Below are 54,672 nucleotides of genomic sequence, written 5' to 3'. Positions count from 1 at the left end.
TCGTGCCCGCGGTCCTGGGAGCCCTGCACGTGCCGGTCGAAAACGGCGCCAGCGATGACCGGATCGACTACACCTCAGGGCCGGTCACCTACATCGTGGTGGGCGGCAGCATCCTGGCACGGGGACTGACCCTCGAAGGCCTCTGCGTCAGTTACTTCCTTCGGACGTCCAATCAGTACGACACCCTCCTTCAGATGGGGCGGTGGTTTGGCTACCGGAATGGCTATGAGGACCTGCCGCGGCTCTGGATGCCGGAAGCGCTGCGCGTGCGCTTCCAGTCTCTCGCCGCCGTTGAAGCAGAGATCCGCGAGGACATCGGCAGCTACAGTCGCAGGCCTCTGGTGACCCCCATGGACTTCGCCGTTCGGATCCGGAGGATACCGGGAATGGCCATCGTAGCGAGGAACAAGATGCGGCACGCCCGTCGTGTCAGCATCGGCTACTGGGGCAGACATCTCCAGACCATCCGCTTCGCCCGCAACAACGCGGAGCTGCTCGAAGCCAACTGGAAGGCCGCCGGCCGGCTGGTCGAGGCTGCAGGCGCGGAAGGCAGCCGCGACGCCAGCTTCACCCGCCTGCTCTTCCGCGACGTTCCGCGCAGCGCCGTGATCCGGTTCATCCGGGACTATCGCATCGATCCGACCCATCAAGATCTTGATACCGGACTTCTTCTGCAGTTCCTGGAGCAGGATCACCCGGCCCTACAGCACTGGAATGTCGGGGTCGTCACCGCGCTCGACGGAACGCCGTCGGCCGAGCCCCTCGGGGATCTGGGCCCGGTGAGCATGGTCAGGCGCTCCCGGCTCAAGGGTGTCGACGCGCTGGCCGACATCAAGGGCCTCATGTCGCGTCCCGACATTGCCTTTGATGTCCCCGGAGACGCCGGTGACGGCGACTGGGAGGCGCTCAAAACGGAACGTCGGGAAGCGCTGGGCGAGCGTCCGCTTCTCCTTCTTTACCCGATCGACCGGGCCTCCCCGGCGAAAAACGGAAGCACGGCGCGGGTCGCCATGGACGCCGTCCACGACATTATTGGCCTGGGGCTTGTGATGCCCCTTTCCAAGGATCACGGCGGCGACCTCGTCAGCGTCGAGCTGGCGCCCCCATCCGCCGAGGAACTCGAGGCGATGGAGCAGGAAGACATGGAAGCGGTAGAAGCCGCCGGTCTCGAAGAGACTGCCGATGTCTAGTCTGGTCAACGAGATCCACGCCCGCTGGACCTCCCTGCGTAGCGGCGCCGTCGCCACTTCTGACGGGCTGCCGGTGAGCACGCTGACAATCGGCACGGGTCATGGCCTGACCGCGCTTGCGCTGAACGAGCGGGGGCAAGCCCAGTTGCTCCTTCCCGTGGCGGCGGGCACGCGACGGCCGGCCCTAGACACGCCACCCGCCCTGGAAGTCGGCGCCGCATCACTGACCGGTGCAGGACAGCGTCGCGCCTATCTGGTCGTGACCTGCGTTGACCCGCTGCTCGACCGGGCGTTCGCGGATCTGGTGGAGGCGGTGCTGACCCGCGTCGTCAGTGGGGAGCCAGCAAAAGATGCGCTGGTCACTGCGATCAATGATCTGGGTGCCCTGTTCGCCAGCCGCGAAGCCGATGCGGTGGATGACCGCATCATTCGCGGCCTTGTCGCCGAGCTTATTGTCCTTCGACGGCTCACAGCGCGTCATTCCGGCGCGCCCGCGCTCTGGTTCGGACCCGTTCCCGAGCGCCATGACTTCCGCGGCGGATCACACGCCATCGAGGTGAAGTCCTCGAGCCGCACGGCGGGGCGGGTCACCATCTCGTCCGCCGACCAGCTGGAGGCGCCAGTCGGTGGAACCCTGCAGCTCTGGCGCGTCGCGCTGGAGCGCACCCAGGGTGGCGCGACCGTATCCTCGCTTGTGGCCGACATCGAACATCATTCCGGACGTTCAGCTGGATTGCGAAGCGGGCTCGTCGCCCTTGGATGCCATGATCCGGATGACGAAGACTGGAACCGCATTTCGTTCAACTGCGAGGCCATCGACGCCTGGACAGTCGAGCCGGGCTTCCCGAGGATTGTCGCCTCCGCCTTTACAGCAGGCGTCATACCTGCCGGCATTCAGGGCCTGTCCTATGAGCTGGACCCGGCCGTAGCGGATGCCTTCAGGGTTGATGAGGCGGAGATGCAGGCGCAGGAAGCGCGACTGGCGGCCTCCCTCCCATGACGCGTCTTGGTCTGTTTTCAGAGCCCTACGCGCCGACCGGCAACATGGGCGACGGAGGGTTTGAACGGCTCCTCGGAGCTCCGCGTCTGGACGGGCTGCAGCTTGTGCTGCGCGAAGCGATCCAGAACAGCTGTGACGCCGCCAAGCTCGGAAAAGGGCCAAAAATCCTGATCCGGCTTCGCACGCTGACGCCCGATCAGCTTGCGGTGCTGCGCAATCAGGTGCTGGCCGAGCTGCCTTTCATCAGCAGTTCCGCAGACGCGCTTACGGCCTTCCTCGACGCAGAGACCCCTCGCGTGCTCGAGATCTGCGACTTCGGGACGACCGGTCTCGGCGGTCCCACGCGGGCTGACCGGATCCCGGCCGGTGTCGACCGGACCGACTTCATCGACTTCATGCGCAACGTCGGCACGCGCCGGAACACTGATCTTGGCGGCGGCACCTATGGATTTGGCAAGGCGTCCCTTTACCGGACGAGCCGGTGTTCCACGGTCCTTGTCGACACCTTGGCCGAGGATCCCGGCGCAGGGGCGGATGCCCGGCGACTGATGGCCTGCCATCTGGGCGAATCCGGCGAGCGTGATGAGGGCAACGGTTTCCTGAGCCGCTACACCGGGCGGCACTGGTGGGGCGTGCAGGGAGCGGCGGACGACGCCGGAAAAGTTGGCGAGCCGCAGACAGGCGACGCGGCAGCGGCGCTCTCCGAAGCCCTCGGAGCTCCTCTGCGGACCATGGCTGGCGCGACGGGAACTTCGATCCTGATCCTTGACCCCGACCTGCGGCTGGACGTCGTGGATCAGGACGGGACTGAAGGCAGTGCAGGATCAGCGGATGTGTCAGACATCGGCGTCCACATCCTGGAGCGGGTGCTCTGGAACTTCTGGCCGCGCATGCTCGGCACGACGCCAGAGCACCGGCGCATTCACCTGACCGTGGAGGTCGAGGGCGTAACCCTCGAAACTCCAAGGCCTGAAGACTGCCCGCCGCTCGACCTCTTCGCGCGGGCCATGAACGAGATCCGGGACGGGAAGGGGCGTGAAATCAGAAGCTACCGACCCCAGACCTTCCTCGGACGCCTGGCGATCAGCCGGGGCGTGCGCGCCGATCGCCTGCCGGCGTTCCGTGCCGAAGGTCTCCTGCCAAAACGATCGTCGTGCATCGCTCTCATGCGTCCGGCGGAAATGGTTGTCTGCTACATGGATGGGCCTGTGCTTGCGGACGAGCGGACCGAATGGGCCGGTGTCTTCGTGACCAGCGACGACAAGGAGGTCGAGGAGGCTTTCGCAAGCTCTGAGCCCGCCGCCCACGACGTCTGGGATCCATCCGCCCTGCCGAAGGGGCCGGCGCGGACCTGGGTGAGAATGGCTCTTGCCCGACTGAAGGAGGCGGCCAGCGAAGTCGCCGCTCCGGGGGCGGCCTCGGGCGGGAGCGAAGGATCGACAGGGTCGGTCGCGGCGGTCGCCGGCATGCTCGGCGCCTTCCTCGCAGGCGTCGGCGCCGGCGGGCCAACACGGGGCGGTGGCGGCGGCGGCGGCGGGCCGTCAGGACGCCGCCGCGTCAGCCAGCCGACGTTTCAGCGGCTGGAGATGTTCGAGGGCGAACGCACCGCCCTGTTCACCCTCACCGTCCTGGGCCGCGGAGCCCTGACCCGGCTGGACCTCACCCCCACGATCTCGATGGATGGCGGCGGCGTGGCGGCTGCCGGACTGGACGTCGTCAGCCCGCCTGTCGTCATCGAGGTTGACGGCGACGGCGACGACATCTTCCAGGTCCAGCCGCTGGTGGACATCGGGGATTTCGAAGGCGAACTCACCGTTCGCGTCTCCGTGCCGGATGACTGCGCCGTGGGCCTCAGGGCCTCCCTGCTTCCGGCGGAATCCGCATGAGCCGCCGGACCGCTGCGCCCTTCAACCGACTGGACGCGGCCATCGTCGCCCGACCCTGGATGATCACCGTGGGTAACCAGTCGCCAGCTCCCCTCGGGGAGATCACGCCTGACTGGGATTACGCCAGTGCCGTCAGTCTCGAACGGGTCATCACGCTTGACCACCTGAAGGCCGCAGCCGAACTTGGGCTCGCTGACGAACCTTACACGCTGGAGGTCCTGATCGAAGTCGGCACGGGGCCGGGCGACCTGCCCCGGGAAGTCGTGCGGCAGACGCGCCTTTCCCTGGAACCCGGAGAGCCTTGCGCGATCGCCATCCACGTTGATCCCTCCCGACTGTCGGCGCAGCTCAGCCTGAGGACCTCTGTCCTGCTGGCATCCGCCCTGGAGCCGGGCGATCCTCTCGCGCCCCGGCGTGCGGCGTCCCGTCTGTGGGATGAGCGGTGCGTCACCCGGATCGAGGGTGATGATCCACGATTCCCCATGGAGGTCATAAGCTTCTCCACCGTGTTCGCCGGTCGCCCACATGAAGCCGCGCCCTGGATGCTCTCCTGGAGCCCCGCCAGTCCGGGGCGCGACTTCCACGGCGCCGCACGCCTCTACCTCAACGCCGACGAGGAGGATTTCGTGGAGCGCGTTCAGGAAGGAGACGAACTGACGCTTCAGGCGCTCATGGGTGATGTCGTGTCGCAGATGTGCGAAGCCGCGCTGAGGGCGGGTTGGCATGAGGATTTCGACAGCGCTGAACCGGCTTCCGTCGCCGGTCGGGTGGCGCACTGGCTTGAGCAGGCTTTCCCGGACGTCGCCGCAGCGAAGACCGCGCTTGAGAACCGGCCCGGCGAGTTCCGGTCCGCCATTCTCGCCAGTGTGAGGCTCTGACGATGGCGGTCACCCTTCTTCCCCGGCTAAGCGCCGCGGCCGTGGACCAGCTCCTGTCCGGCACTCCGGGATCCGCCAGCGCTGCGGGGGTCATCGACCTGCCTGACGCCATCACCTATGGCGCGGTAGGCGGAAGCCGGCTGCACGGCGCAGACCTCGTCGTCCTCAAGGAGGGCGTGGAAAAGGTCGCGCGGGAGGCGGGCTACCCAATTGCCACGACAGTCGCGGCACGTGCTGCGTTCGATGCCGCCTGCGCCCGGCATCTGGCGCAGGTGCCGATCCTGCCGTCGGGTGAAGCGCATCGCGATGACGTATGGGCCTTCATGGCCGCCTATCTGTTTCGGCCGATTACCCTGTGGCGATACGCAGAGGCGCCCGATCGTCATCACGGCGGGGTTCGCAACACCTTCCAGCGCCTGTGGATGCGCGGAACGGTCCTTGACCGTGGAACAGGCCACGGCGAGCGCTGGGGACTCGTAGAAGGTCTGACCGAGGACGCCTTTGTCGCGATCCTGGAGCGGCCCGCCATCGCAGCGAACCGGACGCTGGCCCTCGCTCTTGCCGAGGGGTGGCTGGCCGCCGCCGAGCGCTACGGCCGCGCAGCAATGCAGCCCATCATGCGCTCGGCCGTCATCCGCATCCGAATGCGGAATGAGATCATGGCGCTGGGGGCGCTGCCGGCCCAGGAACTGCGGGAGATCGTCGATGCGGTCTTTGTGGATGCTGAAGCGGCGGTCCGGCGCATGGCCTGACGGCCGCTGAGGCCGCATTCGGAAGGGAGCGCATGTACAGACAGGGCAGTCTCGACAGCCTGTGCGGTGTCTACGCTGTGATTAACAGCGTCAAGGCTGTGGCCCACACCCGCGGCTTCAGCCTTCGACGTTGGGAATGCAGTGAGCTTTTCAGACAGCTCTGCGGCGTTCTGGCCGACGGAGGGCTTTTGGCTGACGCGCTCACGGACGGTACGACGATCCGGACCTTCCAGGCCATGACACGTGACGCTCACGTTTGGCTTTTGCACATGCGGGGGCTGCAGCTGGAGTGCCGCAGGGCGTTCGGAAAGTCGCCCGAAAGCCTTGATCTTTTCTGGCGCAAGCTGTCCGACCATGTGGAGGCCGAAGGTCCGGGCTCGGTCCTGATCCGGCTTTCGGGGCGGATGGAGCACTGGAGCTGCGTCCGATCCATCAATGATCGCGCGATCATCCTCGTCGATTCGGACGGTGTCAGGATACTGCGCCGAAAGCTGTGCACGATCGCCGGTCCGGACCGGCGCCGTATTCACCAGCTGATACCCACCCAGGCGCTGCTGGTGACCTGCCGGTCCGGGGCTCGCGCGTAAACAAAACCGGAACATCTGCCTTGCAGGCTGGGTGTGACCGTGCCATCCCGTCCTCAGGACTCCCAGTTATGAGATTCGGCCGACATGAGCACCGAGAAACCCTTTGCCCTCTGGCTGAAGCAGTCCGGCATCACTCCCGAAACCGTCCAGGACGAGCTGGGCTATTCGTGGAAACAGGTCGGCCGCTACGTGACCGGCGAGGCGCCTGTTCCCAAACTGGTGGCTGATCGGGTTCGCGCCCTGGCGGAGGCACGGCTCGCCACGCGACCTGAAGGGAAGTTCCGGTTTATTGACCTGTTCGCCGGCATCGGCGGGATGCGTCTGGGGTTCGAAGGCATCGGCGGGCGCTGCGTCTTCACCAGTGAGTGGGACCGGTGGTCCAGCAAGACTTACGCAGCCAACTTTCTCGACGGCGACGACCATGTTCTGGCCGGCGACATTCGGCCCTATGGCGACAACCCTGCGCTGATCCCGGCCCATGACGTACTTCTGGCGGGCTTCCCCTGCCAGCCGTTTTCTCTCGCCGGCGTCTCCAAGAAGAACTCGCTCGGGCGTGCCCACGGGTTTGACGACGAGAAGCAGGGCAACCTCTTCTTCTACATCCGGGACATCCTCAAGCATCACAGGCCACCGGCCTTCTTGCTGGAGAACGTCAAACATCTCGAGCGCCATGATGGACGGCGGACATTTGCGGTGATCCGCGACATCCTCGAAAATGAACTCAACTATAAAATCGATGTTCGGGTGATCAGCTCCGAGCCATGGGTGCCGCAGAAGCGGGAGCGCATCTTCATCGTGGGCTTCCGCGAAGATGTGGGTTTCAGCTTCAGCGGCTTCGACCGGATGATCCCGGACCAGAAGACATGGCCGAAGCTCGGTTCGATCCTGCAGTCCCACAATGAGGTGGACTCAAAATACACTCTCACGCCAAAGCTCTGGCAGTATCTGAAGGACTACCGCGCCAAGCACGAACAGGCCGGAAACGGTTTCGGATACAGCCTGTTCGGCCCTGAAGGCGTCACCCGCACCCTGTCCGCCCGCTACCACAAGGATGGATCGGAAATCCTGATCGACCAGCAGCCCCGGCCCCGTCGCCTGACGCCAATCGAGTGCGCGCGCCTGATGGGCTTCGAGTACGTTACGGGGGAGGGAAGGGACCGTCATCAGCGGGAGTGGACCATCCCTGCCGACGTGTCCGACACCCAGGCCTATCGCCAATTCGGCAATGCAGTCGCCGTTCCGGTCATTGAGGCGATCGCCCGCTACATGGAACCTTCTCTCACTGAGATGCTGGCCCGCGACCGCGCGCGGGAGGCTTTGAAGGCCGTTGCCTGATGTCGTAAGTCCCGAGGTCCGCAGCCGGATGATGGCCGGCATCGGGTCCCGGGATACTCGCCCGGAGATGATGATCCGGCGAGGTGTCCACGCCCTTGGGTATCGCTACCGCCTTCACGATCGCCGGTTGCCGGGCCGGCCCGATCTCGTCTTTCCCTCGCGGCGTGCAGTAATCTTCATCCACGGCTGTTTCTGGCACGGGCATGACTGCAACCTGTTTCGCTGGCCGGGCACGCGTCCGCAGTTCTGGCGCGACAAGATCGGCGGCAACATCGCGCGCGACGCACGCGTCCGGGCCGAACTTGTCGCCGCCGGCTGGCGGGTGATGGACGTCTGGGAATGCGCCCTGCGCGGCCGGGAACGGCAGCCCCTCGAGATGGTGCTCGCCGCATGCGCGGCTTTTCTGGAGGGGGACGCCGCATTCGCCGCTGTGGGCGCGGACCGGACTGTTCCGGTGGACACGGCCGGGGAGAGCCGGCCGCCGTTGGAGGGATCAGTGGCCTGTTCTAAGACGGGTGTCAGAACGCTGGGGAATCGATGACTGACCAGACCGATCTGTTCGCTGCCGGGGACCCGGATGGGACCCTCCTGACCGCGCTTCTCGCGCGGGCTGGGCGCGTGTTCGTCAAGAAGCTCTCGAACAACGATCGCGACTGGTCGACAAACCCGAACAAGCACCAGGGCGGCGTCTACATTCCGGCAGCCGAGCGTGACGGCGGATTCTTCCCGCCGCTGATCGCCAAGACACGTGCCGATCCGGGAGCCGATCCGATCCGGGAAGCGTGGGTCCGCACTGAATGGCCCCAGACCGGAGAGGCCAAGGATGACACCCGGCTGGTGAACTACACCAGCAAGGGCGAGGAAACCCACATGACCCGGCTGCCGAAGGCCGCGTTCAGCGCCCTGTCTCCGGCGTCATGGCTTGTGATGGCTCCCCTCGCGCCTGACCTCTCCACGTACGAATGCCTTACGATTGATTCCGCCTCGGAGACCGCCGGGCAACTGCTTGATATGCTCGGCCTCGACGCAGACTTCGTCGTGGGGGTGCTGGAGCCTGCGACGATCGCCGCGAACGAGCGGGATCTTTTGATGGACTTCGCGGAAGAGGTGGCCTTCGCCTGGATAAGCGGGAGCATCGCTTCGTTCGCCGATGCGCGGGCCATCATGCCGGCCACGGCCGACCTGGCTGGGCTCGCTCGAACAGCCTTTCTGAAGGATGCAGGCCTGGAGGCGCTCGACCCGTTTGTGATTGCGAAACCAGGCGACGCCATCCGCCAGATCAGCCGGGTGATCGAGTGGGATCTGTTCCGCGAGTTCCAGCGTCGCGAACGGGCCGTCCAGCTTGTCCGCTCCATTTTCGGCGATACGCCCAGTGAACCAGGTATGAAGGCTGTCATTCGCCGGATCGTCGACGCGGTCCCGGAGATCGACGCCATCATGCTGTCGGCCAGCCAGCAGCGAAAATCCCGCGCCGGCTACTCCTTCGAGCACCAGATCGAGGCGCTGCTAACTGCAGCCGCTGTGCCGTTCGGGAAACAGGTCGTGATGGACGCTACGAAGCGCAGACCTGATTTCGTCCTGCCCTCTCTGCCGCATTTCAGACGCCCGCTGAGTGGGGCCGAGCGCGGCCTGATCCTGAGCGCCAAGACCACACTTCGGGAGCGCTGGAAGCAGGTCGAGAACGAGATGGGAGGGGGCGCCGATCTCTTCCTTGCGACTGTTGACGAGAACATTGCGGCGACCGCGATCGAAGCCATGGCCGCCATGAATATCCGTCTGGTCGTGCCTGAGACTTTGAAGAAGTCCAAGGATACCGAATACGACCGGCACTCCAACGTGCTGGATTTTGCGACCTTCTTCGGAAGGGAGCTCCGGGATCAGCGCATGCCGGCCTGGGCCAGGCTCACCTGAGCTTTAGGGGCAGGGGCCGCACGCAAAGACCCTGCAATTGCCAGCAGACAGTCGCACCCGCCAACGGCTGCTGGCTTGCGTCGGGCAGACAGGCAACTTTGGCTGCTGGTGAAAACCTGATCAGAATTGGGGGACTTGATTTAGGGGCCCAGGGGTTCCTGCTCGTCTTCTCCGCGTCGCCATGAGGCGACGATCCAGCGGAGAAACCATGTCTGTCCTGAGTGTTGCCCCTGAGACGAAGCGGCCGAGAGGCCGCCCGCCTATTCCAATCATCCCCCATCCGGAGCCGCTGTGGCCAGTCGATGTCCACCCGCTGGATTTCCATGCGGCGCTCGACCTGCAGATGCGGCGGCACGGCGAGCCAGCCCACCGGCTTCACAGGGCCCTCAAGGCAGCCGGCGGACTGACGGACCGCAAGACAATCTTTGACTGGCGACGCGGGATAAAGACGCCCCAGACGCCGGCCAGCCTGAAGGTCATCGATATGATCGAGGAGCGCTATCGACTGCCGAACCGCTACCTCCGGTCTCGTCTCGCGCAGCCTCGCGCCACAGCCGGTCTGGTACCTTCAAATGTTGAGCCATCGGAAGCGAGGCGACTGGCCTGGCATCTTCCGGACGACTTCACGCGGCGTACAGCCCGTGAGCGCGCGGAAATCCTGGCATGGGTGAGGACGAATGTCCTCTCCGGGGGGACCGCGTACAGCCAGTACCATTCGGCGGTTTCCAAACACCGCTTCGCGCTCCGCTTCGACGCCGAGGTTCTTCCGCAACGGCGCGGACGGGGGATGAAGGGATGCGTGGAGCTGGTGGCCCCTCCGGAGCTCCAGCGCGAAATGATCGCCCTTATCCGGTTCAAGTCCTCGACACTGACGGAGATTGGATATCAGCGGTCCGGCGTCTGGGGAGATGAAACGGCAGCCCAGCGCGGAGAACACCTGGCGCTGCTGTTCGGTGCCCTGGCGGCGTCCCCGTCAGGGGAGGTGAAGGGCTTCGGGGCGAATGTCGAACACCTCTCGTTCGCTCACCTCGTCTTCCCGTCGGTTTGGGACTGGTACGTTCAGTGGCGTGAGCGTCGTCGGGGCTTCTTTACCGGTTGGGAAGCAGAGATGCTGCTCCTGGCAGCCGCGCTCACCCGCGAGAAAACCGGGTGGATTCGCCAGAGTCCGGCCCTGGCGGATCGCCTGGTTCCACTGGATTGCCTGGTCAGCGCGGACGACGTCGATACCGCTCGCGACGATTGGGAGGGCGCTTGCGAACGGCTGAAGGTGCACGCGCTGCAGAGGGCAAGGGAAATCGGGCGTGTTGCCCGCATCCACCGTGACCCGTTCGAGCCTCTGTTGCCGATCCTTGAGGCCGCCAGTCCCGTCGGGGAGTATCGCAAGATCACCGAGGAGATACTCAGGCGCATGCCGGATGAGAGACGCTATCCGCGCGCCACTGCCGAAAGCGTTCGGTCGCTGTTGATGATCAGGCTGGGTCTGCACCTCGGCCTTCGCCAGAAGAATCTGCGTCAAATGCTCTTGTGCCCGAGGGAGCGCACGCCGACGACCGAACGCGAACTTGAACGGCTGAAGTGCGGCGAATTGCGATGGAGCGATCGGGACGAGGGCTGGGAAGTCTTCGTGCCTTGCGCCGCGTTCAAGAACGCAGGATCGGCCTACTTCTCGAAGAAGCCGTTTCGCCTCCTGCTTCCTAACCTTGGCGATCTCTACCTGTATCTGGAAGCCTATGTCGCGAGGCACCGCGCCGTCCTGCTCGCAGGAGCCTCGGATCCCGGCACGCTTTTTGTGAAGACTCGGAAGAGGACGTCCACAAACGCGGCCTACAATCAGACCACCTTCTATGAGGCATGGCGCCTGATCATCCAGCGCTACGGGATTCACAACCCGTACACCGGCAGGGGTGCGATTCCAGGACTCCTGCCGCACGGTCCTCACAGTGTCCGAGATGTGCTCGCGACCCATATTCTGAAGACGACCGGCTCATATGAGCAGGCCAGCTATGCGATCCAGGACACGCCGGCCACCGTTCAGGCGCACTACGGCCGGTTTCTTCCTCAGGACAAGGCAGCGCTGGCGGCAGTCGTGTTGAACAAAGTCTGGGCATAGGTAGACGAAATGTGGAGGTGAGGCGGTGCCGCCGCCTCACCTCCGACCTGACCGCATTTTGCGCCAAGGACGAAACGGTCATCGACGTGTCCTTCCGGTTGTTTAATGATGAGAGGATGACTGATTCCCGGCTTCACCCCGAATATGGACCATGCAGCTGGCGGCAGGCGCCCAGATGCATAAGCGTCGTTTCCACGCCATCTCGGGCGGCGAGCTGAATGCCCGCGCCGCCGGCAGCTACGATATCGGTCCGCGCCACGCTCGACATGCTGGACGGACCCAAACGCGAACTTGCGGACGGCGTCGCCAATGATCGTTACGTCTTCTGGCTCGGGTCAGGGATCTCGCGAGAGCGGATGCCTGACCTCCGAGACCTGGCGAAGCGTATCCTGATCGAACTGCAAGCGCGGGTCGTGTCGGCGGACAACGCCTGCCGCTTCCGCAAGGCGCTTACTGCTGTCGTTGCGCTCACCACTCCGAGCGATGATGAGCAGTCGGGGATCGATTTCTCCCTCTCCCCCGACCAGTGGCCGGCGTTTGATATTTTGGCCGCCCGCTTGATCAACAACTACGCCCGCATGCTGAATGTGACCGTGGACGGGGAAGAGGCCGACTATCTGCTCTGGGACATTCTCAATGCGGCCAGTATCTACGCCGACGCGACGATAGAGCCGGATGCTGAACACCTCTGCCTTGCGGCGCTGGCGATTGAGGGCGCCGCCTCTGAAATGCCGTCGGCGAACTGGGACCCCTTGGTAGAGCGGGCGATAAGCTTGCTCGCTGGCGCACAGCCGATATTGCGCGTCGCAGTCGCACCGTCGGATGTCCGAAGCGCTCGGCGCCGCGCCAATCTCTACAAGTTTCACGGCTGCGCCCTGGCTGCGCTCAACAACCCCGGTGAATTCCGCAAGCATCTCATAGCGCGCCAGAGCCAGATCAATGGCTGGGTGGCGAACAACCCTGTCGTGGCGCCGTTCCTCACTCATCTTATCGTCACCAGACCCACCCTCATGCTGGGTCTGTCGGCCCAGGACTCAAACATTCAGGGGCTCTTCGCTGCGGCCGAAGCTCAGCTGGCGTGGCGTTGGCCGTCCCATCCGCCGGCGTACGCCTTCTCCGAGAATGCACTCGGAGGCGATCAGGAAAGCCTGCTTCAGAACGTCTACCACCTTGACTACACCCCCGAACATCGACCGCTGATGGAAGACGAGGCTCTGGTCCAAGCCTACGCCAAGCCGCTACTTCTCGCGCTGTACCTCTTTGTCATCACGGCGAAGCTGAAGATGCTGGTGACCCACAAGCTGCCGGATCTGGCGGATGCAGATCGGGAAAAGCTGCACAGAGGGCTCGAACACGCGCGCAATCATATCTCCGAAGGGCTTGAGCCGACTGCCATTGCGGTGAGCGAGCTTCTCACCCTTTCAGGCCGCGCGATGACCATGTTGCGTGATGGAACCCTGCCGGACGCATCGGGTGGCGTTTATGTGCCGATCTCGCCGGATGCCATCGACCGCATGCCCGCCGATCCGACACTGGCAGGCAGCGGCGTCTGCGAGTTCGCCATTGCTTCAGGCCTGATCGGCCTGGGTCTGGAGCGTGGTCTGTGGACCGCGGAGAAGCCGGACGCGGCGGATGCGACTTCAGGCGCGCTTCTACTGTCCGGACGGAGCGGACCCGCCCGCGTCTATTTCGCCGCCAGTCAGCGCGCGGCGATCCGCCTCGGCACAAATGGACTGATTGCGGACAATGACGACGCGGTGATCATCCACAGTCACGAGAATCCGCCGGCAATGCCGCGGTCTCCGCGCCGGCCTCCTGGCCGAACGGGCCTCGCGACCGTGCGAGAGGTCAGCCTCGAGGAGTTGCTGGCTTCAGGTTCCGAGGTTGAGGATCTTCTCGAACGCTTCCGCAGCAAGGTGGCGCTGTGACAGCTGTTGTTCCTGCAGAGCGCGTGGCCGACGTTCTCGTCAGCGCCGGATACCGACGGATCGGCACGCCTCTTCAGATTGCCGGCCTCACCTTCGATGTGGCAGGTGCCTTCACCGGTGTCGATCATTCGGCGGACCTCGTCATCATCGGTGATATGGCTGATGGTGAGCGCAAGGTTCTGTTGCAGGTAGACGGAATCGCCAGAGCGCTCGATGTGATGCGGTCCCATCGCCCTCTAACCACGATCGTCGTCGGCCCCCGGCCTGTGGGTAAAGCGCTGGAAGCGCTGGCTCAGGTCGGCCGTGTTCTGGCGGTGGAGGAAGCCGCCAATCCCGCCGACCTCAGGGACCAGCTGGCGATCCTGTTACCGCTTGAGCTGCCTGCCTCGCTCTCGCTCGATCGTGACCTAGGAACAGGCGAGTCGTTGGCGCTACCTGACGACCCGCTCGCGCGTGAGCTGTTCGAGGCGTCGAAGTTCGGCGAAGACTCGGTGCGCGCCCGTTTTCACGCCGCCATATCCCAAATCTTCGATCCCGGCGATCCGGATGACGGGGAGACCGTCTGATGTATCGGTTGAAGTCGCTCTACGTGAAGGATTTTCGCAGTATCGACGGGGTTGTCGACGTCTCGCTCGATGCGCCGATCGTTCTCATCCACGGCCCAAACGGTGCCGGAAAGACTAGCCTCCTATCGGCTATCGAACTGGCTCTGACGGGTGGCGTTCCTGCGCTGTCGCGCGCAGAGCCGGATTATCTAGCCTATCTTCCCCACAAGGATCGACCGTTCGGAGAAATCCGTCTGGAGATCGCAGAGGCCGATGGCGCTATTCGTTCCGGGGAGTTCAGGGTTACGACTGGCGGCATCTCAGGAGCGCCGCTTCTTCAGGAACCTGAAGCCAGTTTTTTCAGCGAGCGCAGCTACCTCGCTCAGTCGACTCTAGGTCGCCTTCTTGAGATCTATCAGCACACTGACAAGAAATCGGACTCGCCGCTGACGCGCTTCGTGAAGGAGCTGCTGGGGTTGGATCGGATGGAAGCGATGATCGGCGGCCTGTATTCTGCAGGAAACATCGCCAGGCTCAAGATCCCGGTGCCCGCCTATGGCCTCGCCCGAGACGACATTCCCGTAATCGAGAAAAGCGTCGCCGATCTCCGGCGACAGGACGATGAGATCGCTGCGCGTCTGGCCGAAACAGAGCCGAAGCTGCGGGACACGCTCTCGACCGTCGATCCGTCGCTGCTCGTCGTCGTCGCCGATCTTCCAGAACTTGCACGCCGCCTGAAGACCGACCCAGAAGAGCTCGAGCTTGTGGACCTGGTTCGGGCGCGGCGCGAGCTTGACGTATCGCAAGCGAGCATGGCGGCAACGAGTACGTCACCCGGAGCCGCTGAACGGGCCAAGGCCGAGGCCGACCAACAAATCGCCCGCAGTAATCTCGAGGCTTGGAGGCAATCGCAGGCTCCTGCGATCAACGCCCTCCTGACGCGCGCCGCCGGCTTATTCGCCGACCTCTCTGTTTCGGAGGAAGCGTCCTTTGTGGATCGAGCCAGATCTCTGGAAACACGGATCACGGGTGACCTCACTCGGGTAGGTCAGCTTATCTCAAGCCACGAACTGGCGCTCGCGCGGCGCAACGAGATATCTCAACAGCTCGACGAAGTTCGCGCGCGTGTCGCACGGTTGGACACGGAGATTGAAGCCGCCGCCGAGAGCGATGGCGGCTTGGCGGAGGGGCTGTCGGAACTCGCTGAGCATATCCACGGGGAACAGTGCCCAGTCTGCGACCGGGATTTTTCGCAGATTTCCACGACGCCGCTGCACGCCTATGTGACTGCAAAGATCGCCTCGTTGGTCGAGCAGTCTGGCCGGCTACAGTCGCTCGTACAGGGACGAGCGCAAAACAACGCCGAGGTGAACCGGCTCGAACGCGAACTGGTGGCCGCATCAGCCCAGGTCGTCGCGGACACGGATCTCAACCTTCTCAAACGCCGTGCCGCGGATCTCTCCGAGGTAGCCACCCAACTCGTGCAGATGTTGCCAGCGATGCAGTCGGGTGATGGTCTTCGCTCCGAAGCGGAGCGCGTCGCTCGATCTGTCATAGCGGTTCAAAGCGCGGATCAATCGTCCGTCGTGTTGAGGTTGAGCCTAGAAGAGCTCGCGGCACGCTTCGATGTAGCCGTCCTCGACGGCATGCCGACAAGCGCCCTGCTCGACGCAGTCCGGATCAAGCTCGTCGAGAAGGAGGTTGCGCTGACTGGCCGACAAGGCGCGCGCCGTTCCGCAATAGAGGCCGTGTCCATCCTGAGCCAGGACGTTATCGAGCGCAAACGACTGGGCGAGCTCCGGCAGCAAGCCGAGGCCAGATTGACGATCCTCCGCCATCAAAAGAGCTCGGCGGATGCCATCATCGAGCTTGGAAAGGATCTCGTGAGGCAAACCCGCGAAGCGCGTGGTCACGTTGTCCGGCGGGTGTTCAACGATGAACTAAACGCGGTGTGGCGTGACCTGTTCGTGCGCTTGGCCCCGGAGGAGCCTTTCATTCCCGCCTTCGCCATTCCGGACGTCGGCGCCGCAGATATTGAGGCTATTCTGGAGACCCACCACAGACGCGGTGGCAAGGGTGGTAACCCTCGAGCAATGTTGAGCGCGGGAAATCTGAACACTGCTGCTCTGACTCTCTTCCTCGCTCTCCACCTTTCCATGGACGCGAAGTTGCCCATGCTGGTGATCGACGATCCGGTTCAAAGCATGGACGAGGTCCATATCGCGCAATTCGCGGCGCTTCTTCGGACGCTGTCAAAGCAGATGAAGCGGCAGGTGATCATCGCTGTGCATGAGCGGTCCCTCTTCGACTATCTAGCTTTGGAACTCAGCCCTGCCTTCGAAGGCGACCGGCTGAACATCATAGAGCTCGGCCGCAACGCCGTAGGTCAGACCACCAGTCGTTGGGATCCGAAACTGTTCGTCGCCGACCGTGCAATAGCGGCGTAACGCCCAAGCATTAACTACTGAGCGTGGAGGCCTTCGTGGGTATCGCTCGTTCCGCCATTCTACAGTCGAGCGGGGGCGGGACAAAATCATAATGGTTCCCGTGAGCTGGCTAAGGTTCGGCCAAGGATTTGGAATAGAGCTCGCTGTGTAGCGTCGAGACGGAGCCAATGAATTCGTCGTGGCTTCCGGCTGCACCCCGCAGGCGGGCGTGGCTAAATGGTAGACGCACTGCGCTTAAAACTCGGATCTTATGGAGTGCTGGTTCGAGTTCGGACGCCCGCACCAGTTCTGAAATGACTGCCACTGACTCATTGCGGACTCTCGGGAGGTCCGCAACTTGAACCGGAGCCGTCGTTGGCAAGTGAAGCAGTGGTGGTCGGAGCCGAGGTCTCACTCGTCAAGATTTTTGGCTTCGAAGGCGACCAAGGTAGGGGTGACCCATTCCCCGTAGACGCCTGAGCGTCCAGACACGCTGAGAGGCTCGGTGTTCGCCACGCTACAAGGGATCAGCCACGCTGGACGTCTCTGACCTGATGATCGCTCGCGGCTTGACGGTCGACCAGATGGGGCCACGCCGGGCCTATCCGCGGCCGACGCGGGTCCGGCGCCCGGTTATCGCTACTGGGGTCAATCGATGGCGGATGGCTGGAGTTAGGCGTGCAGTCGCAGCCGAAAGCTCTGCTGCCGAAGCCGGTATGCAATGCCTTGGAAGCCGCCGGCTTTTTACTCACGCCCAAGCGGACCGAGGCCTTCATCCAGTTCAGTCGCGCCGTGCGGGTAGCGATCGAAGAGGCCAGGGCGGCCATCGCGCGCCTTGACCACGTGATGAAGCGGCGGGCCGGCTAAGACAGGGCTTGACCCTCGACGCGACGGCGATGCGCATGCGGTCGCCGTACAGGGCGGAGATCCTCTTTGGACCCGTCGGTGGACTGCTTACGCCTGGGAGAGATGGTCTTCGATGGACCGCAGAATGCTGGAGACGCCTCGACCTGCGGCGTAAAGCAGCGGTTTGTCGCCGCGATGCTCGCGAATGTAATCGGTGGCTGGCCATGTCCCCCTGGTAGCAGGTCAGGGTTTCGCTTCGGATGAGTTCGACAAGCGGCGCGCCTCCGAGGTCATCGGCGAGCGCCCAGGTCTGGGCCTTGTCGATCCACATCAGCGGCGTCTCGAGCACCAGTCGGCTCTCCATACCGAGATTCAGGGCGACCTGCAGGGCCTTGATGGTGTCGTCCCGGCAGTCCGGATAAGCGTTCGGTGCATCGGACGTCGAGATAGACCCTGTCGGGACTACGCCGAATCCAATGCTCCGCCGTGCGAAGCTGAGCAGCGGATTGCGTGATCGCGCTTCGGTAGTAGCGCGTCCAATCCAAGGTCTGATCGCCAGACTCTGGATAAGCGCCGCCTTTGTCGGAAAACAGCAGCACATCATCGCCAAACACGACGATGAGGTCCGCCAGCTCCCGGTTCAGCTCCTTGTACGGGTTGGGATAGGTCCAAAGTTTCAGGAAGGACCGATCCGCGATCTCAGCGAGGAGGCGCTCGGATGGCGTCAGGCCAGCGGCCCGCTGGAACCGGGGCGGCCTCATTTCACGTACTCGCCGCTTGCCATCACTGTCCTTTCGAACCGCGGCCGACGCTAGCCGCGGACCGGGACAGTGTAGTCTTGGCGCGCCCCAAAGGCGAGAATCTTGAGGGGTCTAGCTGGCAAGGGGCGGTGCAGATGTTTGACCTCCTCCTGGGCGTGCCCGCCGCAAAGAAAGATGCCGTTGGCGTACAGCCAGACCGATATCTACAGTGCGAAATCGGCCTGCCGAGAGTCCGAGTCCTATTGCGATACCAAGGTCCGACAGCGCCGCAGGGAAGACTGAAGAGCGCTATTTCTTGTTTGCTCGCAGTTCGGCCAAGCGAGGTGCCAGCCGATTTAGAACCCGGCGTGTCCCATCCGCGCTCAGCCACCAGGGGCCCGGCCGAATTCCTGCCTTTGCCATCGTCAATTCAAACAGTTCCAATTCGTCTGAACTCGGTGCGTGGCCAAGCGCCAGCGCCGCAAGGTCCTCGACAGTGCTGGAAAAGCCCCCGTACGAGAGGACCTCATCGGTGCCAAGAGCCTCAATGTCCAAAACGATCTCGAACTGCGAGTCGCCGTATTTCCCGATGCCCCACGAGAAACCTGGGATTGCTTCGCGGTGCGTCTCACATGCCTCTGTGAATTCTGAGTCGGCGTAGACCTCCACAAGGTTTAAGATGACTTGGTCATCCGACGGGGCCTTCACGAAGATCACGCCCTGCAGGTTATTTGGCGGCACCCCGCTCCAACACATCTGAATTAAAACGTTCGCGCAAACCGTCCGGACAGCCGACCCCTCCATGGGTCGCATGGACCATGGGCGGCTTGGGATTGATGCTGGTCTTGGCCTGCCTTGCGATCATCCTCATTCGCGCCAGTACCTCCATCCAGGGGGCGGACATCCAGCTTCGACTGACAGACACCCGCGCATCGCAAGGCCAATGGCTGGCTGAGATCGAGGCCCGCAATGTCGGTGGCGAGACGGCAGCGCAGGTCGAGATCGAGGGCATGATCGGCGGTGAAAACGCTTCGGCTATCATCGACTATCTACCGGCATCCGGTCGCGGCACAGTCGTATTGGGGTTCTCATCGGACCCCAGCGAGGAATTGCAACTGCGCACCCGCGGGTGGACCGAGCCATGATAGCGCCTGAGTATCGGGGGTCTGCATGTGGGGCACCGAGCTTGTGGCAGTGGAGCGCGGGGACAGTCGTCTGGTGGTGACAACACTAAAGGTGGCGGGCTATCCGCGCGGCGGCCCTTCAATCTTCTCCCCACATTCGGAGAAGGTTGCCGATGGTCTTGTCGAGCACCAAAGACGCTTCGTCTGCGGTATCGATGCGTAGGCGTTCCAGATCAAAGAGCACTTCCCTCTGATCCTCCCTGCGGATCAGGCTTTGGACCCAGCCGACGCAGGCCAAGCGAACCCCGGCAGTTACCGGCGTCACCCGGTGCACGGCACCGGTTGGATATACGACAACCGAGCCTGCGCGGGGCCGGAAGTCCCTATCTTCATTGAGGCTCCGGATCAGCAGCGCGCCTCCCTCGTAGGTTTCGGGATCAGACAAGAAAACTGTGAAGCTGACGTCCGTTCGCAGCGGGTAGCCTGCGGAATCGTACATGGCCGCGTTGTCTACGTGCAGCCCGTAGTGCTGGGCGGGCCGGTATCGTGAGAATAGGAGGCTGCTCCAGCGGACAGGCCGGACAAAGCTCCGGATCAAGGGGTGCATCTCAAGGGAGCGCCTGACCCGCCGGCCCAGCGCAATCACCTCCGGGTCGTCGCCCCGCGCCTGTTCGTTATGCTTTACCCTGGCCGCAGTTTTGCCCGCCGTGCTTTCGCCACCGCTGAACGGGACCCTTTCCAACACATCACGGATCGCAGTCAGTTCGGTTTGGCTCAGGGCGTCATCAATGACGAACATTTGCCCCCCCTTCGAGTTCCGCCGCGGCTGGCAGCAGCCTTCTGCCGTGCCCGCGAACGTTTAATCAGCGGCGAAGTTGGGCGAGGTCCCAACCTGAGTCGATAGTAACTGGTTCGCGCCAGACTATATGTAGCCCATCGTGGGGTCTGTCGTCACCTGAGCTTTCATCGGGTCGAGCGGCAGTATCGGCGGCGGCGCCTTGCTGGCAGAACTTTCTTGAGGCTGCTCACGCGGTGAGTTGTCTTGCAGGCAACGCTTGCCACAAGACGGCTACGCAACTATCTTCACCTTGCGGACCGGGCCCCTCTGGCCCTGACCGGCCTCTGCGCCGTTTATGGCGATGTCGGACGCGCAATGTTCACCGAGGCCCGATCCTGCTCTCCATCATCGCGCCTCTCACGCTTCCGAAGGGACCTGACGATGCCTTTGCTTCTTTGCCCAAACGACAACGGCTCCATGCAGACAGTGGACCGCGCCGGCGTCCAGTTCGACATGTGCCCCAACTGCCGCGGCGTCTGGCTCGACCGCGGCGAGTTGGAGAAGCTGATGGCTGCAGGGGCGCAAGATGCACCGCCCCCCCAGCAAGCCGCGCCATACGCAACTGGTCCGGGACCGCAGACGTGGAACACCAACCATGGTGAGCGAGGCGAGTACGGCGAACGTGGAGAAAGAGGAGAGCGGGGCGAACACGGCTACGGTTACGGTGGTCATAAGAAGCGGCGCGGGTCGCTCTTCGACATCTTCGACTAGACTGCCCGGCACCCAGGCGCTTGCTCAGAAACATTAGCACCCAAGCTCCGCTCTCTCCCGTTAGCTGCGGCGGAGCTTCGACTAGGATTTGTAGATGATCCCCACGATCCGAACCACACTTCTTGCCTTGGCAGTAGGGGTGGGGCTCGCCGCCTGTGAGCCTCTGGACACTTCCGCCCTGCAGGAAATCGAGGAAGCCGCGAAGGCGGCGCGCACGACCGGTGACAGCATCAACGCCCGCGCCGCCGAAATACAGGGCGCGGTAGACGACCCGGTCGGGGCTCTTCGGAATGCTGCCCTAGGGGCGACGTTCACGAAGACGGAGACCGCCGAGGCAAACCTGTTCGTGCTGACCGACCTGCAGACCGGCTGCCAATGGCTCGCGACCTACGGTCCTGGCGGTCAAGCCGTCAGTCTCGTGCCGCGCACCGAGCCAGGCGGACAGAGCACCCAGCAACGATGCATCTCGATCACCGGGCAAAGCGCAGGCGAAAGCGCACAATGATCAGCGTGCACCTCTGATGATGCGGTTCCTGCGAAGTCCGCATAACCAGTAAGGCTTCCGGCCCCGGCCGCCGACGTCCGTTCTGGGTTGGTAGCAGCTGTTGGCGTCCTCGCCGAAAGCGTACCTTCCCGACGTCCTCCACGGGTGGTCAGCGGACTCTCCGTGCGTCTACGCAGTCTTGTAGGAACGGGATATTGAGCGTTCGCGGTGGGGCGGGGTATCGCACCGTGCCGCTGCCATCGGCGAATATGCTGCCCACTTCAAACCAGTCGCCACGGATGAGTTCGGAAAGCTGATATGGGGTAGGCCTTAGGATGAAATGGGCGTGCTTCGAGAAGCTGCCGTGTTCCCAAATCGGCTCACCCGACAAAGAGACGACGTCGCTCTGCAGGCTGAAGCGCGGAACGACGTCAGGCGGACCGCCAACATCTGTGCCTACCGAATAGGCGTTTCCCGATACGCTGACACTGCCATCCGGAAGGCAGGCCAGGGCGACCTCAACATCTGGTGCCGCTGGATACAGCCCGTCCCTTCGGGCGATTACCAAAGTTGGCGATGATGCCCATCCATCTGCCGGAACCCGGCTCCAAATGAATGAGCGGACAAATTCCTCGTCCGATACGACCCGGCGGTTGTCTACGGGCTTGTTCTCAGCGCAGGCCGCTGCCGAAACCGCGACAAAGAGGAGAAATGCGAGAGCGCGCATTGGTCGAGCGTGCCGGAGGCCGATAAGGTCCGCAATGGGTCGGTAGCGGCCAAAGGCATCGGACCGAAAAGCGGACGCTCCCAGGCTCAGACGGCATGGCTGAATGTCGTGTTTCCGGCGCTCAGTGAATGTCTGGTCCTGGCGCAAAGCAGCCAGGACAAAGCTGGACCGACCGCCGATACGGTTCAGCGCGCCAAGCGCACCTTTCACTTACACAGAACCTTACACATCCTAGTAGTGTGTGATAGAAACATGATGAGTATCAATATCTTGGTACTGGCGTGTGTGACTTAAAATCCCTCGACTTCGGTCATGCGGGTTCGACCCCCGCCGCTCGCACCAATCCTTGGATCGCGGCCGTTTCGCCAGGACCGGCCCGCGGGTCAGGCGGCGACGTCAAGCTGTTCGGGCAGGGCATTGGTCAGGTCGGCCAGGATGTCCGCAACATCCTCGAGCCCCACCGACAGGCGCACCAGACCGTCCGAAATGCCGTGAGCCAGCCGTTCCTCGGGCGTGTAGGTGGCGTGGGTCATGCTGGCCGGGTGTTCCACCAGGCTTTCCGCATCGCCCAGCGAGACCGCGCGGCGGATCAGGTTGAGCCGGTTCATCATCGTCACCCCGGCGGTCATGCCGCCCTTCAGTTCGAAGGCGATCATGCCGCCGAAATCCGCCATCTGTGATTTGGCCAGTTCGTGCTGGGGGAAGCTTTCCAGGCCCGGATAGTGGACCACGGTCACGGCCGGGTGGGCTTCCAGATAACGGGCCACCTCCATGGCGCTGCGGCAGTGGCGTTCGACCCGGATCTGCAGGGTCTTGAGGCCACGCAGGATCAGGAAGGCATTGAACGGCGACATTGACGCCCCGGTCATGTCCTTGATGCCGACGATGCGGACCTCACTCATGTCTTCGGCGCTGCCGGCGACGAGGCCGCCGATCAGGTCGCCGTGGCCGCCCAGGTATTTGGTCGCGGAATGAACGACGATGTCGGCCCCCAGCGCGATCGGCCGGGTCAGGAACGGGGTGGCATAGGTGTTGTCGACCACGGTGCGCGCGCCGGCGGCCCGGGCGATGGTCGAGATTGCAGCGATGTCCACCAGCCGCATGTTCGGATTGGCCGGGGTCTCGAAATAGACGATCCGGGTCTTCGGACCGATCGCATTGATCAGGGCCTGGGGGTCGGTCAGGTCCACGTGGGTGATGGTGATGCCGAACCGCGACAGGCCGTCGCGCAGGAATGAGAAGGTGCAGCCATACAGGGTCTTGTCGGTGATCACCTCGTCGCCGGGCGACAGGAAGGTCCACATCACCGCGGTTATGGCACCCATGCCCGAGGCGGCGGCCAGACCGGCCTCGGCCCCTTCGAGAGCCGCCAGGCGACGCTCCAGCAACTCGTTGGTCGGGTTGGAGACCCGGGTATAGAAATGGCCCTGCCGGGTGCCCGCGAACATCTCGCCGCCCGCTTCGGCCGTCTCGAAGGCAAAGGTCGATGACAGGTGCATCGGCGGGGTCAGGGCCCCATGCTCGTCCTGGGGCTCATAGCCGAAATGAATGGCGCGCGTGGCGAAGCCGGCTGTGGTGTCGATCATCGGGGAACTCCTGAACTGCCCCATGATGTATCAATTGACGCCGCATTATCATGCGAACTGCGCCGCCGGATCGGGTATGGTTGGCACAATATGCCAATCGGAGTGGTGGTGTGGACGACAAGGACCGACAGATCATTCGCGCGCTTCAGGCCGACGGACGTCTGAGCAACCAGGACCTGGCCGAGCGCGTCAGCCTGTCGCCCTCGCCCTGTCTGCGGCGGCTCCGCAACCTCGAGGCCGCGGGGGTGATCACCGGCTATACCGCCCTCGTCGACCAGAAGGCCTGCGGCCTGCCTATCACCGCCTTCATCCGCATTCGGCTGGAGCGGCATTCTGAGTCTGTGGTCAAGGCCTTCGACGATCATGTCGCCCGCATCGACGAGGTGCTGGACTGCTATCTGCTGGCCGGGGGCGACGACTATCTGCTGCGCGTCGTCGTCGCCAGCCTGGAGGCCTATGAGGACTTCATCCGGCGGCGCATTCACGCCATTCCGGGCGTGGCCTCGATCGACACCAGCTTCGCCTATGGCGTGGTCAAACAGACCCGGGTGTTTCCGATGTGAAAGCGGGGTGGGGTGCCTGTGACCCGGCAACACCCTGGCAGGGTTTTGCGAATTCAGGGTGCCAACCCTGCCAATCTGTCGACGAAGAAAAGTGTTTTGAATCCTGCACCTGACTGACGTCCTGTCGGTCGGCACCGGAAAACCGTGCCAGATTATCGGAAATTGTCCCGCGGAACGCCGCTGAGGTCGCCACGTCCTTCATCTGGTTTTCAAAGACCGATGCGAAGCCAGTCGACCCCGACCGCCCGGATGTGGGGCGCGATGATCACTATCGTAGCAGGAATACATTCCTAAATCAACCCGCATCATTGATCATCGAACGACCGACCGTCCGGTCCTAGCGCTTCTTGCCCAGCTCGGCGGCGATGTCCTTGACCATCCGGCCGGCCTTGCGATGGGCGGCGGTGATCTGGTCGCGGGTCACGCCCCATCGCTTCATCCAGTATTCGACAGCCTGACGCTCGGACAGGTCAAGCCGATCCTTGTCGATGAAGCCGCGCTTGTCCTTGAGGCCGGCCATGGCGGCGTCTCCCTGTGATCGTCTACAGGGACCTACGCCGAACACCGGGCGATGCGAACCCCGCGCCTCCGGTCAATTCGCATAACTTCGTGTTTCGATGAGCGCTGGGGGTTTAACCTGACCGGGACTCATTGGCACAACAGGGCCCCAACCCACTGGCCGACAGAATTAGCATGAACCGAGCCCGCCGTGCCCGCATCGTCGCGACCCTGGGACCCGCCAGCCGGTCGCCTTCCATGGTCAAGGCCCTGGCCAAGGCGGGAGTGGATGTCTTTCGGCTGAATTTCAGCCACGGTTCGCACGACGATCATGCGGCGGCGCTGAAGGCTGTGCGCGGAGCGGAGGCGGCATTGCGGCGACCGCTGGGCGTGCTGGCCGACCTGCAGGGGCCCAAGCTGCGCCTGGGGCGATTTGCCGATGTCGAGATCTCGGTCAAGCCGGGCCACAAGATGCGCTTCGACCTTGATCCGGCTCCTGGCGATGAGACGCGGGTGCAGATGCCGCATCCGGAAATCTTCAAGGCGCTTCGGACCGGGATGTTGCTGCTGCTCGATGATGGTCGGGTGCGGCTGCGCGTCGGCGAACGCACTGACAAATGGGCCGACGTCACCGTCGAGAGCGGCTCCAAGCTGAGTGACCGTAAGGGCGTGGCCGTGCCGGAGGCCATCATTCCGGTTTCGGCCCTGACGCCCAAGGATCGCGAGGATCTGGCCTTCGCCCTGCGCATCGGCGTCGACTGGGTCGCGCTCAGCTTTGTACAGAAGGCCGAGGACATGGCCGAGCTGAGGCGACTGGTCGCCGGCAAGGCGGCCTGCCTGGCCAAGATCGAGAAGCCGGCCGCCCTGGCCGATCTCGAGAGCATTCTCGACTACTGCGACGGCGTCATGGTGGCGCGCGGCGACCTGGGCGTCGAACTGGACCCCGAGGATGTGCCGGTGGCCCAGAAGCAGATTATCCGCGCCGCCCGCCAGCGTGGTGTGCCGGTGATCGTCGCCACCCAGATGCTGGAGTCGATGACCGAGGCCCCGACGCCAACGCGTGCCGAGGCCTCGGACGTCGCCAATGCCGTCTATGAGGGGGCCGACGCCCTGATGCTGTCGGCCGAAACGGCCTCCGGCGACTACCCGCTGGAGACTGTGGTCATGATGAATCGCATCATGGAACGGGTGGAACGCGACCCGGTTTGGCCCAGTCTGATGGACGCCGAACACGCCGGGATTGATGATTTCGACGCCGACGCCCTGGTCGCGGCGGCGCGCAAGGCGGCCGAGGCCCAGTCGACGGCCTGTATCGTCGTCTTCACCACTCTTGGCGGCACGGCCCGGCGCATGGCCCGGGAGCGCCCGCTTCAGCCGATCCTGGCGCTGACCCCCAATCCGGACACGGCGCGGCGGCTGGCGCTGGTCTGGGGGCTGGAGTCCAGGCTGGGCAAGGAGCCGACCTCGCTGGAAGATGTGACCGAGGATGCCGTGGACAGCGCCATGGAATACGGTCTGGCCGAGGCTGGCCAGCGCATCCTGGTTCTGGCTGGAACGCCCTTCGGTGCGCCGGGGGCTGCGAATCTGCTGCGACTGGCGCATGCTCCGGCCAAGGGCAAACGCCCCCGGAAGACCTGACGGACCGAATGATCAAATACATCGGCTCGAAGCGGGCATTGCTGGGCCATGTCACGGGTGCGGTGCGCCGCCTGCTGCCGGACGGCGGTACGGTCTGTGACCTGTTCTCCGGATCGGCACGGGTCGGACATGCCCTGAAGGGGCAGGGCTTCCGGGTCTGGTCCAATGATCACAATGCCTACGCCCACACCCTGGCCACGGCCTATGTCCAGGCCGATCGCGAACGCTGGGCGGATCGGGCGGAACGCATCCTGGCCGAGTTGCGAACGGTACCGCCCGAGGCCGGCTGGTTCACCCGCAGCTTCTGCGAGGACGCGCGTTTCTTCCATCCGGACAACGGGGCCCGGATCGACGCGATGCGCGACCGGATCGAGGCCATGGGGCTGGAGCCCGAGCTGAAGGCCATCGCCCTGGTCTCGCTGATGGAGGCGGCGGACCGCGTCGATTCCACCGCCGGTGTGCAGATGGCCTATATGAAGTCGTGGGCGGCGCGGGCGTTCAATCCGCTGACGCTGCGCATGCCTGACGTCCTGCCGGGTGTCGCGGCGGGCCCGTGCAAGGCGACCCGCGGCGATGCGGTCGAGATCGCCAGCCAGATCGAGGCCGATCTGGTGTATCTGGATCCGCCCTACAACCAGCATTCCTATATCGGCAACTATCACTGCTGGGAGAGTCTGGTGCTGTGGGACAAGCTCGAGACCTACGGCATCGCCAACAAGCGGATCGACGTGAAGACCCGCAAGAGCCCGTTCAACAGCAAGCCGGGCATCGCCCCGGCCCTGGCCTCGGTGGTCGGGTCGCTGGCCGCGCCCAATCTGATCGTGTCGTTCAACGACGAAGGCTATCTGTCACGCCAGCAACTGGTCGAAATGCTGTCGGCGCGCGGTCATGTCCAGGTGATCGAGATCGCCCGGCCCCGCTATGTCGGGGCCCGCATCGGCATCCACAATCTGAAGGGCGAGAAGGTTGGGGCCGTCGGTCGGCTGCGCAATGTCGAGTATCTGTTCGTGGTCACGGCACAGCCGGTGGTGCTGGCCGATGCCGCCTGATCCACCGCTAGAGGGAACGGACAGGGCGCTCCGGCCGTTGGGACCGCATGGAACATCCATCCTGCCCTCCCGTCCATCCCGTCCGCGCCGGTGACGTGGACGACTACAACGCCTTTGCCTGGCGTGAGCGACACCCGGTCGAGGACCGGGTGTCCGGTCAGCGCCTGGCCGAAGAGTCGACGTTTGCTGAAATCCTGTCCAGCCTGCCTGACTGGGTGGTGATCAGCGCCGGGGGCCTGGTTGCCGCCATCCTCGGGGCCATGGTCGGCGGGGCCCTGCACATCTAGATTTCCAGAAGCGCCCGGATCGGGGCCCAGGTCCGGCGGTGCGCCGGGCAGGGGCCCAGCGCCTTCAGCGCTGCGACATGCGACGTCGCGTGATAGCCCTTGTGCCCCGCGAAGCCGTAGCCGGGGTATTGGGCGTCCAAATCGACCATCAACCGGTCGCGCGCCGTCTTGGCCAGGATCGAGGCTGCGGCGATCGACAGTGACAGGCTGTCGCCGCGGACCACGGTGCGGATCGGGCAGGGCAGGGAGAAACGATAGTTGCCGTCGACCAGCGCGGCGCTGGGCTGGGTTGCCAGAGCGGACACCGCCCGGTGCATGGCGAGGCCCGTGGCCTGCAGGATGTTGAGGCGGTCGATCTCCTCGACCGAGGCGAAACCGACGGCCCAGCAGACGGCCCGGGCCTTGATCTCGATCTCCAGACGGTCGCGACGCGCATGGCTCAAAGCCTTCGAGTCATCGATGCCGTCGGGCAGGTCGTCGGGGTTGAGGATGACCGCCCCGGCCGAGACCGGCCCGGCCCAGGGACCGCGTCCCGCCTCGTCGACCCCGCAGACCGGGCCGCCGTGGCTGTCGATCAGCAGCATCTCCAGCGACAGGGTCGGTCCGGTGGCACTCATCGGCCGGCCATCGCGCGGACGTCGGCGTGGCGCGGGCAGCCGGTCAGGTGGTCATTGACCATGCCGGTGGCCTGCATGAAGGCATAGACGATCACCGGGCCGCAGAAGTTGAAGCCCCGCGCCTTCAGCGCCTTGGCCATGGCTTCCGACTGCGGGGTCTGGGTCGGGACATCGGCGAGAGTGGCGGGCCGGTTCTGTACCGTCTGACCGTCGACAAAGGACCAGAGCCAGGCCGAGAAATCCTCGCCCTGGTCACGCATGTCGAGCCAGACCCGGGCCCCGCGTATGGCGCTGTCGATCTTGGCTCCGGAGCGGATGATACCGGGATCGGCCATCAGCCGGGCACGGTCAGCCTCGCCGTAGCGGGCGACGATCTCCGGGTCGAAATTGTCGAAGGCGGCGCGCAGACTGTCGCGTTTGCGCAGGATGGTGATCCAGGCGAGGCCGGCCTGGAAGCCATCCAGCACCAGCTTCTCCCACAGGGCGCGGGCATCGCGTTCGGGTACCCCCCATTCCTGGTCGTGATAGGCGACATAGAGCGGATCGCTGCCGCACCAGCCACACCGGCCCGACGGGTCGCTCACGCTGTAACCTCCGGCAGGAAGGCGGGGCGGCGCACGCTGGCCGGGCGGCCGTCGACGGTCAGGGGGCCATCCAGACGATCGAGGCGCAGCAGGGCCATGGCCGCGCCGTCCTGGCCGGTCATGACCTCGCCGGCGCGGAGCTCGCCGTTCAGCACCTCGGCCCCGAAGGCGGGCGGCGGACCGTCGAAGGTGATCGGCAGCATGCGGTTGCGGATCGCACCGCGTCGCCACATGCGCGAGGTGGTCTCCTGGCCGATGAAACAGCCCTTCTGGAAATCGATGCCGTGCAGCAGGTCGTAGTCGGCCTCGATCGGATAGGTCTTGTCGACAACCGCGTCACCCGAGGCCGGGACGCCGGTTGCCAGCTGGTGCGCCAGATAGTCAGCCTCGGTCGCATTCGGTGTGGCCGCGCCGTCATAGCGCCGACCGCCGAGACCGGGCAGGCGGGGGTCGGGAATGAAGTCGGCGGCGTTCCCGTTCCAGGCGGCCATAACCGGCGTGTCGAGCGGGGCGATCGTGACGTCGGCGCGCAGCCGGTACATCGACAGGCGCTGGATCAGGGCCTCGCGGCGATCGGCGGCGACGTCCAGGATCACGCCATCGTCCTGGCCGAGCAGGAACAGGTCGAACAGCAACCGTCCCGGCGGCGACAGCAGCGCGCCGAAGCGCAGCTCGCCGGGGTGCAGGGTCTCGACGTCCTGGGTCAGCAGGTTGTGGAGGAAGGGGCGGACGTCGGAGCCGGAGACGCGGACAGTGGCGCGGCTGGCAAGATGGGCGATACGGGTCGACATTACGTCAGGATAGAGGGCCGGAGAGCGACCGGCGAGGGGTGTTCGGCGCGCGACAGCAATCGTGAAGGAAATGCAGAATCTCTGTAGTCTGGATCGATGACAGGCCGCTTTCCCATTCTCTATATCGCCGAGGCCGAGGCCGAGGCCGCGCTGCTGTCGTCGGGTGTGCTGGCACATCTGGTCGAGGCGGTGCCGCAGGCCAGCTTCACCATCGTCGGATCGGCGGCCAGCGCGCCGCTGTTCGCCGATACACCACGGCTCGACTCGCTGATCGTGCTGGACCGCGAGGGGCACTGGGACTGGGTCGCGCTGTGGAACCGGGTGCGGTCGACGCGATGGGGTCTGGTGGTCGATCTGCGCGGCTCGAGCCTGTCCGGCCGGCTGAAGCGCCAGAAGCGGGCGGTCCGGGCCCCCGACCTGCCTGGCCTGCACGCGGTCGAACAGGCCGCGCGGATCATGCATCTGGACGAGGTTCCGGCTCCGAAGCTGTTTTTCGGGGACGAGACCCGGGCGGCGGCGGATGCCCTGATCGGACCGGTGACGGGCCCGATCCTGGCCGTCGGACCCGGGGTCGAGTGGATGGGCAAGCGCTGGCCTGCCGAACGCTATTCCAAGGTGGCGGGACCGTTGCTCGCCGAGGGCGGGCCGCTTGCGGGCGGGCGACTGATGATCGTCGGCGAGGACATCGATCGGGATTCGGCCCACACCATCCGCTTTGTCGTCACGCGTGACCGGGTCATCGAACTGCAGGGCAAGCTGACACGGCTGCAGACGGCGGCGGCGCTGTCGCGGGCCGATCTCTATCTCGGGGCCGATTCGGTCTGGACCCAGCTGGCGGTGGCCGCAGGCGTGCCAACGGTGGCCGTGTTCGGACCGTCCGACGAGGCGCATCACGGACCATGGGGCGGCGTTGCCGTGAGGGGGCCGCGCACGGTCGACGAGTTCCGGGCCATCGACCCCAATCTGAACCAGGCGATCCAGCACATGATGGACCTGCCCGCGGACCGGGTGCTGAAGGCGGCGCGAAAGCTGCTGGCAGACAAGACGGCGCGCTGATCCCGGGGTATGGGAAGATCATGACCCAGACCTATGACCTGATCGTTCGCGGCGGCGATGTCGCCAACCATGCCGGCCACGGCCGCGCCGATGTCGGTATCCGCGACGGGCGGATCGTGGTGGTCGGTGATCTGGCCCAGGCCTCGGCCGGCGAGACCATCGACGCCACCGGCCTGACCGTGTTGCCGGGGGTGATCGACACCCAGGTCCATTTCCGCGAGCCGGGGCTGGAGTGGAAGGAAGATCTGGAGAGCGGCTCGCGCGCGGCGGCCCTGGGCGGGGTCACGGCCGTGTTCGAGATGCCGAACACCGAACCCAGCACCACCGATCCGGAGGCCCTGGCCGACAAGCTGGTACGGGCCCGGGACCGTATGTGGACGGACCACGCCTTCTACATCGGCGGCACCCATGGGAACTCCCGCTTCCTGCGCGAGCTGGAGCGGCTGCCGGGCTGCTGCGGGGTCAAGGTGTTCATGGGGGCCTCGACCGGGACCCTGCTGGTGGCCGACGACGACGGTGTGCGCGAGGTGCTGCGCAATGTCGGGCGGCGGGCGACCTTCCATTCCGAGGACGAATACCGGCTGGTCGAGCGGCGGCCGCTGGCCAGGGCCGGGGACTGGACCAGCCATCCCGAGGTGCGCGACGCCGAGAGCGCGATCATGAGCACGCGGCGGCTGGTGGCCCTGGCGCGCGAGACCGGGGCGCGCATCCATGTGCTGCACGTCACCACCTCCGAGGAGATCGCCTTCCTCGCCGACAACAAGGACGTGGCCACGGTCGAGGTCACGCCGCAGCACCTGACCCTGACCGCGCCCGAGGCCTATGAGCGGCTGAAGGGGCTGGCGCAGATGAACCCGCCGATCCGCGACGCCAGCCATGTCGCCGGGCTGTGGCGCGGTATCGAACAGGGCGTGGCCGACGTGCTGGGCTCGGACCATGCGCCGCATACGCTGGAGGAGAAGGCCCGGCCCTATCCGGCCTCGCCCTCGGGCATGCCGGGGGTCCAGACGCTGGTGCCGGTGATGCTGACCCATGTGGCCCAGGGACGGCTGAGCCTGGAACGGTTCGTCGACCTGACGTCGCACGGAGCCAACCGGGTGTTCGGCATCGCCGGCAAGGGCCGGATGGCCGAGGGCTATGACGCCGACCTGACGCTGGTCGATCTGAAGGCGAAGCGGACGATCCGTCACGCGGACATGGCCAGCCGCTGCGGCTGGACCCCGTTCGACGGCTTCGAGGCCACCGGCTGGCCGATGGCGACCATCGTGCGGGGCCGGACGGTGATGCGCGACGGGGCCCTGATCGGCAAGGCGGCCGGGCGGCCGGTCCGGTTCCAGGAAACGCTGTAGTGACCGGCGCGCATCGTCCGGCGCGGTGCGTTCGGCGATGAGCGACCCGATGACCGCCCGAATCCTGATCGTCGACGACGACCCGTTTATCTGCGACGCGGTCACGCTGATCCTGGGCGGTGCGGGCCACAAGGTGAGTTCGGTCAACAGCGGCGCGCAGGCGATCGGGACGGTCCCGACCCTGATGCCCGCCCTGATTCTGCTGGATGTGCGCATGCCCGGAATCAGCGGACTGGACACCCTGACGGCGCTGCGGCGGGCCGGGGTGACGGTGCCCATCCTGATGATGACGGCCGACAACAGCCCGGCGACGCTGCAGGAGGTCATGTTTCTCGGCGGCAGCGGCTATGTGCTGAAGCCGTTCGACGCCGACAAGCTGGTGGCGCGGGTCGGGCAGGCCCTGAGCGAGGCCGCCGCGGCGGTCCTGCCACCGCCGGCCGGCGGCTGAGGCCCCGCCGCTAGCCGGCGAGCACGGCGCGGGCGGCGACGGCGTCGGCATCGATCCGGGCCTTCAGGGTCTCGAGGTCGTCGAATTTCATCTCGCCGCGCAGACGGGCGACCAGGTCGGTCTCGAGCGTCTGGCCGTACAGGTCGCCGTCGAAATCGAACAGCCAGACCTCGAGCATCGGCTGTTCGGTCTCGAACATCGGCCGGATGCCCAGGTTGGCGACGCCGTCGATGACGCGGCCGTCGGGCAGGCGACTGCGGGTGGCGTAGATGCCGTAGGCGGGGCGCATATAGTCGGTCAGCGGGACGTTGGCGGTGGGCACGCCGATGGTGCGGCCGCGCTTGTCGCCGTGCACGACCTCGCCGGTTATGGCGAAGGGGCGGCCGAGGATGGCGGCGGCGCGGGCCATGTCGCCGGCCTGCAGGGCCTCGCGCACGGCGCTGGACGACAGTTTCAGACCATTGGGGTCGTCGAGCCGCTCGACGGTCGAGACGGTGAAGCCGAGGTCGGCCCCGTAGCGGCGCAGGGCCTCGGGCGAGCCGGACCGGCCCTTTCCGAAGGTGAAGTCGAATCCGACGGCGGCGTGCTGAACACCCAACCCATCTGTCTGGCCTACCGCGCTTCGCGCTACTTGAGGCCCGGCGAGCACCTTCCGGGCGAAGTCCTCATCCGACATGGCGGCCATGTCGGCGTCGAACGGCAGCAGATAGAGGCGCTCGACGCCCAGCGGCTCCAGCGCGCGGGCCATCTGGTCGGGGGTCATCAGGCGGAAGGGGGCGGCGTCGGGCTGGAACCAGCGGCGCGGGTGCGGGTCGAAACTGACCACGGCCAGGGGGGCGTCGAGAGCGCGGGCGGCGTCGCGGGCCGCGGCGATCACCGCCTGGTGGCCGCGATGCACGCCGTCGAAGGCCCCGATGGCGACGGCGGCCCCCTTTTGCCCGGGGGACAGGTCGCGCCAGCCGCGGATGACCTCGATCGCCATCTCAGGTTCTGGCGGGGCGGCGCCGGCGCGGGACACGGACAGTGGCCTCGCCGTCCATGACCAGGTCGTCGCCGACATGGCCGGTGGCGGTCAGGACCACGCGGGCGGTCTCCGGATCGACCGAGGCCACGGTGACGCGGGCGATCAGGATGTCACCGATGCGCACCGGCTTGTGGAAGGCCAGGGTCTGGCTGAGGTAGATGGCCCCGGCCCCGGGCAGGATGGTACCGACCACGGCCGAGCCGACCGAGGCCGACAGCAGGCCGTGGGCGATGCGGCCGCGATAGGCGGTCTTTGAGGCAAATTCCTCGTCCATATGGACGGGATTGAAGTCGTCGGAGGCCTCGGCGAAATGCTGGATCCGGGCGTCGGTGATCTCGACCTGTTTTTCGGCGGTCATGCCGACGGACAGTTCTTCGAGGATGTAGCCGCCGGAGGGATGTTGTTCGGTCATCGGCCCCTGTTAGCCTCCGGCGCGTGAATTGGCGAGCGTCACCAGGCGAGATCGAGGGCGGCGTAGCGGGCGAAGGTGGTCTCGGCCTTGAGCAGGTCGGCGGCGCGGGCCGGGTCGAGGTTGCCGTCCGGGCCGCGGGCGGCGTCGCCGTGGATGCCCTGGGCGATGAACAGACAGTCCAGCGCCTGCTGGTTGGCCCCGCGCACATCGGTGATCACGCCGTCGCCGATGCACAGCACGCGGGCCCGGTTGACCGGCGCGCCCAGCAGGCGTTCGGCCTCGGCCATCGCCAGGGCGTAGATGGGGCCGAACGGCTTGCCGGCCATGGTCACCCGGCCGCCCATGGAGTCGTACAGGTCGGCCAGGGCACCGCCGCAATAGATCAGCTGGTCGCCACGCTGGACCACCCGGTCGGGGTTGGCGCAGATCAGCTCCAGATCGCGGGCCACGGCCGGGGCCAGCCGCTCGCGATAGTCCTCGGGCGTCTCGACGGTGTCGTCATTGGGGCCCGTGACCGACAGGAAGGCGGCGTCGGCGGCGGTGTCGACCGTTTGCAGGCCCAGGCCCTCGTACAGAATGCCGTCGCGGGCGGGGCCGATGATCCAGGCCGGGCCGGGCGCGCGCCGGGCCAGCTCCATGCGGGTGGCGTCGCCCGAGGTGACGAAGGCGTGCCACGACTCACGCGGCACCCCCAGGGCATCCAGCTGGGCGACCACGTCCGAGGCCGGGCGCGGCGAGTTGGAGATCAGCACCACATGGCGCGGGCCGTTGGGGCCGGGCTCGCGGTTGAAGCGGGCCAGGGCCTCGCAGGCGTCGGGCCAGCTCTCGCGGCCGTTGTGGATCACGCCCCAGACGTCACAGAGCAGGATGTCATAGGCGTCGGCGACGGCGGCGAGGTGCGGGAGCGGATGCGGCAGGGTCATCCGGGGGGGATAGCCGGTTCGGACGGGGGGGTGAAGGTGTGGTCGGCTTCGTCGTCGCCGGCCTGATCGTCGGTGTCGGCGGCGGCGTCCGGTTCGGGGGTCATCGTCTCGAGCAGCAGCAGGGCGGGCGACAGGATGAAGTCGTCGACGGCGACCCGGACGCCGCGGCGGCGCAGGTCCAGATACATGGCCTCGCGGTCGCAGCGCGGGGTGTAGGCCCCGGTCAGCAGTCCCTCGAGCCGGATGCGCTGGATCGCATAGACGTTGGCCCGGTAGCGGTCGCTTCGGCTGGGGCGGCGGGGGCGCATGGCAGGCTCCGGCGGTTGGTGGCGATCAGGCACGGGTCGGTGCCGTCGGGCGCAAGGCCGGACGGTCGGGGCGGGCGCGGGGCGACCGGGGCTCGCCCGGTGCAGGATGAAATACCGTTTCGACGAGACACAGCGCCCCGCGTGGCCGTTTTCCACGCGCCCGTCGCCTGCCGGCCCTGTTCGGGCCTTGGCGACTCGCCGCCCCGTCCGTTGCCGGGCGGGACAGGGGGCGGACGTGCCGGTCGGTGCCGACAGCGGTCGCGACCCGAAGGCGCGCGGCGAGCAAGCGGGCGGGATCCGTCCCCGCCCGGCGAGGCCCCCGGAGATATGCCTCTCCCCGGCTTCATCGCTCGGCCACAGCCCGCCGTCGTCGAGCAGCGTGGATCCGACGCCCTCCCCATCGACGGGATGCGGCGGAGTCTGCCACGAGTTGGAACCAGGGCGGGTTTTTCGGGCGGGATTTTGGGGAAGGGGTGGGGAAACAGGGGGTTGGGGAGGGGCGATAGGGGGATTTTTGCGGGGGAGGTAGCGGTGGATTTTCCTTCTCCCCTTGAGGGAGAAGGTGGCCCGCGTAGCGGGTCGGATGAGGGGTGAAATTCGGCGGCTTCCGGTTTAGTCTCCAGCCATGCTCAAGCCATCTGAGCGTACACGAACTGCCGCCCGCCGCTCTCGCCGGGAGCCGACGATGGCCGAGGCTGCGGTGTGGACCATGCTGCGTAACCGGCGGTTGGAGGTCTTTAAATTCCGCCGCCAGATGCCGGTCGGGCCCTATGTGGCCGACTTCTGTTGTCCGTCGCTGAAGCTGATCATCGAGCTGGACGGCGGGGTTCACGCCCTGCGAACCGAGCGCGACGCGCGACGGGATCAGTGGCTGACGGCCGTGGCGGGGTTCACCGTCCTGCGCTTCGCCAATGAGGCAATCCTGAATAATCCGGCCCTGTTATTTGACGCGGTGCGGCAGCATGCGGTGCGCCGCCAATGAGTTGCGGTGTTTCACCCCTCATCCGCCCCCTGCGGGGGCACCTTCTCCCTCAAGGGGAGAAGGAAGGTGGGTGGCGCGAATCCCCCCGGAACATCCCGCCGCCTTCGGGGGTTAGCCCTGCGGGGGCTGAGGGAGAGACCGATGCGATATCTGACGGGACTGACGACGGCGGCGGCCTGCACAATGGTGCTGGCGGGGTGTGCCACGACGGACGGCTATGCCTCGGCGTGCGAGCGCGACTATGCCCAGAACCGCGAGCGGGCCACGGCGGCGGGCGCGCTGCTGGGGGCGGCGGTCGGCGCGGCGGTGGCCGGCAGTGAGGACCGGGAGATCGGGGCCGCGATCGGGGCGGCGGCCGGGGCCCTGCTGGGACGGGAACTGTCGGCCGAGGAGGATCCGTGCGGCTATGGCTTCGGCGGCTATAACCGCGACGGGCGTTACGGGCGCGAGCGCATCTACTGGCGCGACGACGGCCGGCGCTGGTGATCATCGGGCGACGGGCTGCGCAGGCGCAGCAGCTCGCCCCAGTGATCGGCCATCACCATCAGGGCCTGACGGCGTTCGGGGTCGGGTTCGGGGACGGCCTGCTGGATGAGGTCCGAGAGTTTCCGGCGGCAGTCCTGGGCTGAGATTGAATGGTCCATGCCAGGGATAACCCGTGGAAATGGAAATCGCTTCAGCTTGACGGCAAAGAAAACAGGCCTTTACCCGAACCGGCGGCGTTGTTCGGCGCTGCGCAGGGTGGAGCGCAGGAAGTCGGCGGGGGGGTCGGTTTCGGCCAACACGGCTTCCTTGATGGCGCGCGGCTCGCCGAACAGATGGCCCTGGCCCATGCTGACGTCCAGTTCGAGGATGTCGACGATCTGGCGTTCGCTCTCGACCTTTTCGGCGATCAGCTCGACGCCGTAGCGGCGCGTCAGGGCGGCGAAGTCGGCGGCGCGGATGTCGCGCATCGCGGCGGTGGGGGCGGCCCCGTCGAGGTCGAGCAGCTGTTCGATCAGCAGGTCGGCGGCGACCTTGATGAATTTCACGTCGGAGCGCTGCAGGTCGGCGAAGTCGAGATCGAGGGTCTGGACCTTGTCGAGCGAGAAGCGGAAGCCGAGGTCGGCCAGCCGCGCCATGTTGCGGGCCTCGATCGCGCCGCGGGCGTCGAAGGTGGCCTGGCCCAGTTCGAAGATCAGGGCCTGGTTGAGGTCGCGGTTCTCGCTGAGGAAGTCGAGGAACTGGGGGAAGAAGGTCTCGTCGCCCAGCGAGGTCAGGGCCACGTTGCAGAACACGCCGACCTTGCGGTCCTGCTTGGCCAGCCGGCGCACGATCTGGGCGCAGCGGAACAGCAGCAGGTTGTCGATGGCGGGGACCAGGCCCTCGCCCTCGGCGGCCGACAGGTATTCGGCCGGCATCATCACCCGGTCGGTCGAATCGCGCAGGCGGGTGAAGCTCTCGTAGAAGATGGTGCGGCGCTGCGGCAGGGACACGACCGGCTGCAGATACAGGTCGACGCGGTTCTCGCTGAGGGCGTCGTGGATGGTGGCCAGCAGGGCGTTGGACTGCTGGTGACGACGGCCCTCGTGGCTGTCGACGGCGGCCGGGGCCGGGGCCGACAGGCGGGCGTCGATGCTGTGGCTCATCTGCTGGATCAGGGTTTCCAGCATGCGGACCTCGTCGGACAGGGCCTCATTGCTGCTGAGGGCCCCGGACTCGATGGCCCTGGCCAGTTCAGTCAGGGCCCCCTGGGTCGACTCCAGCGCGTCGGCCAGCAGGCGGTGGGCCTCGCGCACCTGTTCGACCTCGCGGGTCAGGGCGACGCGGGCCAGACGGCCGGTCACCAGGCCGTGGCCGGCGGCGAACAGGCCCAGGGTACCGAAGGTGGCCGCCACGCCCGCGCCGGCGCCGAGACCGGCGCGCCACAGGAAGGCACCGACGGTCATCGCCACGAAGACGTAGAAGCAGAACAGGATAATGGTGGTCAGTGTGCGCATCGGTTCACCAGACCGGGGAACGGCGAATCCCGTCTTCCCGGATGGAATCGCCCGAGTATCGGGGTATCAGGGCGTATCGCCTAGAGTGCACTTGGAAGAATTGCAGGGATTCGCATGGAACTGTTCGATCTGACCGGCAAGGTCGCCGTCATCACCGGCTCGTCCAAGGGCATCGGCAAGGCCATCGCCGAGCGGATGGCCGAACACGGGGCGCAGGTGGTCATCTCGTCGCGCAAGGCCGGCCCCTGTGACGAGGTCGCCCAGGCGATCAACGCCAGGCACGGCGCGGGCCGGGCCATCGCCATCCCCGCCAACATCGCCTCCAAGGACGACCTGCAGCGACTGGTCGACGAGACCAATGCCGCCTTCGGCAAGATCGACATCCTGGTCTGCAATGCCGCCAGCAACCCCTATGCCGGGCCGATGTCGGGCATCAATGACGAGCAGTTCAACAAGATCCTGCAGAACAATGTGGTCTCGAACCACTGGCTGACCCAGATGGTCGCGCCGCAGATGCTGGAACGGAAAGAGGGGTCGGTGATCATCGTCTCGTCGATCGGCGGCCTGCGCGGCAATGCCCTGATCGGGGCCTACAATGTGTCCAAGGCGGCGGACATGCAGCTGGCGCGCAACCTGGCGGTCGAATGGGGGCCGTCGAACGTGCGCTGCAACTGTATCGCGCCGGGCCTGATCAAGACCGACTTCGCCCGCTATCTGTGGGAGAACCCCGAGATCCTGAAGCTGGCCACCGATCCCGCGCCGCTGAAGCGGATCGGCCAGCCGGACGAGATCGCCGGGGCGGCGGTCTATCTGGCGTCGCCGGCCTCGACCTATATGACCGGCCAGACGCTGGTGGTGGACGGCGGGATCACCATTGCCTGGTAGGGACGACAGACCCGGGTTCGGCCAGGACGTCATATGGCGGCTGCAGGCCGCGGCCTTCGCCACCCTGATCGCCGGTCTGCGGGCGCTGGGGCTGGAGCGGGCCTCGGCCCTGGGGGGGCGGTTGCTGCGCGCCCTGGGGCCGAAGACCAGCGTCCACCGCACGGTGCTGCGCAACCTGACCCTGGCCTTCCCGGACATGGACCCGGCCGAGCGGGCGCAACTGGCCATGGCCCAGTGGGAGCAGACCGGGCGCACCTTCGCCGAACTGACGATGATGGACCGGTTGACCCCGGCCTCGGGGCGGATCGAGATCGTCGGGGCCGAGCGGCTGGAGGCGATCCGCACGGAGAAGCGGGCGGTGGTGTTCGTCTCGGGCCATTTCGCCAATTTCGAACTGATGCCGGCGGTGATCCTGGCGGCGGGCATTCCGTGCCAGATCACCTATCGCGCCACCAACAATCCCTATGTCGACCGCCAGATCCGGGCCAACCGGGCCCGCTACGGGGTCAAATTGTTCGCGCCCAAGGGTGGCGACGGGGCGCGCGAACTGCTGGCCGGGCTGCAGCGCGGCGAGTCGGTGGCCCTGATGAACGACCAGAAATTCTCGGAGGGGCCCGAGGTGAGCTTCTTCGGTCACCCGGTCAACGCCGCGCCCGGGCCCAGCCGGCTGGCGCTGCGCTTCGGCACGGTGCTGCAGCCGATGTCGGTGACGCGGCTGCCGGGTGTGCGCTTCCGGCTGACGGTGCATGAGCCGATCGCCCTGGAGGCCACCGGCGACCGCAGCGCCGACATCGCCCGCGGCGTCCAGGCGATCACGGACTTCGTCGAGGCGCGCGTGCGCGAACATCCGGTCGACTGGTTCTGGGTCCACAAGCGGTGGCCCAAGGCGGCCTATTCCGGCAGTTCGACCACATTGGCCTGATCGGACTTGCGCCGCATCGGACCGGTATAGCCCGGAAGCTGCTTGCGCCGGCGGTCGGGGCCGAAATAGCCCCCGGTGCGGATGAAGGGGCGCGGATTGTGGATCACCGCATGGACCCGGTCGAGCAGGGCCTTGGCGGTGAAGGGCTTGGTGACGAACTCGGTCACCCCGGCGTCGCGCGCCGCCATCACCTTCTGCCGGGCCGAATGGCCGGTCATCATGATGATGGGCAGGAAGGTGTCGAGATCGGTGGTGTTGTTGCGGACGAGACGGGTGAATTCCACGCCGTCGATCGGCGACATCTTGTAGTCGACGATCGCCAGATCGCAGGGTCGGTCCTGCAGGGATTTCAGCGCCGCGGCCCCGTCCGGGCTCTCGCGAATATTGCGACAGCCGGCGGCCTTGAGAATTGCCGACGTCATCGACCGAAACTGCTTGTTGTCGTCGACGAGCAGGATCTCGAGAGATTGAAGGTCTGCCATCGGGTTCGGATCGGCCCTGGTTAAGCGATGTGTGCGGGCGGTCTTTAGCCATATTCACCCGGCCGGTCCATCGGGTTGACGGACTTACGACCTGAAGGAACGGGCGTGCGCGCTATGCGCGAATGAACAGCGACGGATCGAGATTCCGGTCGCGCCATTTGGCGCGCCAGCACAGATGCGGACCGGTGGCGCGACCGGTCATGCCGACCCGGCCGATGACATCGCCGCGCTGCAGGTCCTGGCCGGTTTCAACCATGATGCGCGACTGGTGCAGATAGGCGGTGATCAGGCCCTGGCCGTGGTCGATCAGGACGAGGCCGCCCTCGAAATGCAGGTCGGGCTGGCTCAGGGTGACGCGGCCGGCGGCCGGGGCCAGGATCGGCGTGCCCTGCGGCGCGGCCAGGTCGATGCCGTAGTGGGGCCGGGCCGGGGTGCCGTTGAGGATACGCTGGCTGCCCCAGCGGCTGGTGATGCGGAACCCGGTCACCGGCCAGGTAAAGCCGTCGCGGAAATGGTCGGCGTCGAGACGGCTGGCGAAGCCCTCGGTCTTCAGCGCGACCTCGCGGCGGATGCGTTCCAGCAGGGCGGGATCCGTCGGGGTGACGGTGGCGGCGGGCAGGCCGTTGATGCGGGTGCTGGGGAAGTCGACGCGGGCGATGTCGATCACCCGGCGCATCGCGCGATCTCCTGACCGGGCCTCGAGCACGACGCTGCCGGTCTGGTCGCGGTCGAAGCCGACGATGAAGGCCCCGTCCGACGAGGCGGTGGCCAGGGCCTCGCCGTCGACGAAGACCAGGGCCCCGGGCCAGGTGGTGCCGATGGCATGGCCACCCTGGACGAAGCTGCCGGTCAGCCGCAGCGTGTCCTGCATCCGGGCGAGCGCCGGGCCCGCGGCCAGGGTGGCGACGGCCCCGGCGAGCAGGCCGCGACGGTCGGCGTTCACTGGCTGGCCGCCAGACGGCTGCGGGCCTCCTCGGGGCTGAAATAGGCTTCCTGACGCTCGGCCGACCAGTAGCGCAGGGCCTCCAGCGGGATGGCGCGGGCGCTGACGGCGCAACGCACGAAGCGGCCCGGACGCAGGACGGCGAACTCGCCATCGCCATAGTGGAGGGTGGCCTCTTCGGCGGCTTTGGGTGTGGTCATTCCGGAATCATACCGCCGCGGGGGGCATTGTGCCACCGGGTTTGGCGGCGGGCGGAGATGGGCCTCTCACCAATCGTTTGTCGTATGGCGGCGCGACCCTGACAGGGCCCGCCGCGCTCGCGCTGAGATTTCAGTGACAGGGTTGGGCTGGCACCGTCCGACGTCCGCTGTTGGGGAAAGGCCGAAGGTCGGCTGTCGACCCGTTGCGGACCTTCCGGGGAGTCGCTCTGGAGGTCCGGGCCTGACTCAAAGGAGACCTTGGGAACGTCCGGTTTGTGCTCGCGCCGCCAAGACGCAGGCCTTGAGACGGACGAGGCCATTGGTCTGGGTGCAACGTAGGGCGTCGGGCTTTTCTCCAGAGAAGATCGGGATGTGCGCCAGGCCTTCCAGGGCTGGCGTTTTCCTGCGATGGCTATATAGGTAGGCGCCTACATATTTAGCGGAACGGTTCCAATGAGCATTCGAATGACACGGCGAGGGGTGATGGGCGCGACCGCAGGGCTGGGCGTCTTGAGCTGGGGGGGGCTTGGTCGAGCAGGGGACGGCGGGGGCTCCATCGCCGCCCGTCTGGACGCCGCCGTGGAACAGGCCATCATTGAGGCGGATTTCTCCGGCGTCCTGATGTTGAATCGCGGCGGCAAGGTCGTCTATCAGCGCGCGGTGGGCCAGGCCGAGAGGGAGTTCGGCGCAGCGAACCGTATCGACACCCGGTTCAACGTCGCCTCCATCGGCAAGATGTTCACCGCCACGGCGGTCCTGCGCCTGGTGGAGCAGAGGCGGATCGACCTGGACGCCCCGATCCTGCGCTACCTGCCCGACTATCCAGTCCGCACCATCGCCGAACAGATCACCGTCCGCCAGCTGCTGTCGCACAGCTCCGGCGTCGGCAGCTACTGGGAGGCGATCGCGCAGAAGCCGTCCCAGGCCTTCGTCGAAACTCGCGACTTCCTGCCCCTGTTCGTCGACCAGCCGCTGGAGTTCACGCCCGGCGAACGGATGGGCTATTCCAACGGCGGCTATGTGATCCTGGGTCTGATCATCGAGGCCCTGACCGGCGAGACCTACGCCGAGCACATCGGGCGCACGATCTTCGAGCCCCTCGGCATGAACGGCAGCGGCTACTGGCCGCTTGATCTGGTCGTACCGAACCGGGCCGACGGCTACACCCGCGACGAGGCTGTTCCCGGTGCCTGGCGCAACAACCTCTTCGTCAACCAGTTCCGGGGCAACCCGGCGGGCGGCGCCTATTCGACCGTCGAGGACCTGTCGACCTTCATCGCCGCCCTGGGCGACGGTCGGCTTCTGTCGCCACAGATGTACACTATAGCGACCACCAGTCTGTTCGATCTTGGCCGGGCGCGTTACGGCCTGGGGTTCATGGAAGAGACCGTCAACGGCCATCGCATGGTGGGGCACAGCGGCGGCCATTTCGGCATCGCCGGGGAGGTCTGGCGCTACCAGGATCTGGACGTCACCGTCGCCATGCTGAGCAACAGCGAGGTCGACGGCTACTGGGCGCTGAACGTTGCGGTGAAGGACATCCTGTGCGGACCCAGCCCGGCGACCGACGCCTGGCGCCTGGGCATGGCGATGGCGGCGGCCGCCGGGGGCGACAGCGTGGCGGCCGCCCGGGCTCTGTTCGACGCGAGGCCGCAGGGCCTGGAACCGCGCTCGGTATTCGAGGTCGAGGCGGCGAAAGCTCGCCATCGCGGAAATCCGGCCGCCGCCGAACGGATCATGCAGGTCGCCGCCGTCATCGAGCCTCCCGCGTGACCGATGTGAAGGGCGGCCACGGCGCGGCCATCGGTGCCCAGTTGCGCCGCCTGTCGGAGCGGATCGACCGCGACGTCGGCCGCACCTACGCACGGCTGGGCATCCGGTTCGAGCAGCGGTGGTTCGGGGTCCTGAACCAGATCGTCCTGAACGGGCCGATGACGGTCGGCGACCTCGCCGCCGCGCTGCGCATCACTCACGTCTCGGTCAGCCAGTCGCTGCGCTCGCTGGAAGCGGCCGGCTATGTGCGGGCTTTGCCCGACCCCCGGGATGCGCGTCGCCGCAGACAATCCCTGACCGCCGAAGGCGAAGCGCTGGTCGCCCGCCTGACCCCTCTGTGGCTCGCCATGAATCGCGAGGCCGAGGCCATCAACCGCGAGGCCGACGACGTCGCCGCCCGGCTGGACAAGCTGGATCAGGCCCTGGACCGCAGCTCCTTCTACGACCGGCTGATCGCCGTGGTCGAGGTCATGGACCAGCCTCAGCCATAGTTGGAGCGGCCGCGTTCATCGGCACCGCGTGGTGCAGCCTGCTTCCCACATCAGGACCGTCCTGGCGCACGGCACCAGGTATGCGAGCGTCATGATCTCCAGACTGAGCAGCAGACGAAACATCTGTTCCCTGGTCTGCTTGCCCTGAGCAGCCGAACTGAATGGCTGCTGAGGGTCAGGAACCGCCCTAGCCGACGGGAATAGCGCCGCATCGCTGAATGTCGCCGTTTCGGCTGCGCGCGCGAGTCTGCTGTTGGCGCATACGTGACTCCTAGCATGGTCCGGGCTTCGGTCCGCCTCCCCCCGTTGCGGACATTCAGCGAGTCTGCTTCGGGCCGGTCCTGCCCGTAGAGGCTCAGAACAGATCGCCCTGGCCCGGTGGCGGGGCCTTGGGGCGGGGTGCCGGACGGGGCGCGGGGCGGGGCGGCGCAGGTGGGGTGCTGCCGTCATCCTCGCCGTCGACATGGGCCGCGGCCGCGCCGTCGGCGAAGACCAGACGCACAGCCTGGCCGGGCGACAGGGCGGCGGCCGAGGTCAGCCAGTGGCTGTCGCGGTCCTCGACGCGGGCGAAGCCGGGCTTGGGGCGGCCGGGGTCGAGACTGGCCAGGGCCCGGGTCAGGGCCGACAGGGCCACGCCCGCCTCGTCGAGGCGGCGGGGCAGAACGGGGGCAAGGCGGGCGGTCACCGCCTCGAGCCGCGCGGCGCGCTGGTCCAGTCGGCGGTGCAGGGGCTCGGGCGACAGGCGGGCGGTGACCCGGATCAGGGCCGTTTCGCGGGTCTGGATCGCGCGGGTCAGGGCCGGGGCCAGCTGGGCCCCCACGGCGGACAGACGGTCGGTGCGGCGTTCGATGACCCGGTCCAGCAGGGCGCGGCCGAAGCGGCCGGAGACGCCAGCGAAGCGGGTGGTCTGGCGATCGACGCCGCGCTGCAGGCCGGAACCCAGACGACTGGCGGCGTGGTCGAGGCGTTGGCGCGGCAGGGCCAGCAGGTCCTCGGGCCGGGCGGGCAGGCCGCGGGCCACCGCGCGCAGGCGGATGCGGCGCTCCTCGATCAGCCGTCCACCCGCGCCGGTCAGGCGGCGGTCCAGATCGGCCAGGGTGTAGCGCAGGTCGGCCAGAACCGGGGTGGCGATCTCGGCCGCCCCGGTCGGGGTCGGGGCGCGACGGTCGGAGACGAAATCGATCAGGGTCGTATCGGTCTCGTGGCCGACGGCCGAGATGATCGGGATGCGGGCGGCCGCGACGGCCCGGGCCAGGGCCTCGTCGTTGAAGGCCCACAGGTCCTCGACCGAGCCACCGCCGCGCGCGACGATGACCACGTCGGGGCGGGGGATGGGGCCGCCGGGGGTCATCGCATCGAAGCCGCGGATGGCCTTGGCGACCTGGGCCGCGGCGGCGTCGCCCTGGACCACGCAGGGCCAGACGATGACATGACAGGGCCAGCGTTCGGCGATCCGGTGCAGGATGTCGCGGATCACCGCCCCGGTCGGGCTGGTGATGACGCCGACCACGGCGGGGAAGGTCGGGATCGGCTGTTTGCGCTCGGGCGCGAACAGGCCCTCGTCGCGCAGCTTGCCCTTGAGCCGTTCCAGCTGGGCCAGCAGGGCCCCGGCCCCGGCCGCCTCCATCGATTCGATCACGATCTGGTAGGAGGAGCGAGCCGGGTAGCTGGTGATCTTGCCGGTGACGATGACCTCCAGCCCCGGTTCGGGCTGGATGCCGAGGCCGCGGGCCGAGCCCTTCCAGACCACGCCGTCGATGGCGGCCTTGTCGTCCTTCAGCGTCAGATAGATGTGGCCCGAGGCGTGGCGGTTGACCTTGGAGATCTCGCCGCGCAGCCGGACGTGGCCGAACCGTTCCTCCAGCGTGCGCTTGAGCGCGAAGCTGAGCTCCGAGATCGACAGCGGCGGATTGTTGTCGCGCGGAGGCTCCGGCCCGTCCGCCGGGCCCTCGAACACATAGGAGTCGTCACTCATCGGCGCAGACTAGCGGGGTGCGGCGGCGGCGGGAATGGGGGAGGGCGTGACCCGACTCCACGCTGCTTGACCTTACAGTGACTATATGACAAGTATGCTTGGCATTATGACAAGAAAGCTGGGCAACTTCACTTTGCCTGGCGACACAACCCGCCGGGCGTGCCGCGAGGATGGTGCGCCGCAGGTCAAGGAGAAGCCCATATGTCATCGCCCGCCCTTAACCGATCGCGCATCCTGGCGCTCGCCCTCGTCATGCTCGTCCCACCCATCGCGATCGTCGCGGCCATTCCGTGGTTGAGGCAGCAACCCGAGGGCCTCGGTGTTCTCCTGACCGGGATCGCCGCCACGCTGACGGTGGTCTCCAGTATCGCGCTCGCCGTGCTTAAGGATCGCCAGATCGATGAATGGCAGAGAAGCAATGCGCGGTTCTCGAGCCAATGGGGCTGGATGGTCGGCGCTGGTATGGTCGCGCTGCTCCTCGCCGTGCCGGCCGTCCGTGACCTGATCGTTTCCAGCGCCTCGGTCTGGGGCGGCGTGCCGAATCCGGATGCGCGCCTGGTGGTGACGACCTTCACCTTCGGCTTCATGGCGGTGGTGGTCACACAGGCGATTTGCACCATGCTGCTTAGTCTGGGCTGGCACGTCTTGATGTCCCGGGGCTCGCGCGAGCCCTCGTGAAAAACAAGATTAGGATTCTCCGCGCCGATCGGCGTTGGAGCCAGGCGGAACTGGCAACGCGGGTCGGCGTATCGCGCAATTCGATCAACTCGATCGAGAACGGCCATTTTGATCCATCGCTGCCGTTGGCGTTCGCCATCGCGGACGCGTTCGCGTGCATGATCGAGGAGGTGTTCGAGCGGGACCCGCCCAGGTCCGGGGCCTCCTGATCAGGATCACGGCCTGCTTCAGCCAACACCGCCGCCAGCGGGGAGGGGCGTGAGGCGCGACCGGCTGGAACTCTCGTTCCGTCACGCCGATGCCCGCCAGCCGCCCGATCAGGTCGCGGCCGAGTTCGGCGATGGCCGGATCGTCGAGCGCATCGCCCGACACGTTCGCCGTCAGGATCACTTTCCGGCCGTGAGTCGTTAGCCGACCCCCGCGTGTCGTGATATGGCCCCCACCCCAAGGCGGCCGACAGGCCGCACAGACGATGAAGTTCAGGAGATCTGCAGATGAGCAGGGTGTTGGTTATCGGTGCCGGTGGCGTCGGATCGGTCGCGGTCCACAAGATGGCGATGAATGCGGACGTGTTCTCGCACATCACCCTGGCCAGCCGGACCCTGTCCAAATGCGACGCCATCGCCGAGTCGGTGAAGGCGCGCACCGGCGTGACCATCGACACGGCCCGGATCGACGCTGACGACGTGGCCGCGACCACGGCCCTGATCCAGGCGGTCAAGCCGGCGCTGGTCGTCAACCTGGCCCTGCCGTACCAGGACCTGAACATCATGGACGCCTGTCTGGCGGCCGGGGTCCACTATATGGACACCGCCAACTATGAGCCGCGCGACCAGGCCAAGTTCGAATACAGCTGGCAGTGGGCCTATCAGGACCGCTTCAAGAAGGCCGGGCTGATGGCCCTGCTGGGCAGCGGTTTCGACCCCGGCGTGACCTCGGTGTTCGCCACCTGGACGAAGAAGCACCTGCTGGACCGGATCGACACGCTCGACATCCTGGACTGCAACGGCGGTGACACCGGCCTGCCGTTCGCGACCAATTTCAATCCCGAGATCAATATCCGCGAAGTGACCGCCCCGTCGCGGCACTGGGAGAACGGCCAGTGGATCGAGGGCCCGGCCCTGGCCCACAAACAGGTGTTCGACTTCGATCAGGTCGGTCAGAAGAACATGTACCTCATGTACCATGAGGAGCTGGAGTCGCTGGCCAAATTCTATCCGGAAATCAAGCGCATCCGCTTCTGGATGACGTTCGGCGACTCCTATCTGAAACACCTCGAGGTGCTGGAGAACGTCGGCATGACGCGGATCGAGCCGATGATGTTCCAGGGCCGGGAGATCATCCCGATCGAATTCCTCAAGGCCCTGCTGCCCGAGCCGGCCTCGCTGGGCCCGATCACCCGGGGCAAGACCAATATCGGCACCATCGCCACGGGCGTGAAGGACGGCGAGCCGAAGACGGTCTACGTCAACAACATCTGCGACCACGAAGACGCCTATGCCGAGACCGGCAACCAGGCGGTCAGCTATACCACCGGTGTCCCGGCCATGATCGGCGCGGCCCTGATCCTGACCGGCCAGTGGACGGGGGCGGGGGTGTTCAACATGGAGCAGATGGACCCCGATCCCTTCATGGCCATGTTGAACCAGCACGGCCTGCCGTGGCAGGTGCGCGAGCTGGACGCGCCGCTGCCGTTCTGATCGGGCCGACGATGGAAACCCAGGCCGCCGGTCCCGGCGCATTCGCAGAGTTTGACCTGGGCCGCGTGCCGTCGCCCTGTTTCGTGGTCGACGCGGCGGCGGTGCGGCGCAACCTGTCCATCCTCAAGGATGTGGGGGATCGGTCGGGGGCGAAGGTGCTGCTGGCGTTGAAGGCGTTTTCGATGTGGTCGCTGGGCGATCTGGTCGGCGAGCATCTGGACGGCACCTGTGCCTCCGGCCTGTATGAGGCCCGGCTGGCGCGCGAGCATTATCACGGCCACCTGACCACCTATTCGCCGGCCTACAAGCGGGCGGACCTGCCGGAGATCCTGCGGCTGTCGGACACGGTGATCTTCAATGCGCCGGAGCAGAGGGCGCGGTTCGCCGACCTGATCGCCGATGCGCGGGCGGCGGGTGCGGTGTTCGACATCGGCCTTCGGCTGAACCCGGAACACAGCGAGGCCGAGGTGGCCAAATACGACCCGTGCCAGACCGGGTCGCGGCTGGGCTTTCCGGTGTCGCAGTTGCGGCCGGAGCATCTCGAGGGCGTCGACGGCCTGCATATCCATGCCCTGTGCGAACAGGGGTTCGAGCCGCTGGAGCGGATCTGGGCCTCGCTGGAGCCGAAGCTGGCGGGGATGCTGGGGTCAATCAAATGGCTGAACCTCGGCGGGGGTCATCACATCACCCGGGCCGACTATCGCCGCGACGATCTGGTCGCCCTGGTGCGCGGGATCAGCGAACGGCACGGAGTGCAGGTGTATCTGGAGCCGGGCGAGGCCATCGCCCTGGACGCGGGCATTCTGGTGGGCGAGATTCTCGACACCTTCGACAATGGCCTGGCGGTGGCGATCACCGACATTTCGGCCACCTGCCACATGCCCGATGTGATCGAGGCCCCGTACCGGCCGGCGCTGATGGGCGAGGTCGACGGCGGCGTCACGGTGCGGATCGGCGGGCCGTCCTGCCTGGCCGGGGACATCATCGGCGACTATGGTTTTGCCCTGCCGCCGCAGCCGGGGGATCGCATCGCCTTCCTCGACCAGGCCCATTATTCGATGGTCAAGACCAACACCTTCAACGGCGTGCCGCTGCCGGCCATCGCCCTGTGGGACAGTGAGACCGACGCCCTGCGGCTGGTGCGGACCTTCGACTACAGCGACTTCCGCGACCGGTTGTCCTGAGGGCACGGCCCCGGCGGATATCGGCCTGCAAGCCCCTTTGAATCCCGCTGCCGCTTGACCCGTCCGCCCGGGGCGGTCATGCCGCCTGCATGATTATCTTGCTTGTCGGATCGGGAGGGCGCGAACACGCCCTGGCCTGGAAGATCGCCCAGTCACCGCTGGTCAAGCGTCTGGTCATCGCGCCGGGCAATCCGGGCATGGAAAAGCTGGGCGAGCGGCGCGCGGTCAAGGGCGACGACGCCGAGGGACTGGCGGCGCTGGCACGGGAGATCAAGGCCGACCTGGTCGTGGTCGGGCCCGAGAGTGCGCTGGAGAAGGGGCTGGCCGACCGGCTGGCGGCCGCGGGCATCCCCTGTTTCGGCCCGACGCAGAAGGCGGCGCAGCTGGAGACCTCCAAGGCCTTTTCCAAAAGCTTCATGGAGCGACACGAGATCCCGACGGCCGGCTACGGCGTCTATGAGCGGCTGCACGAGGCGCGGCAGGCGCTGGACGTGTTCAAACCCCCATATGTGATCAAGGCCGACGGCCTGGCCGCGGGCAAGGGGGTGGCGATCAGCCCCGACAGGCGCGACGCCGAGGCCGAGATCGAGCGCATGCTGGGCGGCCGCTTCGGCAGCGCCGGGTCGCGGGTGGTGATCGAGGAGTTCATGGACGGCGAGGAGGGCTCGCTGTTCGCCCTGTGCGACGGCGAGCGGGCGGTGCTGCTGGGCGGGGCCCAGGACCACAAGCGCGCGTTCGACGGCGACATGGGGCCGAACACGGGCGGCATGGGGGCCTATTCGCCGGCCCCGGTGTTCACGCCGGAACTGGTCGAGGCGGCCGACCGGCTGGTGGTGCAGCCGACGCTGAAGGGAATGGTGGCCGAGGGCGCGCCCTATCGCGGGGTTCTGTATGTCGGGCTGATGGCCACGGCCGACGGACCCAAGGTGGTCGAATACAACGCCCGCTTCGGCGATCCCGAATGCCAGGTGCTGATGATGCGGCTGGACGGGGATCTGGTGCCCTATCTGCTGGCCTGCGCCCAGGGCGACGTTTCGGGCCTGCCGGGGCTGGGCTTCAGGGACCAGACGGTGATCTGCGTGGTCATGGCGGCCAAGGGCTATCCCGACAGTCCGCTGGAAGGCTCGATCATCCGCGGGGCCGGCCAGGATTTCGGCCCGCACGTGCAGGTGTTCCACGCCGGCACCCGCCGCCGCGACGACGGCCAGCTGGTCGCGGCCGGGGGGCGGGTGTTGAACATCTGCGCCGAGGGCGACGACATCGTCCAGGCGCGCGAGCGGGCCTATGCCGCCATCCGCAAGATCGACTGGCCCGGCGGCTTCTGCCGCACCGACATCGGCTGGCGCGCGGTCGAGCGCGGGTAGGGGGCTCACCCCTTGGGTGAAGCCGGGGTTTTCGACTTCATCAAAGGTTGAGCCTGCGTGAGCCGGGTCGCGTGCCGTGGTAAGGTCACCTCATGACCGAACCGCCCCATGAAATGGACGAGGAGCCCGGTGTCTTCGACGTCGAGGACGCGGCGGCGATCGAGGCGTCCGACCAGCGCGCCCTCGCGGACTTTGAGGCCGGTCGTTTCGTCAGCCACGAGGCGGTGAAGCGTTGGCTGCTGTCGCTGTCGACGGATCACCCCCTGCCTCGGCCGAAATGTGGCGAATAGACTGGTCGGACGAGGCGCTGGATGATCTCGAGGCGATCACCGGCTACGTGCGGGATTTCAGTCCTGCGGCGGCGGCGCGGATCGAACTCGCCATTGTCGAGGCTGCCGACAGCCTGGAAACGATGCCGAATCGCGGACGGTCGAGTGGACCGAGCTGTCGGGAACTGACGGTGGTTCCGCCCTACCTCATCCGCTACGTCGTCGTGGGTGACGCGGTGCGCATCCTGTCGGTCCGCCACGCGGCGCGACGTCGGGAGCCATAGGCTGACCCACGGGCCGTGCGTTGAGCGATGGCCCCCTCGGGACAGCCCCTGAAATAAGGGGGGTGGCTCAACGTTAGGCGTACAGGCGCTTCGCTAGCCTAGAGCACCAGATGCACTATCCACTGGATGCCGATCATCAATGGGACTGTGATGGCTGCTCCGCCGAGCCAAGCCCAGAAACCAGCGGCCACCCCTCGCTTCTCGGTGGCCATTTTGATTCTGGAGCCCATGATAAACCATGGCAAAATGAGTCCCAACGTAACCCCGCCTATGAGCCAAGTCATTTCCCGGGCAACTCCAGTGTAGGCGCGGTCGCCAACTACCGCAGCTTGCCGTTGAAATTAGCGTCGACGCAACATCTACTTCGGGTCGTAGTTCGCCATGGGCCTCCGCCGAGAAGCAGACGCCAGGATGGCCACGGTCATCCATTGTTTCTGCCCGGATGGACACGCGCCCGCTCGATTTCGAACCGGTGTCGCCCGCTCATAACCCATGCCATTATCGTGGCGCTTGCCCGGCACCCCGCCCTGGAGACCGCCCCCGTGCCCGACACCCTGCCCCCTGAACCCCCCAGCCACTACCGCGACGGGGCCGAGCGGCTGGCCGATCTGATCGTGCATCTGACCGGACTGGCGCTGGCGCTGGTCGGGGGCGGGATGCTGCTGGGTCTGGCCATCGGCTTCGGCGACGCGGGCAGCCTGACGGCGGCGGCGATCTATGCGGTCGGGCTGCTGACGATGCTGGGGCTGTCGACGGCCTATAATTTCGCCGCGCCGCGATTCCAGCCGCTGCTGCGGCGCTTCGACCATGCCGGCATCTTCGTGATGATCGCCGGGTCCTACACCCCGTTCACGACCCAGCATCTGACCGGGGCCTGGGCCTGGGGGATGACGGCGGCGGTGTGGAGCACGGCGATCGTGGCGGCGGCGGCCAAGCTGTTGCTGCCCGGACTGGGCAAGGGCTTCTGGATCGCCATCTATCTGGCCCTGGGCTGGGTGATGGTGATCGCCATCCAGCCGTTCATGCAGAGCCTGGGCCTGGCCCCGGTGGTGCTGCTGGCGATCGGCGGGCTGCTGTATTCGGTGGGGGTGATCTTCTACGCCAACAAGCAGATGCGCTACCGGCGCGCGATCTGGCACGGCCATGTCGTGGTGGCGGCGGCGGTGCACTGGGTGGCCGTGTTGCTGGCCGTCTTACGCTAGACGGGGATTACGCCCCGGCGAACAGCAGCCGGCCCTCACCCATGCGCTGGCGCAGGGCGGGAAGGTCGAGGTGGGAGACCGAGAAACAGCCGTAGCTGCGGCCCAGCTTGCCCTCGCGGGCGAGGAATTCCGGATCGGCGTAGTCGGCACCGTGCACGATGATGGCGCGCTCGCGGGCCTTGTCGTTGGAATATTCGAGACCGTCGAGCAGGACGTTGGGTCCCTGCTGCGGGCCGAAGTTGGCCCCGGCGGTGGCATAGGCCCCGATCGAGGACATGTAGCTCTCGGGCGTGTTGGAGAAGTTGCGGGCATAGCCGGAGTGGGCCGGATCCGACCCCTTGCCGTGGCTGGTGCGGAAGGCGTTGACCTGGCCGCTGACCAGATCGACCTCGAACAGGCGTTCCTCGCCCGAGAAGCGCTTGAAATCGACCAGATACATGCGGTCGCGCAGCGGGACGCGGCGATGGTGGATGTCGAGGGCGGCCATGGCGCGGGCCATCAGGACCGGGGGCACGATCCCGTTGGGATCGAGCGGCGGGGCGATGACCTGGGCGGTGGAGACCGGCGCGGCGGGCAGAACCGGATTGACCAGCGGGGCGGACACCGCCGCGTACTGCGTTCCGGCCGACGCCGTGGCGCAGCCCGAAAGCAGGGCCGAACCGCCAAGAATGATGCCTCGTCTCGATATCCGCATGCGACGCCCCTTCGCGCGGCTTCAACAACAGTGAGCAGTTGTTTCATGAACCGAGGCCCGGATTCAACCGGAGCCTTGGCGGAAACTGTCATCCGAGTATGGTGCCCAACTGTTCAGGGAGGGTTCATTGAAACCGTTAATGCTGGCCATTGCGGCCGTTATGCTTGCTGTCGCGCCGGCCAGCGCCCGGCAAACGTCCGAAACCCCTACAGCTTCGCCTGATGGGGGAACCGTGTTCGTGCAGGCGGGGCGGCTGCTGGCCGATCCGTCGAGCGGGGTTGTGCTGCGCGATAAAACTCTCGTGATCAGAGGGAACCAGGTCGTCGAAATCCGCGACGGCTTCGTTTCCGGCAGTGAAACCGGTGACCGGACCGTCGATCTGCGCGACGGGTTCGTGCTGCCCGGCCTGATCGACAGCCATGTGCATCTGACCAGCCAGCAGAACCCGAACGGGCGTCTGCAGCAGGTCACCGACTCGAGCAGTGACCGGACCATGGCCGGCGCGGGCTATGCCCGGCGGACCCTGATGGCCGGCTTCACCACCGTGGCCGATCTGGGCGCGGCGAACGAGGCGATCTTCGCCCTGCGGGACGGCATTCGCCGCGGCGACGTTCCGGGACCCCGGATCATCGCCTCGGGTTCGACGGTGTCGATCCATGGCGGACACGGCGACGCCAACGGCTATCGCGACGATGTCATGCACCTGCTGTCGCCCGAGAGCGTCTGTTCGGGACCGGACGACTGCATGCGGGCGGTGCGCACCCAGGTGCGGTCGGGCGCCGACATCATCAAGATCATGGCCACGGGCGGGGTGCTGTCCAACACGGCCGCCGGTCTGGGCCAGCAGTTCACCGACGCCGAACTGGCGGCCATCGTTGAGGTGGCGCACCGGATGGGGCGCCAGGTGACGGCCCACGCCCATGGCGTCGACGGCATCAATGCCTTCCTGCGCGCGGGCGGCGACTCGATCGAGCACGGCACCTATCTGGACGCGGAATCGCTCCGGCTGCTCCGGCGCGAGGGTACCTATCTGGTGCCGACCCTGCTGGCCGGGGACTTCGTGGCCCGCATCGCCGCCAGCCCGGACAATTTCTTCACCCCGGCCCAGACGGCCAAGGCGCTGGAGGCCGGTCCGAAGATGCTGGATATGGCGGGCCGGGCCCATGACGGCGGCGTGCGCATCGCCTTCGGCACCGACTCCGGCGTCTCGGCCCACGGTGACAATGCCCAGGAGTTCGCCCTGCTGGTCCGGGCCGGGATGACACCGCTGGAGGCCGTTCAGTCGGCCACGGTGGTGGCGGCCGCGCATCTGCGGATTTCCGGCGAGGCCGGACGGATCACGCCCGGCATGCCCGCCGACCTGATCGCCGTGTCCGGTGACCCGCTGAGCGACGTCACCGTGCTGGAGCGGGTCCGCTTCGTGATGAAGGGCGGGGTGGTTTACCGGACGGAGTAAGGGCGGAACCGGCCCCCTCCACCAGCCTTCGGCTGGTCCCCCTCCCCCAATGGGGGAG

59 protein-coding genes (1 of these 59 only partly in view) are annotated in these 54,672 nt (G+C 66.3%); 40 read left to right on the top strand and 19 right to left on the bottom strand.

The features are described from left to right. The 14 genes from AACZ75_RS00295 to AACZ75_RS00230 form a co-directional block, all read left to right on the top strand. A protein-coding gene (locus AACZ75_RS00295) for a Z1 domain-containing protein (RefSeq protein WP_339870531.1) crosses the window boundary here: on the top strand, window positions 1-1,190 show its 3' portion. Its footprint begins 1,432 nt before the window's first position; the window shows 1,190 of its 2,622 coding nt (coding positions 1,433-2,622); its start codon lies beyond the left edge, outside the window; it ends in the stop codon at window positions 1,188-1,190. Beyond that, on the top strand, window positions 1,183-2,190 hold the full coding sequence (locus AACZ75_RS00290; RefSeq protein ID WP_339870530.1) for a PD-(D/E)XK motif protein: 1,008 nt from the start codon (window positions 1,183-1,185) through the stop codon (window positions 2,188-2,190). Before AACZ75_RS00295 ends, AACZ75_RS00290 begins: the two co-directional genes overlap by 8 nt. Beyond that, window positions 2,187-4,076: a hypothetical protein gene (locus AACZ75_RS00285; protein ID WP_339870529.1), complete on the top strand. Its 1,890-nt coding sequence runs from the start codon at window positions 2,187-2,189 to the stop codon at window positions 4,074-4,076. Before AACZ75_RS00290 ends, AACZ75_RS00285 begins: the two co-directional genes overlap by 4 nt. Then, window positions 4,073-4,954, top strand: coding sequence for a hypothetical protein (locus tag AACZ75_RS00280; protein WP_339870527.1), 882 nt, complete (start codon window positions 4,073-4,075; stop codon window positions 4,952-4,954). Before AACZ75_RS00285 ends, AACZ75_RS00280 begins: the two co-directional genes overlap by 4 nt. A gap of 2 nt (window positions 4,955-4,956) precedes the next feature. Continuing rightward, window positions 4,957-5,706 carry a hypothetical protein gene (locus tag AACZ75_RS00275; protein WP_339870525.1) on the top strand — a complete coding sequence of 250 codons (750 nt, stop codon included), beginning with the start codon at window positions 4,957-4,959 and terminating at the stop codon, window positions 5,704-5,706. 32 nt (window positions 5,707-5,738) lie between these two features. Then, on the top strand, window positions 5,739-6,293 hold the full coding sequence (locus AACZ75_RS00270; RefSeq protein WP_339870524.1) for a hypothetical protein: 555 nt from the start codon (window positions 5,739-5,741) through the stop codon (window positions 6,291-6,293). An 84-nt stretch (window positions 6,294-6,377) separates the two neighbouring features. After that, window positions 6,378-7,628: a DNA (cytosine-5-)-methyltransferase gene (gene dcm / locus AACZ75_RS00265; protein WP_339870523.1), complete on the top strand. Its 1,251-nt coding sequence runs from the start codon at window positions 6,378-6,380 to the stop codon at window positions 7,626-7,628. Next, on the top strand, window positions 7,621-8,169 hold the full coding sequence (locus tag AACZ75_RS00260) for a very short patch repair endonuclease (protein WP_339870522.1): 549 nt from the start codon (window positions 7,621-7,623) through the stop codon (window positions 8,167-8,169). Before dcm ends, AACZ75_RS00260 begins: the two co-directional genes overlap by 8 nt. Continuing rightward, complete coding sequence (locus tag AACZ75_RS00255) at window positions 8,166-9,539, top strand: type II restriction endonuclease (RefSeq protein ID WP_339870521.1); 1,374 nt, start codon at window positions 8,166-8,168, stop codon at window positions 9,537-9,539. Before AACZ75_RS00260 ends, AACZ75_RS00255 begins: the two co-directional genes overlap by 4 nt. Before the next feature lie 208 nt (window positions 9,540-9,747). Next, window positions 9,748-11,649, top strand: a complete 1,902-nt coding sequence (locus tag AACZ75_RS00250) for a hypothetical protein (protein WP_339870520.1) — start codon at window positions 9,748-9,750, stop codon at window positions 11,647-11,649. A 218-nt stretch (window positions 11,650-11,867) separates the two neighbouring features. Continuing rightward, window positions 11,868-13,577, top strand: coding sequence for an SIR2 family protein (locus AACZ75_RS00245; RefSeq protein WP_339870518.1), 1,710 nt, complete (start codon window positions 11,868-11,870; stop codon window positions 13,575-13,577). A gap of 23 nt (window positions 13,578-13,600) precedes the next feature. Next, complete coding sequence (locus AACZ75_RS00240; RefSeq protein WP_339870517.1) at window positions 13,601-14,143, top strand: hypothetical protein; 543 nt, start codon at window positions 13,601-13,603, stop codon at window positions 14,141-14,143. After that, complete coding sequence (locus AACZ75_RS00235; protein WP_339870515.1) at window positions 14,143-16,569, top strand: AAA family ATPase; 2,427 nt, start codon at window positions 14,143-14,145, stop codon at window positions 16,567-16,569. The genes AACZ75_RS00240 and AACZ75_RS00235 overlap by 1 nt, the downstream gene beginning before the upstream one ends. A 657-nt stretch (window positions 16,570-17,226) precedes the next feature. Beyond that, entirely contained in the window at window positions 17,227-17,415 is a 189-nt protein-coding gene (locus tag AACZ75_RS00230; RefSeq protein WP_339870992.1) for a hypothetical protein, read from the top strand. Here AACZ75_RS00230 and AACZ75_RS00225 read toward each other — a convergent pair. After that, window positions 17,330-17,995: a 7-cyano-7-deazaguanine synthase gene (locus AACZ75_RS00225; protein ID WP_339870979.1), complete on the bottom strand. Its 666-nt coding sequence runs from the start codon at window positions 17,993-17,995 to the stop codon at window positions 17,330-17,332. The genes AACZ75_RS00230 and AACZ75_RS00225 overlap by 86 nt on opposite strands. A gap of 448 nt (window positions 17,996-18,443) precedes the next feature. After that, window positions 18,444-18,851 (bottom strand): hypothetical protein, encoded by a 408-nt coding sequence (locus AACZ75_RS00220; protein WP_339870514.1) that lies wholly within the window; start codon window positions 18,849-18,851, stop codon window positions 18,444-18,446. A gap of 119 nt (window positions 18,852-18,970) precedes the next feature. On the opposite strand from AACZ75_RS00220, the gene AACZ75_RS00215 reads away from it, so the two are divergent. Further along, window positions 18,971-19,279, top strand: coding sequence for a hypothetical protein (locus tag AACZ75_RS00215; RefSeq protein WP_339870513.1), 309 nt, complete (start codon window positions 18,971-18,973; stop codon window positions 19,277-19,279). Between the two features lie 118 nt (window positions 19,280-19,397). Here AACZ75_RS00215 and AACZ75_RS00210 read toward each other — a convergent pair whose 3' ends face one another. Then, complete coding sequence (locus AACZ75_RS00210; RefSeq protein WP_339870512.1) at window positions 19,398-20,057, bottom strand: Fe2+-dependent dioxygenase; 660 nt, start codon at window positions 20,055-20,057, stop codon at window positions 19,398-19,400. 420 nt (window positions 20,058-20,477) lie between these two features. Between AACZ75_RS00210 and AACZ75_RS00205 the strand changes: the two genes are divergently transcribed. After that, window positions 20,478-20,807 carry a zf-TFIIB domain-containing protein gene (locus AACZ75_RS00205; RefSeq protein ID WP_339870511.1) on the top strand — a complete coding sequence of 110 codons (330 nt, stop codon included), beginning with the start codon at window positions 20,478-20,480 and terminating at the stop codon, window positions 20,805-20,807. Window positions 20,808-20,901: 94 nt separating this feature from the next. Further along, the gene (locus AACZ75_RS00200; protein WP_339870510.1) at window positions 20,902-21,312 is read left to right on the top strand and encodes a hypothetical protein; all 411 of its coding nucleotides are present in this window, start codon (window positions 20,902-20,904) and stop codon (window positions 21,310-21,312) included. A gap of 1,089 nt (window positions 21,313-22,401) precedes the next feature. Here the strand turns inward: AACZ75_RS00200 and AACZ75_RS00195 are convergent. Then, window positions 22,402-23,604 (bottom strand): methionine gamma-lyase, encoded by a 1,203-nt coding sequence (locus AACZ75_RS00195; RefSeq protein WP_339870509.1) that lies wholly within the window; start codon window positions 23,602-23,604, stop codon window positions 22,402-22,404. 110 nt (window positions 23,605-23,714) lie between these two features. Between AACZ75_RS00195 and AACZ75_RS00190 the strand changes: the two genes are divergently transcribed. Beyond that, window positions 23,715-24,167, top strand: a complete 453-nt coding sequence (locus AACZ75_RS00190; protein WP_339870508.1) for an Lrp/AsnC family transcriptional regulator — start codon at window positions 23,715-23,717, stop codon at window positions 24,165-24,167. 337 nt (window positions 24,168-24,504) lie between these two features. Here AACZ75_RS00190 and AACZ75_RS00185 read toward each other — a convergent pair whose 3' ends face one another. After that, the gene (locus AACZ75_RS00185; protein WP_013269402.1) at window positions 24,505-24,687 is read right to left on the bottom strand and encodes a DUF3606 domain-containing protein; all 183 of its coding nucleotides are present in this window, start codon (window positions 24,685-24,687) and stop codon (window positions 24,505-24,507) included. A 173-nt stretch (window positions 24,688-24,860) separates the two neighbouring features. Here AACZ75_RS00185 and pyk point away from each other — a divergent pair, with 173 nt between their 5' ends. Genes pyk through AACZ75_RS00170 form a run of 3 tightly spaced genes read left to right on the top strand, consistent with a single transcriptional unit; the run spans window position 24,861 to window position 27,639 of the window. Continuing rightward, a complete protein-coding gene (pyk, locus tag AACZ75_RS00180; protein WP_339870507.1) occupies window positions 24,861-26,303 on the top strand; it encodes a pyruvate kinase in 1,443 nt (480 codons plus the stop codon). An 8-nt stretch (window positions 26,304-26,311) separates the two neighbouring features. Continuing rightward, a complete protein-coding gene (locus AACZ75_RS00175) occupies window positions 26,312-27,352 on the top strand; it encodes a DNA adenine methylase (RefSeq protein WP_339870506.1) in 1,041 nt (346 codons plus the stop codon). Window positions 27,353-27,399: 47 nt separating this feature from the next. Next, window positions 27,400-27,639 (top strand): hypothetical protein, encoded by a 240-nt coding sequence (locus tag AACZ75_RS00170; protein ID WP_339870505.1) that lies wholly within the window; start codon window positions 27,400-27,402, stop codon window positions 27,637-27,639. Here AACZ75_RS00170 and AACZ75_RS00165 read toward each other — a convergent pair. Genes AACZ75_RS00165 through AACZ75_RS00155 form a run of 3 tightly spaced genes read right to left on the bottom strand, consistent with a single transcriptional unit; the run spans window position 27,636 to window position 29,631 of the window. After that, a complete protein-coding gene (locus tag AACZ75_RS00165) occupies window positions 27,636-28,256 on the bottom strand; it encodes a ribonuclease HII (protein ID WP_339870504.1) in 621 nt (206 codons plus the stop codon). The two genes, AACZ75_RS00170 and AACZ75_RS00165, sit on opposite strands and share 4 nt — an antisense overlap. Further along, on the bottom strand, window positions 28,253-28,840 hold the full coding sequence (locus tag AACZ75_RS00160) for a DNA-3-methyladenine glycosylase I (protein WP_339870503.1): 588 nt from the start codon (window positions 28,838-28,840) through the stop codon (window positions 28,253-28,255). The genes AACZ75_RS00165 and AACZ75_RS00160 overlap by 4 nt, the downstream gene beginning before the upstream one ends. Next, window positions 28,837-29,631: a folate-binding protein gene (locus AACZ75_RS00155; RefSeq protein ID WP_339870502.1), complete on the bottom strand. Its 795-nt coding sequence runs from the start codon at window positions 29,629-29,631 to the stop codon at window positions 28,837-28,839. Before AACZ75_RS00155 ends, AACZ75_RS00160 begins: the two co-directional genes overlap by 4 nt. Before the next feature lie 96 nt (window positions 29,632-29,727). Here AACZ75_RS00155 and AACZ75_RS00150 point away from each other — a divergent pair, with 96 nt between their 5' ends. Genes AACZ75_RS00150 through AACZ75_RS00140 form a run of 3 tightly spaced genes read left to right on the top strand, consistent with a single transcriptional unit; the run spans window position 29,728 to window position 32,484 of the window. Beyond that, on the top strand, window positions 29,728-30,687 hold the full coding sequence (locus tag AACZ75_RS00150) for a glycosyltransferase family 9 protein (protein ID WP_339870501.1): 960 nt from the start codon (window positions 29,728-29,730) through the stop codon (window positions 30,685-30,687). A gap of 20 nt (window positions 30,688-30,707) precedes the next feature. Beyond that, window positions 30,708-32,036 carry a dihydroorotase gene (locus AACZ75_RS00145; protein WP_339870500.1) on the top strand — a complete coding sequence of 443 codons (1,329 nt, stop codon included), beginning with the start codon at window positions 30,708-30,710 and terminating at the stop codon, window positions 32,034-32,036. Between the two features lie 49 nt (window positions 32,037-32,085). Then, window positions 32,086-32,484 (top strand): response regulator, encoded by a 399-nt coding sequence (locus AACZ75_RS00140; RefSeq protein ID WP_339870499.1) that lies wholly within the window; start codon window positions 32,086-32,088, stop codon window positions 32,482-32,484. A 10-nt stretch (window positions 32,485-32,494) separates the two neighbouring features. Here the strand turns inward: AACZ75_RS00140 and AACZ75_RS00135 are convergent, their stop codons facing one another. Genes AACZ75_RS00135 through AACZ75_RS00120 form a run of 4 tightly spaced genes read right to left on the bottom strand, consistent with a single transcriptional unit; the run spans window position 32,495 to window position 35,151 of the window. Then, entirely contained in the window at window positions 32,495-33,466 is a 972-nt protein-coding gene (locus tag AACZ75_RS00135; RefSeq protein WP_339870498.1) for a bifunctional riboflavin kinase/FAD synthetase, read from the bottom strand. Window position 33,467: 1 nt separating this feature from the next. Continuing rightward, window positions 33,468-33,920, bottom strand: coding sequence for a MaoC family dehydratase (locus AACZ75_RS00130; protein WP_339870497.1), 453 nt, complete (start codon window positions 33,918-33,920; stop codon window positions 33,468-33,470). 38 nt (window positions 33,921-33,958) lie between these two features. Further along, window positions 33,959-34,843, bottom strand: a complete 885-nt coding sequence (locus tag AACZ75_RS00125) for a TIGR01459 family HAD-type hydrolase (RefSeq protein ID WP_339870496.1) — start codon at window positions 34,841-34,843, stop codon at window positions 33,959-33,961. Beyond that, window positions 34,840-35,151 carry a hypothetical protein gene (locus tag AACZ75_RS00120; protein WP_339870495.1) on the bottom strand — a complete coding sequence of 104 codons (312 nt, stop codon included), beginning with the start codon at window positions 35,149-35,151 and terminating at the stop codon, window positions 34,840-34,842. The genes AACZ75_RS00125 and AACZ75_RS00120 overlap by 4 nt, the downstream gene beginning before the upstream one ends. A 625-nt stretch (window positions 35,152-35,776) precedes the next feature. Here AACZ75_RS00120 and AACZ75_RS00115 point away from each other — a divergent pair. Both AACZ75_RS00115 and AACZ75_RS00110 read left to right on the top strand, forming a co-directional pair. After that, window positions 35,777-36,133: an endonuclease domain-containing protein gene (locus tag AACZ75_RS00115; RefSeq protein ID WP_339870494.1), complete on the top strand. Its 357-nt coding sequence runs from the start codon at window positions 35,777-35,779 to the stop codon at window positions 36,131-36,133. 141 nt (window positions 36,134-36,274) lie between these two features. Further along, complete coding sequence (locus AACZ75_RS00110; RefSeq protein ID WP_339870493.1) at window positions 36,275-36,619, top strand: glycine zipper 2TM domain-containing protein; 345 nt, start codon at window positions 36,275-36,277, stop codon at window positions 36,617-36,619. Here AACZ75_RS00110 and AACZ75_RS00105 read toward each other — a convergent pair. Then, the gene (locus AACZ75_RS00105) at window positions 36,589-36,777 is read right to left on the bottom strand and encodes a hypothetical protein (protein ID WP_339870492.1); all 189 of its coding nucleotides are present in this window, start codon (window positions 36,775-36,777) and stop codon (window positions 36,589-36,591) included. The two genes, AACZ75_RS00110 and AACZ75_RS00105, sit on opposite strands and share 31 nt — an antisense overlap. A gap of 60 nt (window positions 36,778-36,837) precedes the next feature. After that, window positions 36,838-38,112 (bottom strand): EAL domain-containing protein, encoded by a 1,275-nt coding sequence (locus AACZ75_RS00100; RefSeq protein ID WP_339870491.1) that lies wholly within the window; start codon window positions 38,110-38,112, stop codon window positions 36,838-36,840. A gap of 114 nt (window positions 38,113-38,226) precedes the next feature. Between AACZ75_RS00100 and AACZ75_RS00095 the strand changes: the two genes are divergently transcribed. Together AACZ75_RS00095 and AACZ75_RS00090 are read left to right on the top strand one after the other, a co-directional pair. After that, the gene (locus tag AACZ75_RS00095) at window positions 38,227-38,997 is read left to right on the top strand and encodes an SDR family oxidoreductase (protein WP_339870490.1); all 771 of its coding nucleotides are present in this window, start codon (window positions 38,227-38,229) and stop codon (window positions 38,995-38,997) included. Continuing rightward, on the top strand, window positions 38,987-39,919 hold the full coding sequence (locus AACZ75_RS00090) for a lipid A biosynthesis acyltransferase (protein ID WP_339870489.1): 933 nt from the start codon (window positions 38,987-38,989) through the stop codon (window positions 39,917-39,919). Before AACZ75_RS00095 ends, AACZ75_RS00090 begins: the two co-directional genes overlap by 11 nt. Here the strand turns inward: AACZ75_RS00090 and AACZ75_RS00085 are convergent. The 3 genes from AACZ75_RS00085 to AACZ75_RS00075 form a co-directional block, all read right to left on the bottom strand. Continuing rightward, a complete protein-coding gene (locus tag AACZ75_RS00085) occupies window positions 39,889-40,401 on the bottom strand; it encodes a response regulator (RefSeq protein WP_339870488.1) in 513 nt (170 codons plus the stop codon). The two genes, AACZ75_RS00090 and AACZ75_RS00085, sit on opposite strands and share 31 nt — an antisense overlap. A gap of 112 nt (window positions 40,402-40,513) precedes the next feature. Beyond that, window positions 40,514-41,344, bottom strand: coding sequence for a M23 family metallopeptidase (locus AACZ75_RS00080; protein WP_339870487.1), 831 nt, complete (start codon window positions 41,342-41,344; stop codon window positions 40,514-40,516). Then, window positions 41,341-41,544 carry a DUF2093 domain-containing protein gene (locus tag AACZ75_RS00075; protein WP_339870486.1) on the bottom strand — a complete coding sequence of 68 codons (204 nt, stop codon included), beginning with the start codon at window positions 41,542-41,544 and terminating at the stop codon, window positions 41,341-41,343. Before AACZ75_RS00075 ends, AACZ75_RS00080 begins: the two co-directional genes overlap by 4 nt. A gap of 453 nt (window positions 41,545-41,997) precedes the next feature. Here AACZ75_RS00075 and AACZ75_RS00070 point away from each other — a divergent pair, with 453 nt between their 5' ends. Further along, complete coding sequence (locus tag AACZ75_RS00070) at window positions 41,998-43,317, top strand: serine hydrolase domain-containing protein (protein ID WP_339870485.1); 1,320 nt, start codon at window positions 41,998-42,000, stop codon at window positions 43,315-43,317. Further along, window positions 43,314-43,808 carry a MarR family winged helix-turn-helix transcriptional regulator gene (locus tag AACZ75_RS00065; protein ID WP_339870484.1) on the top strand — a complete coding sequence of 165 codons (495 nt, stop codon included), beginning with the start codon at window positions 43,314-43,316 and terminating at the stop codon, window positions 43,806-43,808. Before AACZ75_RS00070 ends, AACZ75_RS00065 begins: the two co-directional genes overlap by 4 nt. Window positions 43,809-44,163: 355 nt before the next feature. On the opposite strand, the gene xseA is transcribed toward AACZ75_RS00065, so the two are convergent. Beyond that, complete coding sequence (gene xseA, locus AACZ75_RS00060) at window positions 44,164-45,783, bottom strand: exodeoxyribonuclease VII large subunit (RefSeq protein ID WP_339870483.1); 1,620 nt, start codon at window positions 45,781-45,783, stop codon at window positions 44,164-44,166. Between the two features lie 201 nt (window positions 45,784-45,984). On the opposite strand from xseA, the gene AACZ75_RS00055 reads away from it, so the two are divergent. The 9 genes from AACZ75_RS00055 (at window position 45,985) to AACZ75_RS00015 (ending at window position 52,464) form a co-directional block, all read left to right on the top strand. Next, window positions 45,985-46,461 carry a hypothetical protein gene (locus AACZ75_RS00055; RefSeq protein ID WP_339870482.1) on the top strand — a complete coding sequence of 159 codons (477 nt, stop codon included), beginning with the start codon at window positions 45,985-45,987 and terminating at the stop codon, window positions 46,459-46,461. Continuing rightward, entirely contained in the window at window positions 46,458-46,670 is a 213-nt protein-coding gene (locus tag AACZ75_RS00050; protein ID WP_339870480.1) for a helix-turn-helix transcriptional regulator, read from the top strand. Before AACZ75_RS00055 ends, AACZ75_RS00050 begins: the two co-directional genes overlap by 4 nt. Before the next feature lie 49 nt (window positions 46,671-46,719). After that, window positions 46,720-46,872, top strand: coding sequence for a hypothetical protein (locus AACZ75_RS00045; protein WP_339870479.1), 153 nt, complete (start codon window positions 46,720-46,722; stop codon window positions 46,870-46,872). A gap of 83 nt (window positions 46,873-46,955) precedes the next feature. Next, entirely contained in the window at window positions 46,956-48,161 is a 1,206-nt protein-coding gene (locus AACZ75_RS00040) for a saccharopine dehydrogenase family protein (protein ID WP_339870478.1), read from the top strand. 11 nt (window positions 48,162-48,172) lie between these two features. After that, window positions 48,173-49,345, top strand: a complete 1,173-nt coding sequence (locus AACZ75_RS00035; protein WP_339870477.1) for a carboxynorspermidine decarboxylase — start codon at window positions 48,173-48,175, stop codon at window positions 49,343-49,345. An 89-nt stretch (window positions 49,346-49,434) separates the two neighbouring features. After that, the gene (gene purD / locus AACZ75_RS00030) at window positions 49,435-50,709 is read left to right on the top strand and encodes a phosphoribosylamine--glycine ligase (protein WP_339870476.1); all 1,275 of its coding nucleotides are present in this window, start codon (window positions 49,435-49,437) and stop codon (window positions 50,707-50,709) included. A gap of 92 nt (window positions 50,710-50,801) precedes the next feature. Further along, entirely contained in the window at window positions 50,802-50,999 is a 198-nt protein-coding gene (locus AACZ75_RS00025; protein ID WP_339870475.1) for a CopG family transcriptional regulator, read from the top strand. Beyond that, on the top strand, window positions 50,987-51,262 hold the full coding sequence (locus AACZ75_RS00020) for a type II toxin-antitoxin system RelE/ParE family toxin (protein ID WP_339870474.1): 276 nt from the start codon (window positions 50,987-50,989) through the stop codon (window positions 51,260-51,262). The genes AACZ75_RS00025 and AACZ75_RS00020 overlap by 13 nt, the downstream gene beginning before the upstream one ends. Before the next feature lie 542 nt (window positions 51,263-51,804). Further along, window positions 51,805-52,464, top strand: a complete 660-nt coding sequence (locus AACZ75_RS00015; protein ID WP_339870473.1) for a hemolysin III family protein — start codon at window positions 51,805-51,807, stop codon at window positions 52,462-52,464. A gap of 7 nt (window positions 52,465-52,471) precedes the next feature. Here AACZ75_RS00015 and AACZ75_RS00010 read toward each other — a convergent pair whose 3' ends face one another. Further along, on the bottom strand, window positions 52,472-53,158 hold the full coding sequence (locus AACZ75_RS00010) for a murein L,D-transpeptidase catalytic domain-containing protein (protein WP_339870472.1): 687 nt from the start codon (window positions 53,156-53,158) through the stop codon (window positions 52,472-52,474). Between the two features lie 127 nt (window positions 53,159-53,285). On the opposite strand from AACZ75_RS00010, the gene AACZ75_RS00005 reads away from it, so the two are divergent. After that, entirely contained in the window at window positions 53,286-54,614 is a 1,329-nt protein-coding gene (locus tag AACZ75_RS00005) for an amidohydrolase family protein (protein ID WP_339870470.1), read from the top strand. The last annotated feature ends 58 nt before the right edge of the window (window positions 54,615-54,672 follow it).

The sequence above is a fragment of the uncultured Brevundimonas sp. genome, from assembly GCF_963975535.1.
Lineage (GTDB): Bacteria > Pseudomonadota > Alphaproteobacteria > Caulobacterales > Caulobacteraceae > Brevundimonas.
The sequence above is the reverse complement of the archived record's forward strand: the minus strand, read 5'-3'. Positions and strand labels throughout refer to the sequence as shown.

Bases quoted from the DNA above. Each gene is read 5' to 3' on its own strand.
- AACZ75_RS00205 (WP_339870511.1), top strand. From the start codon at position 20,478: ATGCCTTTGCTTCTTTGCCCAAACGACAACGGCTCCATGCAGACAGTG.
- AACZ75_RS00250 (WP_339870520.1), top strand. From the start codon at position 9,748: ATGTCTGTCCTGAGTGTTGCCCCTGAGACGAAGCGGCCGAGAGGCCGC.
- AACZ75_RS00290 (WP_339870530.1), top strand. From the start codon at position 1,183: ATGTCTAGTCTGGTCAACGAGATCCACGCCCGCTGGACCTCCCTGCGT.
- AACZ75_RS00165 (WP_339870504.1), bottom strand. From the start codon at position 28,256: ATGAGTGCCACCGGACCGACCCTGTCGCTGGAGATGCTGCTGATCGAC.
- dcm (WP_339870523.1), top strand. From the start codon at position 6,378: ATGAGCACCGAGAAACCCTTTGCCCTCTGGCTGAAGCAGTCCGGCATC.
- AACZ75_RS00225 (WP_339870979.1), bottom strand. From the start codon at position 17,995: ATGTGCTGCTGTTTTCCGACAAAGGCGGCGCTTATCCAGAGTCTGGCG.
- AACZ75_RS00095 (WP_339870490.1), top strand. From the start codon at position 38,227: ATGGAACTGTTCGATCTGACCGGCAAGGTCGCCGTCATCACCGGCTCG.
- AACZ75_RS00195 (WP_339870509.1), bottom strand. From the start codon at position 23,604: ATGATCGACACCACAGCCGGCTTCGCCACGCGCGCCATTCATTTCGGC.
- AACZ75_RS00280 (WP_339870527.1), top strand. From the start codon at position 4,073: ATGAGCCGCCGGACCGCTGCGCCCTTCAACCGACTGGACGCGGCCATC.
- AACZ75_RS00155 (WP_339870502.1), bottom strand. From the start codon at position 29,631: ATGTCGACCCGTATCGCCCATCTTGCCAGCCGCGCCACTGTCCGCGTC.
- AACZ75_RS00285 (WP_339870529.1), top strand. From the start codon at position 2,187: ATGACGCGTCTTGGTCTGTTTTCAGAGCCCTACGCGCCGACCGGCAAC.
- AACZ75_RS00120 (WP_339870495.1), bottom strand. From the start codon at position 35,151: ATGCGCCCCCGCCGCCCCAGCCGAAGCGACCGCTACCGGGCCAACGTC.
- AACZ75_RS00270 (WP_339870524.1), top strand. From the start codon at position 5,739: ATGTACAGACAGGGCAGTCTCGACAGCCTGTGCGGTGTCTACGCTGTG.
- AACZ75_RS00075 (WP_339870486.1), bottom strand. From the start codon at position 41,544: ATGACCACACCCAAAGCCGCCGAAGAGGCCACCCTCCACTATGGCGAT.
- AACZ75_RS00145 (WP_339870500.1), top strand. From the start codon at position 30,708: ATGACCCAGACCTATGACCTGATCGTTCGCGGCGGCGATGTCGCCAAC.
- AACZ75_RS00140 (WP_339870499.1), top strand. From the start codon at position 32,086: ATGACCGCCCGAATCCTGATCGTCGACGACGACCCGTTTATCTGCGAC.
- AACZ75_RS00105 (WP_339870492.1), bottom strand. From the start codon at position 36,777: ATGGACCATTCAATCTCAGCCCAGGACTGCCGCCGGAAACTCTCGGAC.
- AACZ75_RS00115 (WP_339870494.1), top strand. From the start codon at position 35,777: ATGCTCAAGCCATCTGAGCGTACACGAACTGCCGCCCGCCGCTCTCGC.
- AACZ75_RS00175 (WP_339870506.1), top strand. From the start codon at position 26,312: ATGATCAAATACATCGGCTCGAAGCGGGCATTGCTGGGCCATGTCACG.
- AACZ75_RS00200 (WP_339870510.1), top strand. From the start codon at position 20,902: ATGATCCCCACGATCCGAACCACACTTCTTGCCTTGGCAGTAGGGGTG.
- AACZ75_RS00210 (WP_339870512.1), bottom strand. From the start codon at position 20,057: ATGTTCGTCATTGATGACGCCCTGAGCCAAACCGAACTGACTGCGATC.
- AACZ75_RS00150 (WP_339870501.1), top strand. From the start codon at position 29,728: ATGACAGGCCGCTTTCCCATTCTCTATATCGCCGAGGCCGAGGCCGAG.
- AACZ75_RS00100 (WP_339870491.1), bottom strand. From the start codon at position 38,112: ATGCGCACACTGACCACCATTATCCTGTTCTGCTTCTACGTCTTCGTG.
- AACZ75_RS00135 (WP_339870498.1), bottom strand. From the start codon at position 33,466: ATGGCGATCGAGGTCATCCGCGGCTGGCGCGACCTGTCCCCCGGGCAA.
- AACZ75_RS00035 (WP_339870477.1), top strand. From the start codon at position 48,173: ATGGAAACCCAGGCCGCCGGTCCCGGCGCATTCGCAGAGTTTGACCTG.
- AACZ75_RS00255 (WP_339870521.1), top strand. From the start codon at position 8,166: ATGACTGACCAGACCGATCTGTTCGCTGCCGGGGACCCGGATGGGACC.
- AACZ75_RS00245 (WP_339870518.1), top strand. From the start codon at position 11,868: ATGCCCGCGCCGCCGGCAGCTACGATATCGGTCCGCGCCACGCTCGAC.
- AACZ75_RS00055 (WP_339870482.1), top strand. From the start codon at position 45,985: ATGTCATCGCCCGCCCTTAACCGATCGCGCATCCTGGCGCTCGCCCTC.
- AACZ75_RS00020 (WP_339870474.1), top strand. From the start codon at position 50,987: ATGTGGCGAATAGACTGGTCGGACGAGGCGCTGGATGATCTCGAGGCG.
- AACZ75_RS00085 (WP_339870488.1), bottom strand. From the start codon at position 40,401: ATGGCAGACCTTCAATCTCTCGAGATCCTGCTCGTCGACGACAACAAG.
- AACZ75_RS00125 (WP_339870496.1), bottom strand. From the start codon at position 34,843: ATGACCCTGCCGCATCCGCTCCCGCACCTCGCCGCCGTCGCCGACGCC.
- AACZ75_RS00170 (WP_339870505.1), top strand. From the start codon at position 27,400: ATGGAACATCCATCCTGCCCTCCCGTCCATCCCGTCCGCGCCGGTGAC.
- AACZ75_RS00185 (WP_013269402.1), bottom strand. From the start codon at position 24,687: ATGGCCGGCCTCAAGGACAAGCGCGGCTTCATCGACAAGGATCGGCTT.
- AACZ75_RS00275 (WP_339870525.1), top strand. From the start codon at position 4,957: ATGGCGGTCACCCTTCTTCCCCGGCTAAGCGCCGCGGCCGTGGACCAG.
- AACZ75_RS00130 (WP_339870497.1), bottom strand. From the start codon at position 33,920: ATGACCGAACAACATCCCTCCGGCGGCTACATCCTCGAAGAACTGTCC.
- AACZ75_RS00070 (WP_339870485.1), top strand. From the start codon at position 41,998: ATGAGCATTCGAATGACACGGCGAGGGGTGATGGGCGCGACCGCAGGG.
- AACZ75_RS00010 (WP_339870472.1), bottom strand. From the start codon at position 53,158: ATGCGGATATCGAGACGAGGCATCATTCTTGGCGGTTCGGCCCTGCTT.
- purD (WP_339870476.1), top strand. From the start codon at position 49,435: ATGATTATCTTGCTTGTCGGATCGGGAGGGCGCGAACACGCCCTGGCC.
- AACZ75_RS00235 (WP_339870515.1), top strand. From the start codon at position 14,143: ATGTATCGGTTGAAGTCGCTCTACGTGAAGGATTTTCGCAGTATCGAC.
- AACZ75_RS00025 (WP_339870475.1), top strand. From the start codon at position 50,802: ATGACCGAACCGCCCCATGAAATGGACGAGGAGCCCGGTGTCTTCGAC.
- AACZ75_RS00215 (WP_339870513.1), top strand. From the start codon at position 18,971: ATGCTGGTCTTGGCCTGCCTTGCGATCATCCTCATTCGCGCCAGTACC.
- pyk (WP_339870507.1), top strand. From the start codon at position 24,861: ATGAACCGAGCCCGCCGTGCCCGCATCGTCGCGACCCTGGGACCCGCC.
- AACZ75_RS00110 (WP_339870493.1), top strand. From the start codon at position 36,275: ATGCGATATCTGACGGGACTGACGACGGCGGCGGCCTGCACAATGGTG.
- AACZ75_RS00040 (WP_339870478.1), top strand. From the start codon at position 46,956: ATGAGCAGGGTGTTGGTTATCGGTGCCGGTGGCGTCGGATCGGTCGCG.
- xseA (WP_339870483.1), bottom strand. From the start codon at position 45,783: ATGAGTGACGACTCCTATGTGTTCGAGGGCCCGGCGGACGGGCCGGAG.